The 48,040-nt window shown below is 39.3% G+C and carries 42 protein-coding genes and 1 tRNA gene (1 of these 43 running past the window's edge); 20 read left to right on the plus strand and 23 right to left on the minus strand.

Annotated elements, in window-relative coordinates:
* The 8 genes from ABIB30_RS24455 to rpsT form a co-directional block, all read right to left on the minus strand.
* Positions 1-1,830 carry the 5' portion of a TonB-dependent receptor gene (locus ABIB30_RS24455; RefSeq protein ID WP_354305648.1) on the minus strand. It extends 1,437 nt beyond the left edge of the window, so the window shows 1,830 of its 3,267 coding nt (coding positions 1-1,830); its start codon is at positions 1,828-1,830; its stop codon lies off the left edge, out of view.
* Between the two features lie 367 nt (positions 1,831-2,197).
* On the minus strand, positions 2,198-2,722 hold the full coding sequence (locus ABIB30_RS24460; RefSeq protein WP_354305649.1) for an Mpo1 family 2-hydroxy fatty acid dioxygenase: 525 nt from the start codon (positions 2,720-2,722) through the stop codon (positions 2,198-2,200).
* 65 nt (positions 2,723-2,787) lie between these two features.
* Positions 2,788-4,350, minus strand: coding sequence for a ribonuclease Y (rny, locus tag ABIB30_RS24465; protein WP_354305650.1), 1,563 nt, complete (start codon positions 4,348-4,350; stop codon positions 2,788-2,790).
* A 254-nt stretch (positions 4,351-4,604) separates the two neighbouring features.
* On the minus strand, positions 4,605-4,895 hold the full coding sequence (locus ABIB30_RS24470; RefSeq protein WP_041878266.1) for a cell division protein ZapA: 291 nt from the start codon (positions 4,893-4,895) through the stop codon (positions 4,605-4,607).
* Between the two features lie 31 nt (positions 4,896-4,926).
* Positions 4,927-5,217, minus strand: coding sequence for a hypothetical protein (locus ABIB30_RS24475; protein ID WP_068403216.1), 291 nt, complete (start codon positions 5,215-5,217; stop codon positions 4,927-4,929).
* A gap of 54 nt (positions 5,218-5,271) precedes the next feature.
* Positions 5,272-7,671 carry a phenylalanine--tRNA ligase subunit beta gene (gene pheT / locus ABIB30_RS24480; protein ID WP_354305651.1) on the minus strand — a complete coding sequence of 800 codons (2,400 nt, stop codon included), beginning with the start codon at positions 7,669-7,671 and terminating at the stop codon, positions 5,272-5,274.
* Positions 7,672-7,754: 83 nt separating this feature from the next.
* Positions 7,755-8,453, minus strand: coding sequence for a RadC family protein (radC, locus tag ABIB30_RS24485; protein WP_354305652.1), 699 nt, complete (start codon positions 8,451-8,453; stop codon positions 7,755-7,757).
* Positions 8,454-8,511: 58 nt separating this feature from the next.
* The gene (rpsT, locus tag ABIB30_RS24490; protein ID WP_041878275.1) at positions 8,512-8,766 is read right to left on the minus strand and encodes a 30S ribosomal protein S20; all 255 of its coding nucleotides are present in this window, start codon (positions 8,764-8,766) and stop codon (positions 8,512-8,514) included.
* 698 nt (positions 8,767-9,464) lie between these two features.
* On the opposite strand from rpsT, the gene purN reads away from it, so the two are divergent.
* The 8 genes from purN (at position 9,465) to rodA (ending at position 18,115) form a co-directional block, all read left to right on the plus strand.
* Positions 9,465-10,043, plus strand: a complete 579-nt coding sequence (gene purN / locus ABIB30_RS24495) for a phosphoribosylglycinamide formyltransferase (RefSeq protein WP_183865827.1) — start codon at positions 9,465-9,467, stop codon at positions 10,041-10,043.
* A gap of 14 nt (positions 10,044-10,057) precedes the next feature.
* Complete coding sequence (locus ABIB30_RS24500; RefSeq protein WP_354305653.1) at positions 10,058-10,588, plus strand: PH domain-containing protein; 531 nt, start codon at positions 10,058-10,060, stop codon at positions 10,586-10,588.
* A 235-nt stretch (positions 10,589-10,823) separates the two neighbouring features.
* Positions 10,824-12,350: a bifunctional phosphoribosylaminoimidazolecarboxamide formyltransferase/IMP cyclohydrolase gene (purH, locus tag ABIB30_RS24505; protein WP_354305654.1), complete on the plus strand. Its 1,527-nt coding sequence runs from the start codon at positions 10,824-10,826 to the stop codon at positions 12,348-12,350.
* Between the two features lie 84 nt (positions 12,351-12,434).
* A complete protein-coding gene (locus ABIB30_RS24510; RefSeq protein ID WP_037440490.1) occupies positions 12,435-13,457 on the plus strand; it encodes a rod shape-determining protein in 1,023 nt (340 codons plus the stop codon).
* A gap of 106 nt (positions 13,458-13,563) precedes the next feature.
* The gene (mreC, locus tag ABIB30_RS24515; protein WP_354305655.1) at positions 13,564-14,403 is read left to right on the plus strand and encodes a rod shape-determining protein MreC; all 840 of its coding nucleotides are present in this window, start codon (positions 13,564-13,566) and stop codon (positions 14,401-14,403) included.
* Entirely contained in the window at positions 14,393-14,908 is a 516-nt protein-coding gene (locus tag ABIB30_RS24520; protein ID WP_111634653.1) for a rod shape-determining protein MreD, read from the plus strand. Before mreC ends, ABIB30_RS24520 begins: the two co-directional genes overlap by 11 nt.
* The gene (mrdA, locus tag ABIB30_RS24525; RefSeq protein WP_354305656.1) at positions 14,908-16,845 is read left to right on the plus strand and encodes a penicillin-binding protein 2; all 1,938 of its coding nucleotides are present in this window, start codon (positions 14,908-14,910) and stop codon (positions 16,843-16,845) included. The genes ABIB30_RS24520 and mrdA overlap by 1 nt, the downstream gene beginning before the upstream one ends.
* A gap of 4 nt (positions 16,846-16,849) precedes the next feature.
* A complete protein-coding gene (rodA, locus tag ABIB30_RS24530; protein ID WP_354305657.1) occupies positions 16,850-18,115 on the plus strand; it encodes a rod shape-determining protein RodA in 1,266 nt (421 codons plus the stop codon).
* Here the strand turns inward: rodA and ABIB30_RS24535 are convergent.
* The gene (locus ABIB30_RS24535; protein WP_354305658.1) at positions 18,108-19,358 is read right to left on the minus strand and encodes a DUF8457 domain-containing protein; all 1,251 of its coding nucleotides are present in this window, start codon (positions 19,356-19,358) and stop codon (positions 18,108-18,110) included. The genes rodA and ABIB30_RS24535 overlap by 8 nt on opposite strands.
* Positions 19,359-19,459: 101 nt before the next feature.
* On the opposite strand from ABIB30_RS24535, the gene ABIB30_RS24540 reads away from it, so the two are divergent.
* Positions 19,460-20,035, plus strand: coding sequence for a thymidine kinase (locus ABIB30_RS24540; protein WP_354305659.1), 576 nt, complete (start codon positions 19,460-19,462; stop codon positions 20,033-20,035).
* Positions 20,036-20,051: 16 nt separating this feature from the next.
* Here ABIB30_RS24540 and ABIB30_RS24545 read toward each other — a convergent pair whose 3' ends face one another.
* On the minus strand, positions 20,052-21,578 hold the full coding sequence (locus tag ABIB30_RS24545) for a hypothetical protein (protein WP_354305660.1): 1,527 nt from the start codon (positions 21,576-21,578) through the stop codon (positions 20,052-20,054).
* Between the two features lie 377 nt (positions 21,579-21,955).
* Here ABIB30_RS24545 and ABIB30_RS24550 point away from each other — a divergent pair, with 377 nt between their 5' ends.
* A complete protein-coding gene (locus ABIB30_RS24550) occupies positions 21,956-22,222 on the plus strand; it encodes a helix-turn-helix domain-containing protein (protein WP_354305661.1) in 267 nt (88 codons plus the stop codon).
* A gap of 52 nt (positions 22,223-22,274) precedes the next feature.
* Here the strand turns inward: ABIB30_RS24550 and ABIB30_RS24555 are convergent, their stop codons facing one another.
* Both ABIB30_RS24555 and ABIB30_RS24560 read right to left on the minus strand, forming a co-directional pair.
* Positions 22,275-23,027, minus strand: a complete 753-nt coding sequence (locus ABIB30_RS24555) for a hypothetical protein (RefSeq protein ID WP_354305662.1) — start codon at positions 23,025-23,027, stop codon at positions 22,275-22,277.
* A 163-nt stretch (positions 23,028-23,190) separates the two neighbouring features.
* Positions 23,191-23,943 carry a hypothetical protein gene (locus tag ABIB30_RS24560; protein WP_354305663.1) on the minus strand — a complete coding sequence of 251 codons (753 nt, stop codon included), beginning with the start codon at positions 23,941-23,943 and terminating at the stop codon, positions 23,191-23,193.
* A gap of 563 nt (positions 23,944-24,506) precedes the next feature.
* On the opposite strand from ABIB30_RS24560, the gene ABIB30_RS24565 reads away from it, so the two are divergent.
* The 5 genes from ABIB30_RS24565 to ABIB30_RS24585 all read left to right on the plus strand — a co-directional run bounded on the left by ABIB30_RS24565 (position 24,507) and on the right by ABIB30_RS24585 (position 32,965).
* Positions 24,507-25,091: an RNA polymerase sigma factor gene (locus tag ABIB30_RS24565; protein WP_354305664.1), complete on the plus strand. Its 585-nt coding sequence runs from the start codon at positions 24,507-24,509 to the stop codon at positions 25,089-25,091.
* Between the two features lie 64 nt (positions 25,092-25,155).
* The gene (locus ABIB30_RS24570) at positions 25,156-26,205 is read left to right on the plus strand and encodes a FecR family protein (protein WP_354305665.1); all 1,050 of its coding nucleotides are present in this window, start codon (positions 25,156-25,158) and stop codon (positions 26,203-26,205) included.
* Positions 26,206-26,372: 167 nt separating this feature from the next.
* The gene (locus tag ABIB30_RS24575) at positions 26,373-29,936 is read left to right on the plus strand and encodes a TonB-dependent receptor (RefSeq protein ID WP_354305666.1); all 3,564 of its coding nucleotides are present in this window, start codon (positions 26,373-26,375) and stop codon (positions 29,934-29,936) included.
* A gap of 27 nt (positions 29,937-29,963) precedes the next feature.
* A complete protein-coding gene (locus ABIB30_RS24580; RefSeq protein WP_354305667.1) occupies positions 29,964-31,751 on the plus strand; it encodes a RagB/SusD family nutrient uptake outer membrane protein in 1,788 nt (595 codons plus the stop codon).
* 74 nt (positions 31,752-31,825) lie between these two features.
* The gene (locus ABIB30_RS24585) at positions 31,826-32,965 is read left to right on the plus strand and encodes an acyltransferase family protein (RefSeq protein ID WP_354305668.1); all 1,140 of its coding nucleotides are present in this window, start codon (positions 31,826-31,828) and stop codon (positions 32,963-32,965) included.
* Positions 32,966-33,045: 80 nt separating this feature from the next.
* Here ABIB30_RS24585 and ABIB30_RS24590 read toward each other — a convergent pair whose 3' ends face one another.
* The 7 genes from ABIB30_RS24590 to ABIB30_RS24620 form a co-directional block, all read right to left on the minus strand.
* Positions 33,046-34,116, minus strand: coding sequence for a dipeptidase (locus ABIB30_RS24590; RefSeq protein WP_354305669.1), 1,071 nt, complete (start codon positions 34,114-34,116; stop codon positions 33,046-33,048).
* Positions 34,117-34,127: 11 nt separating this feature from the next.
* Complete coding sequence (locus ABIB30_RS24595) at positions 34,128-35,249, minus strand: D-TA family PLP-dependent enzyme (RefSeq protein ID WP_354305670.1); 1,122 nt, start codon at positions 35,247-35,249, stop codon at positions 34,128-34,130.
* Positions 35,242-35,715 carry a RidA family protein gene (locus tag ABIB30_RS24600; RefSeq protein WP_183865844.1) on the minus strand — a complete coding sequence of 158 codons (474 nt, stop codon included), beginning with the start codon at positions 35,713-35,715 and terminating at the stop codon, positions 35,242-35,244. The genes ABIB30_RS24595 and ABIB30_RS24600 overlap by 8 nt, the downstream gene beginning before the upstream one ends.
* A 10-nt stretch (positions 35,716-35,725) precedes the next feature.
* Complete coding sequence (locus tag ABIB30_RS24605; RefSeq protein WP_354305671.1) at positions 35,726-37,039, minus strand: gluconate:H+ symporter; 1,314 nt, start codon at positions 37,037-37,039, stop codon at positions 35,726-35,728.
* 131 nt (positions 37,040-37,170) lie between these two features.
* Positions 37,171-37,797 carry a gluconate 2-dehydrogenase subunit 3 family protein gene (locus ABIB30_RS24610; protein WP_354305673.1) on the minus strand — a complete coding sequence of 209 codons (627 nt, stop codon included), beginning with the start codon at positions 37,795-37,797 and terminating at the stop codon, positions 37,171-37,173.
* Positions 37,798-37,808: 11 nt separating this feature from the next.
* Positions 37,809-39,548, minus strand: a complete 1,740-nt coding sequence (locus ABIB30_RS24615) for a GMC family oxidoreductase (RefSeq protein WP_354305674.1) — start codon at positions 39,546-39,548, stop codon at positions 37,809-37,811.
* Between the two features lie 65 nt (positions 39,549-39,613).
* A complete protein-coding gene (locus ABIB30_RS24620; protein WP_354305676.1) occupies positions 39,614-40,114 on the minus strand; it encodes an ester cyclase in 501 nt (166 codons plus the stop codon).
* A gap of 117 nt (positions 40,115-40,231) precedes the next feature.
* Here ABIB30_RS24620 and ABIB30_RS24625 point away from each other — a divergent pair, with 117 nt between their 5' ends.
* The gene (locus ABIB30_RS24625; RefSeq protein WP_354305677.1) at positions 40,232-40,528 is read left to right on the plus strand and encodes a hypothetical protein; all 297 of its coding nucleotides are present in this window, start codon (positions 40,232-40,234) and stop codon (positions 40,526-40,528) included.
* Positions 40,529-40,605: 77 nt separating this feature from the next.
* The gene (locus tag ABIB30_RS24630) at positions 40,606-40,827 is read left to right on the plus strand and encodes a hypothetical protein (RefSeq protein WP_354305678.1); all 222 of its coding nucleotides are present in this window, start codon (positions 40,606-40,608) and stop codon (positions 40,825-40,827) included.
* A 79-nt stretch (positions 40,828-40,906) separates the two neighbouring features.
* On the opposite strand, the gene ABIB30_RS24635 is transcribed toward ABIB30_RS24630, so the two are convergent.
* The 4 genes from ABIB30_RS24635 to ABIB30_RS24650 all read right to left on the minus strand — a co-directional run bounded on the left by ABIB30_RS24635 (position 40,907) and on the right by ABIB30_RS24650 (position 44,081).
* A tRNA-Phe gene (locus ABIB30_RS24635) sits at positions 40,907-40,979 on the minus strand.
* 116 nt (positions 40,980-41,095) lie between these two features.
* The gene (locus tag ABIB30_RS24640; protein ID WP_354305679.1) at positions 41,096-41,476 is read right to left on the minus strand and encodes a DUF779 domain-containing protein; all 381 of its coding nucleotides are present in this window, start codon (positions 41,474-41,476) and stop codon (positions 41,096-41,098) included.
* Between the two features lie 2 nt (positions 41,477-41,478).
* Positions 41,479-42,546 carry a 2,3-butanediol dehydrogenase gene (locus tag ABIB30_RS24645; RefSeq protein ID WP_354305680.1) on the minus strand — a complete coding sequence of 356 codons (1,068 nt, stop codon included), beginning with the start codon at positions 42,544-42,546 and terminating at the stop codon, positions 41,479-41,481.
* 41 nt (positions 42,547-42,587) lie between these two features.
* A complete protein-coding gene (locus ABIB30_RS24650; protein ID WP_354305681.1) occupies positions 42,588-44,081 on the minus strand; it encodes an aldehyde dehydrogenase family protein in 1,494 nt (497 codons plus the stop codon).
* A gap of 171 nt (positions 44,082-44,252) precedes the next feature.
* On the opposite strand from ABIB30_RS24650, the gene ABIB30_RS24655 reads away from it, so the two are divergent.
* The 3 genes from ABIB30_RS24655 to ABIB30_RS24665 all read left to right on the plus strand — a co-directional run bounded on the left by ABIB30_RS24655 (position 44,253) and on the right by ABIB30_RS24665 (position 47,597).
* A complete protein-coding gene (locus tag ABIB30_RS24655; RefSeq protein WP_354305682.1) occupies positions 44,253-45,173 on the plus strand; it encodes an AraC family transcriptional regulator in 921 nt (306 codons plus the stop codon).
* Between the two features lie 131 nt (positions 45,174-45,304).
* Complete coding sequence (locus tag ABIB30_RS24660) at positions 45,305-46,132, plus strand: porin family protein (RefSeq protein ID WP_354305683.1); 828 nt, start codon at positions 45,305-45,307, stop codon at positions 46,130-46,132.
* Positions 46,133-46,175: 43 nt separating this feature from the next.
* Complete coding sequence (locus ABIB30_RS24665) at positions 46,176-47,597, plus strand: hypothetical protein (RefSeq protein WP_354305684.1); 1,422 nt, start codon at positions 46,176-46,178, stop codon at positions 47,595-47,597.
* The last annotated feature ends 443 nt before the right edge of the window (positions 47,598-48,040 follow it).

Genomic DNA, 48,040 nt, shown 5'->3' on the forward strand with positions numbered 1-48,040 from the left:
TGTACCATAGTTAGGATCCACAGGAGAACCTGTAGTTTTCGAACTTAATGGTTGTTTGTTTGGCATATCAGCCAAATCAAATCTCAAACCATAAGTCAGTTTAAAACGATCTGTTACCTGCCATTGATCTTCACCATATACACTATACATATTTAACTTAAATTGTGCTGGTGGATTAGCCATAATGTTATCTCTTGAATTATCAGCATAGTTATAGTTAGTACGAACACGCGTAGGAGTACCAGCTAAGAAACCGTCTACATCTTTATAAGAGATACGACCGTTCCATGCATTCACGAAACCATAAGTAATATTATATAACTCGTTGTGTGTACCGAAAGTAAATGTGTGTTTTCCTTTTGTTAAAGTGAAGTTATCAGTAAATTCAAATGTCTTTTGTTTCATATTGAAGATACTTGCTTCACGATCTGTTCCTAAGAAAATCGTTCCACCATTGCCACCGCCAATTTCAATCTGAGGTAATGCAGGATTAGATGTTGGATCTCTAAAGTCATGAATACTTGAATAACCAACTACTAAACTGTTTGACATATCATTATTGATTCTGCTTTTCAATTCAGCTACAGTAGAACTCTGATTGTTTGTTTGTTTATAATCAATACCACCGAATCTGAAATTCGACTGGTCACGCTCTAAGTTAGTCGCTTCAGAAGTAATCGTGTTGTTACGGATAGTCAACTGATTTTTATCATTGATGTTCCAATCCACACGGTTAAAGAATTTATTTGATCTGGCGTAGATGTTATAGTTACCAAAAGAACCAACATCAACACCATATTTGTTTTTCATCAGATCAGAAATTTTCTGAGCCTGATCTAAAGTAATTACTTTATTATCCGGAGAACCAGCTGCTAAGATCACAGGATCCTGACGACGGGTAATCTCCTCATTGGTAAAGAAGAATAATTTATTTTTAATAATAGGGAATCCCAATCTGAAACCAGTCTGGTAATCATGAAAAGCAGAAGGCTCTTTTGAACCATCACCAGCTTTGTTTTTACCAATCAAATCAGCATTACGACCGTAACCATAAACAGATCCCGATACATCATTTGTACCAGAACGCGTTACCGCATTTACACTACCACCAGTAAAGTTACCAATCTTAACATCGTAAGGAGCTAATAACACCTGAACATCCTGAATCGCATCAATCGATACCGGGTTTGTTCTTGTACTGCTACCTGGCATACCAGAACTTCCACTCTGACCACCTAATGAAGGACTGAAACCAATGGCATCATTATTAATCGCACCATCAATAGTTACGTTATTGTATCTGAAGTTGGTCCCCATGAAAGAGTTATCTTTACTGCCTTGTGGAGTTGTACGGGTTAAATCCGTTAAGCTTCTGCTTACAGTTGGCATATTTTTAATTTGCTGCTCACCAATCTGAGTACCCGAACCAATTTTAGTACCGCCTTTTGTACCTTTAACAGTTACTTCACTCAATTGTTGTCCTTCATCTGTTAAGGTGAAGTCTAAGCGCTGGTCAGTACCCAGACCAAGGCTGTTAATGTCTTTTTCCTGTTTATTATAACCTACATAAGTTACAGTGATTTTGTAAGGTCCGCCAGGATTTAAGTTATTGATACGGAAGTATCCATCAGATCCGGTAACCGCACCATATTTAGTTCCTGTCGGAACATGTAAAACTAAAACACTGGCTCCGGGAATAGTCTGTCCCTTTGCATCTTTAATTTTACCGTTAACGCTTGATGTCGTTACCTGAGCATTTACTCCTAACCCCATAAAAAGGAGGAAAGTAAGCATCACGCAGGAGAGATTAATTGTTAGAAATTTTTTCATTTTTCTTGCTTCTGTTTGTTTTTGTAAAACTAGGGCAGCAATGTGACGTTAATATTAATTTTACATGAATGAGCCCATCAGTTAATATCAAATTATAGATGAACTAAAACGCCGTTAAAAACAAGTAAAAATAAGCCGTTAAGGCTATTGAAAAGAGGTTAGAAGGCCTTAATAATATTTACCGGGATGCACAGGGAGCCTTAAAATAGTGTTTCCGTAATATTAAGCTTACGTTAACTCGGCACAAATCAGTATATATTGCATAACAAAGCCGCTGGTTATACCCAGCGGCTTTGCTTTTTTTTTAACGTATTTAAGACATTGAGCTGAAGCCACAACCATAGCTCATCAGCTAAATCGCAGGTACTTAATATTTCAAGCCAACCTTCAGACAAATGAAATGTAATAACCAGATCGGGCCGATTAACAGAAATTTAACATCCTGTAAAAATGAAGGTTTCTTTCCTTCGATTTTATGACCGATGAACTGTCCAATCCATGAAAGCACAAAAATCACTGCACAGACCAGCCAAAGTGCGGGCCCACCAGCCAATTCCCATTTCTCCAGCTGTACAATTACTGCTGCAGCCGCAAAGATTAATAAGATCATCAGATAAGAAAGTACCGGCGAAAGGCGGTAATAGTAATATCCCGAAAGAGCAATCACAAAAGAAGCCCAGTTCACAAATCCATTATACTTTCCAAGAAAAGCCAGCTGTGGAAAAGGGATAGCCCAGATCATTCCTAATAAGCTAAATACAATCAAAGGTACACAAACCCAGTGAATCAATTCATTAGAAGGATTCTGATGACTTTCTGAGTAGGTATCAAATAGAATATCCACTTCCTTTTTACGCTCCAATTTTTCCACCGGGGATTTCTGCTTCTTCATCGTATAAAAATAAAAAAAAGCGATAGAATAATCTATCGCTTCGGTAATAATATTTATTGAGCTGCTTATTTAGCAAAAGCAACCGAACGTGTTTCTCTGATTACAGTAACTTTAATCTGACCAGGGTAAGTCATCTCCGTTTGAATACGGTTAGAAATATCCGCTGCCAGTAATTCTGCCTGCTGATCAGTTACTCTCTCACTTTCAACTACTACTCTTAACTCTCTACCTGCCTGAATAGCGAAAGTTTTCTCTACACCAGGATAAGAAAGAGCCAGCTCTTCTAATTCTTTTAAACGTTTGATATAACTTTCAACAACCTCACGTCTTGCACCAGGGCGGGCACCAGAAATTGCATCACAAGCTTGTACAATCGGTGAGATCATAGAAGTCATTTCGATTTCATCATGGTGAGCTCCGATTGCATTACAAATTTCAGGATGTTCCTTATATTTTTCTGCAAGCTGCATTCCTAAAATAGCGTGTGGCAATTCAGGGTTGTCATCAGGTACTTTACCTATATCATGCAGTAATCCTGCACGTTTAGCCATTTTAGCATTTAAGCCTAATTCTGCTGCCATTGTCGCACAGAAATTAGCCACCTCACGAGAGTGATGTAGTAAATTCTGTCCATAAGAAGAACGGTACCGCATACGTCCAACCATTCTGATTAACTCAGGATGCAGCCCATGAATACCTAAATCAATAACTGTACGTTCGCCGATTTCTACGATCTCATCTTCAATTTGTTTCTTCGTTTTCGCTACCACCTCTTCAATACGTGCAGGGTGAATACGTCCGTCAGTTACCAGACGGTGTAAAGCTAAACGGGCAATCTCTCTTCTTACCGGGTCAAAACCTGATAAAATAATTGCTTCAGGAGTATCATCTACAATGATCTCAATACCAGTCGCTGCTTCCAGAGCACGGATATTCCTACCCTCACGTCCAATTACACGACCTTTAATCTCATCACTTTCAATATGAAAAATAGAAACTGTATTTTCGATCGCCGCTTCCACAGCTGTACGCTGTATAGTTTGGATCACGACTTTTTTAGCCTCTTTAGTTGCTGTTAACCTGGCTTCATCCACAATATCCTTTACCTGGATCATTGCCTGAGTTCTGGCTTCTTGCTTCATGTTCTCTACCAACTGATTTTTTGCTTCTTCAGCACTTAACCCTGCGATAGTTTCCAGTTGTTTCACATGCTGATTTTTCAGTACGTCAACTTCTTCCTGTTTTTTAATCGCAATATCAGTTTGTTTATCCAGGTTTTTCTTGCTGTTATCCAGCTCCTGTTCCTTGCGGTTCATGTTTTCCAAGCGCTGGTTCACAGATTGTTCTTTCTGTTTAATCGCGTTCTCTCTTTGATTTACCTGGTTATTTTTTGCATTCACTTCCTGCTCGTGTTCAGTTTTCAATTGTAAAAACTTCTCTTTAGCTTCCAGTAATCTGTCTTTCTTTAAGATCTCTGCGTTACTTTCAGCTTCTTTTAAGATCTTCTTCACTTTTGACTGTGCAGCAATCTCCTGTTTTTTCAACAGGTTGCGCAGTAAATATCTGCCAACCAGTATCCCAACAACTAAGCTGGCCAGTACATATCCAATTATTCCTATTATTTCCATTTTAATTTATATATATAAACGTGCATAAACATAACCTATGCTCATGCAAGCCTCTCATTACCTTTCTTAAATTCTGACTTAAAAAAAACCGTTGTTCAATTTTAAGTTTCCTGCGTTGTCCGCTCTAAATACATGCAGTGATTAACAGCAACTGATCCCAGCCACCTGCCTGTATTTAAAGATTACGAAACATGAAACAAAAAATTCAACAACGGTTAAATCTCTTTATACGCTTTTGAAATTACGGACCGACTCTATTTGGTAAAAAAATCGTTCAGTAAACTATCTAATTCTTCAACTTTTTCAGCTACTGCAGTATCTTGATCCTGCACTTTATTTTCTACCCTTAACACAGCTGTTGCATAATGCAATACTGCCATAGATAGCAAATCCTGTTTATCTCTGACCGCATAATTTTCCTGATAGTCCTTTATACGCTCATTAATAATTTTGGCTGCCCGCCTTACAATTTCTTCCTCTTCCATATTCACCTTTAAAGGGTAAATGCGGTCCGAGATAGTTATTTTTATCGAGATTTCTCCCATTTCTTAGCTTTGTTTCAATTTCGTGTAATCCCTATTTTTTAAGCAACACTACACATTTATCGATTTCACGCACAAAATCGTTAATTTTTTGCTTTATATCAAGTGTCTTCTCGCTTGTTCCTTCAATACTCTTCGCCAATTTAAGCACCCTCATCTTCTCATCCAAATCTGAGTTCTTAATTTTCGCCGCATTCAAGGCTAACTTAACAGATGAATTCTCCTGCTTTAACAACTCGTTTTCCTCTTGTAATGCATTACAAAGCTCGATAAGCCGGGCCGCTTTATGTAATACTGAATCTAATTGTTCTGCAACCGAAGACATCTTTTATTTAAAAATTGATAGTATTTATATTATTCCTAAAAGTAACAAATAAAATTACTTTCTTATCTCTGCTTTCGCACTTTGGGCTAAGTTAGCGATAATCTTTTGCATAACTGCATCAATTTGCTTGTCAGTCAAAGTCTGCTGATCATCCTGTAAAGTAAAGTTCAATGCATAAGACTTCTTATTTTCCGGTAGTTTATCCCCAACATACACATCAAAGATCTGCACATTCTTCAGCAATTTCTTCTCTGTTTTGAAAGCGATTGTTTTCAAAGCTTCGAAGGTTACCTCCGTATCTACCAGCATAGAAAGATCTCTTCTTACTGCAGGGTATTTAGGAATCTCTTTGCTGATTACTTTATTCTTTCTGACAATATCCAATAATAAAGCCCAGTCAAAGTCTGCATAATAAACATCCTTATCTACATCCGTTTGTTTTTTATCTGCTGCAGTTACCGCACCGAAAGAAACAATCGCCTGTGGCCCTCTGAAATACTTCAACCCAAAAGCAAAATTCTCATCACTGATTTCTTCTGTCTGGTAATTTGTAATTCCCAATCTGCCGATCACCGCGTCAACTGCAGCCTTTAAGTTGTAGAAACTTACCGGAGCAGGTTTTTGATTCCACTGCTCTGTTGCATCCGAACCAGAAAGCACCAATAACAATCTTGGACGCTCTACATATTTTTCATTTATCAAATGATAAGTTTTGCCAAACTCATAAAACTTAACATCCCCGTTTTTTCTGTTCTGGTTATAAGCAACACTTTCCAGTGCCGGCATCAGCAAACTCTGACGCATTACATTCAGGTCTGAACTTAAAGGATTCAGGATCTGAACTACCTCTTCTGTATTTTTAGAATAGGTGCCTTTAGTTAAAGAGTTACACCAGATTTCTAAATAACCGTTAGCCGTTAACATATCTGCAACCACATGTTGTGTCTGCTCTCTGTCTGGCTTGGCAGAAAAAGTAAGTGAAGCATTCACCTTACTTGGAATCTCAATATTATTATAACCGTAAATTCTTAATACCTCTTCAGTAATATCACACTCACGCGTAACGTCTACTTTGAAGCTCGGAACTTTTAAAGATAAACCTTCAGCTGTTTCTGAAGCAACCGTAATACCCAATGAAGTAATGATCGCTTTGATCTCCTCGTCCGGAATAGCTGCACCAATCAGCCTGGTAATGTTTTTATAGCTGACTTCTACGTCAAATGGAGCAACCGGTGCAGGATATATATCTGAAACAACAGAAGAAATCTCTCCACCTGCCAGTTCCTGAATCAACAACGCAGCATATTTTAAAGCTGTAACTGTCATTTCAGGATCAGTACCACGTTCATAACGGAAAGAAGCATCTGTTTTCAAAGTATGTCTTTTCGCCGTTTTACGTACCGATACCGAATTGAAATAAGCACTCTCTAAAAATATATTTGTGGTTTCTGCACTCACTCCGGAATTCTTACCACCATAGACACCGGCAATCGTTACTGGTTTCTCTGCATCACAGATCATCAGGTCTTCAGCAGATAACTTACGTTCTACCCCATCCAATGTAACAAATGGAGTTCCTTCAGCAACCTTTTGTACAATGATCTTTTTTCCTGACAGCTGATCTGCATCAAAAGCATGAAGCGGCTGGCCTAAACCATGCAGCACATAATTGGTAATGTCTACTATATTATTAATCGGGCGGATGCCGATTACTTTTAATTTATCCTGTAACCAGTCTGGAGAAGTTTTAACCTTTACCCCACTGATCGAAACGCTACTGTATCTTGGGCAGGCAACTGTATCAGCAACTTCAACAGCAATTGTTAAATTTTCGTTCGCTGTTTTAAAAGAATCAATAGCTGGCATTTTCAAATCAATTCTCAGGTAAGCTGCTAAATCTCTGGCTACCCCTAAATGTGAAGCTGCATCAGCTCTGTTTGGTGTTAATCCAATTTCAAAAAGGTAATCATCTTCCATTTTGAAATAATCTTTTGCTGGCTGGCCAATCAGTGCATCTTCTGCAAGGACCATAATACCAGCATGAGAACCACCCAGACCAATTTCATCTTCTGCACAAATCATTCCTTCAGAAACTTCACCTCTGATTTTTGATTTATTAATTTTAAAAGGTTCGCCTTCATTCGGATAAACAGTAGTCCCTACCGTTGCTACAACAACTTTTTGTCCTTCAGCAACATTTGGTGCACCGCATACAACCTGAATCGCTTCTGCAGCGCCAACATTTACCGTAGTAACCCTTAGCTTGTCTGCATTGGAATGTGGAACGCATGTAAGCACATGGCCAATCACTAATCCTTCCAGACCACCCACCACTGGTTGTACTTTTTCAAGGCTTTCCACTTCCAGACCGATATTGGTCAGAATCAATGAAAGCTCCTGTGGATTAAGGTCAGTTTGTATGAATTGTTTAAGCCAGTTGTATGATATCTTCATGTTATATTTTCTTCTAAAATGCAAAGATATAAAATAATGCTTTGCTGTATATTGATTAGCCCATAAACATGGGAGAATTGACATTAAATAATTTCTTCATCTGCCATGCTGTAGAACTTTTTATTCGTAATAATGAGGTGATCAAGTACAGGGGTATCTAATAAGAGACCAGCTTCAACCAGCTTTCTAGTGACCTCAATATCCTCTTTACTAGGTTTACAGTTACCCGAAGGATGATTGTGCGCAAGAATGAGATAAGCCGCCTTCATGGCAATTGCTTTTTCAAAGATGATTTTCGGATCAACAGTTGTGCTCGCCTGCCCCCCTTTACTAATCATATGTTTGCAAATGACAAAGTTGGCTTTATTTAAAATCAGCATCCAGAACTCTTCATGATCCAGATCTGCCAGGACGGGGCGCAATAAATCAAATGCATCATTGGAAGAATGGATTTGAGGGAATTCCTCATGAGGTTTTTCTTTTCTGCGGCGGCCAAGTTCAAGAGCGGCAATAATGGATAATGCTTTAGCCTCCCCTATTCCCTTAAACAAGATCAGTTCCTGAAAAGATGCCTTAGCTAGTAAATCGAGGTCATTCCCATAATTAAGCAGAATCCGCTGACTCACTTCTACGGAAGTCTCAGTTTTATTTCCTGAACTGATCAGGATAGCGATCAGCTCTGCATCCGATAAGTGCCTGCGGCCATTCAGAATTAGTTTCTCACGTGGACGGTCGGCAGGGGCCAATGATTTAATCCCTATTTTCTGTTCATATTTTACCATAAACAAAAAAACGGGATAAGCCAAAGCCTATCCCGTTTACAATATTGTAAAGCTATTACTATTTTAAGCCGTTAACAAATTTAGTTAACTTAGATTTGTTGTTTGCAGCTTTGTTTTTGTGAATAACATTTTTCTTAGCTAAACGATCTAACATAGAAATCACTTTAGGCAATAACTCCTGACCTGATTTTTTATCTACAGATGCACGTAATCTTTTAACAAAAGTACGAGTAGTTTTTGCTTGGTATCTGTTACGTAAACGTTTAGTAGCGTTTGCTCTGATTCTTTTTAAAGATGATTTATGATTTGCCATTTTCTAGTATAATAATATTTTTATATGTAAAGGTCTGGTAATTACAACAAACCCTGTTTATCCTTTTTTCGGACTGCAAATATAGAACTTATGTTTTTAATATGCAAAACGATATTACAAATATTTTAAATAATCTTGATTATAAGATAATCTGATTATAAGATTCTTAAATATTGATTCACAATATTTTGCAAAAAGACAGCATTACATTAGTTGTTACATGACAATCACGCGGTTTATTATATATACTTATATTATCTATGTGTATGAATTCATATTAACTACAGTTTCACCTTCCATGACGCCAGGTAAGCTCACTAATAAAACACCTGTTGTGCAGGGATTGTGGTATAGTTGTGGTATATATTGAAGTAGGGTTGAACTAGCATTAAAGTAGTATTGAAGTAGCCTGAGGTACTTCAAGGGTAGTCTAACCCTACTTCAATGCTAGTTCAATGTATACCACAACCCCTACAGTACCATACCAGAACATCAAGTTAGCAGGTCTGGAATAGCCTGCCCTCCTTAGAAGAAAAAAGAATTGAAATTTGAGATGAGAATAAAGGCTTTAAATTAAAAAATGAATATATTCTCATTAAAGCCTTTCATTCAATACTCAAAATACTATTTTTGACAAAAAACCACTTTATATGGATTCAACGCTATTCCCAGCTTGAATACCTAACTATAAACTGCTCATGAAAAAACGTATAGCAATCTTTGCCTCCGGTTCGGGTTCTAATGCCCAGAAAATTATGGAACTGTTCAAACACAGTCCAGAAGTAGAAATTGCGCTGGTATTGACCAACAACCCTGATGCATACGTTTTACAACGTGCAGATAATTTTGAAATCCCTTCTCATATTTTTGACAGAAAAGAATTCTATCAGACCGAATCTATCATCGATTTATTAAAAAATCTGGATATAGACCTGATTGTTCTGGCTGGCTTTCTCTGGCTGATCCCACAAAACCTGATTGCAGAATATCCTGGCCGTATTATCAATATCCACCCGGCTATCCTCCCTAAATTTGGCGGCAAAGGAATGTATGGAGATCATGTACACAAAGCAGTACTGGCAGCTGGAGAAACCGAAGGCGGCATCACAATTCATTATGTAAATGAAAATTATGATGAAGGTGAATACATCTATCAGGCTAAATACAAGATTGATAAAGACGACAATTTGGAAATGGTAAAATTCAAGGGACAACAGCTTGAGCATCAACATTATCCCCGTATTGTGGAGAGTATTTTGAAAAAGATAAAAAAATAAGATGTTTGCTATCGATGGAACATGTCAATCCTGATTTTCATTCTTATAAAATATCAAATAAAGGGCATTTAAGATTATTGTCTTCTTCGTTATTCTATCTGGGCGCATACTTAGTCTGTTCTTTTGCTGCACTGATATTCTATGCAGGAGACTCTTCTATCTTTGCTATTTTTGTTGGCGCAATTCTTTTACTGGTATTTACCGGGCCCGCATATTATCTGCACTATAAATATTTTCTGAGATCTCAGCATCAGGAGCTTCGGCTTCACAAAAACTTCATGGAGATCTTTGAAAATGGTCTGCTTAAATTTACTATATCCAAAAAAGATATCCAGCGCATTCAAATCTTTATGTCGCCTGCTTATATAGCCTATGGAACGACTAGTGGGATGCCTTTCCATGAGCATAATTATATGGAGATAGAAACTTCAAATACTACTGTTCAAATAAATAACCTTCTTTTTCCTGATCTGAAGTATCTGGCTCAAAACTTTTTTGACACCAAACCAATTTACCACGAATCATACTTCGCGAATATTCAGTAACGATTAGGACTTCATTATCTGCAACTGAAAAAAACATCAGCTAACACACCAAATCCTAAACCTGGTATACCACATTTTTTCTTAATTCTTTACTAAGAAAAACAATTTGGATCCATAGATCCTGTACCTATTTCCAACAACAATCTGTCCAGCTAAATCCAGTTTACGAAACTGTAAATAAGCATTTGACATTAAAAGAAAAACAGGTAACTTTGCGGCTCAAAAATCACACCCAATGAGTCAACAAATAAAGATCAAAAACGCTTTAATCTCAGTATATTACAAAGACGGTCTAGAACCACTTGTTCGCTTGCTAGCACAGCAAGGTGTTCAGTTGTTTTCTACAGGTGGAACAGAACAGTTCATTAAAGACTTGAATTTACCTGTTACAGCTGTTGAAGATCTGACCGGCTATCCCTCTATTTTAGGCGGAAGGGTTAAAACTTTGCATCCAAAAGTTTTCGGTGGTATATTAAACCGCAGAAACCTGGCAGAAGACAAGGTACAGATTGCCGAATATGAAATTCCTGAAATCGACCTGGTTATCGTTGATTTATATCCTTTTGAAGAAACACTGAAAGCAGGTGGTTCTGAAGAAGAAATTATTGAAAAAATTGACATTGGTGGTATTTCTCTGATCAGAGCTGCTGCTAAAAACTTTAATGATGTAGTAATCCTTGCTTCAAAAGATGACTACGCAACCCTTCAACAACAATTGGAAGAGCAAAACGGTGAAACTTCTTTAGCACAGCGTAAAGCTTATGCCAAAAAAGCATTCCACACATCTTCTCACTACGATACAGCGATCTTCAACTATTTTAACACTGAAGAGCCACTTACTTTATTCAAACAAAGTATCAATACGTCGAAAACACTTCGTTATGGAGAAAATCCACATCAGCAAGGTGTTTTTTACGGAGACCTGGACGAAATGTTCACCAAATTAAACGGGAAAGAACTTTCTTACAATAACCTGGTTGACGTTGATGCAGCAGTGAGTTTAATCGATGAATTTATCGAACCTACTTTCGCAATCTTAAAACATACCAACGCTTGCGGAATTGCCTCGAGAGAAACAATCGGACAAGCCTGGGATGATGCTTTAGCTTGTGACCCTGTATCTGCTTTTGGCGGTGTACTAATTGCAAATCGTGAAATTGACTTAGCCACGGCAACTGAAATCAACAAATTATTTTTCGAAGTGCTGATTGCTCCTTCTTATGAATCTGCTGCAGTTGAACTGTTCAAAGCAAAGAAAAACAGGGTAATTCTTCAGCGTAATCCTGTTGAATTAGGTAAAAAACAATTCAAGACCTTATTAAACGGTGTTATAGAGCAGGATAAAGATTTAATTATCGAAGGAACTGAGCAGATGGTTACTGTAACAGAGAAATCACCTTCGCCTGCAGAGCTAAAAGATCTTTTTTTCGCAAATAAAATTGTAAAACATACTAAATCGAACACAATTGTGTTTGTAAAGGACAATACTTTACTGGCAAGTGGAGTTGGACAGACCTCAAGAGTTGATGCCTTGAAACAGGCAATTGTAAAAGCAGATGCTTTCAACTTCAGTTTAATCGGATCGGTAATGGCTTCAGATGCTTTTTTCCCGTTCCCTGACTGTGTTGAAATCGCTGCCGGAGCAGGTATTACTGCTGTTCTTCAACCAGGTGGTTCAATTAAAGATGCTGATTCCATTAACATGGCGAACGAAAAAGGTATCGCAATGGTTACCACTGGCATCAGACATTTTAAGCACTAATTTTTTAACTGCGAATACAATAAAAAGACGTAGTTTTACATTAAATAGTATATAGAATTTTTAATAATAACTTATCACCTATAAATGGGTTTATTTAACTGGTTCACACAAGAGGTTGCCATCGATTTAGGCACCGCCAACACCCTGATAATACACAATGATAAAGTGGTTGTTGATGAGCCTTCAATAGTTGCTTTTGACAGACAAACAAATAAAATTATCGCAATAGGCCGTCAGGCGATGCAGATGGAGGGTAAAACCCATGATAACATCCGCACGGTGAGGCCACTGAAAGATGGTGTTATCGCCGACTTTAACGCTGCAGAAGCAATGATCAAAGGTATGATCCGTATGCTGAACGGTGGAAAAGGCTGGATGTTTCCATCTTTGAGAATGGTAATCTGTATTCCATCAGGAATTACTGAAGTTGAAAAACGGGCAGTAAGAGATTCGGCAGAAATTGCCGGCGCAAAAGAAGTTTACTTAATCCACGAGCCAATGGCAGCAGCTGTAGGTATCGGAATTGACGTAGAAGAACCGATGGGTAATATGATCATTGATATCGGTGGTGGTACTACTGAGATCGCTGTAATTGCGCTTTCTGGTATTGTATGCGATCAGTCTATCCGCGTTGCGGGAGATAACTTCGATTCAGATATCGTAAATTACATCCGTCGTCAGCACAATATTATGATTGGTGACCGTACTGCGGAGAAAATCAAAATTGAAGTTGGAGCTGCTTTACCTGAATTATCAGATCCACCAGCAGATTTTGCTGTACAGGGAAGAGATTTAATGACGGGTGTACCAAAACAAATTACTGTTTCATACACTGAAATTGCACACTGCCTGGATAAATCTATCTCTAAAATTGAAGAAGCAATTCTGAAAGCATTAGAGATCACTCCACCAGAACTTTCTGCAGATATTTACCAGACTGGTATTTACCTGACAGGTGGCGGAGCGTTATTACGCGGACTGGACAAACGTGTCGCAGCTAAAACTAAACTTCCCGTACACGTAGCAGAAGACCCATTACGCGCGGTTGTTCGTGGTACTGGTATCGCACTGAAAAATATCGGTGGCTATAAGTTTTTAATGCAATAAATTAATCATTACATACAGTATAAAAAATGTGAGCCGCTTGTATAAAGCACTCACATTTTATCATTAAATAAAATGAGGGCTGTATTTCAATACAGAATGAAGAAATATGCGTAACCTTTGGATTTTCATAAATAGATACAACGCATTTTTCCTGTTTGTCATCTTTTTCACCATTGGCATCATCCTTACTGTTCAAAATAACGCTTACCAAAGGAGTGTAACGCTTAATTCTACCAATGAGGTTGTTGGACATGCGTATGAGCGGCTTAATGTATTCAAAAAATACATGAACCTGGGCACCGTAAATGATAGCCTTGCTTTTGAAAATGCAAGACTTCATACTGCCCTGCTGGCTCTTAAAAACATTGACAGTGCCAGGAATACACTCGTTAAGGATACTGCTACCCATGTTCAGTATACCTATCTGGCAGCCAGAGTGATCAAAAACTCCATCACTTTAAGAAATAACGTTATTACAATTAATAAAGGAGCTTTAGACGGGATAGAAAGCGGAATGGCTGTAATCTCTGCCGGCAGAGGAGTAGTTGGAATTATCCGTGATGTATCACCGCACCTGGCTACGATAGAATCCCTGTTGAATAAAGACGCGAAAATCAGTGTCAGTATCAAATCAACAAAAGCATTAGGCTCACTGGTATGGGGTGACCGGAATTCGGATTACAGAACAGCCTTTATTAAAGATGTTCCAAACCATTTCAAAGTAAAACTAAGGGACACAGTTATCACTTCCGGTTTTGGCTCGTTCCCTCCTGGTATACAGGTAGGAACGATCAGTAACAGAGGCATCTCTACCGGAGATAACTTCCTGACTATCCAGATTAACCTTTTTAATGATTTCAGCACTTTACAATATGTGTACGTCATCAAAAACAAATTGGCAGAGGAACAAAAAGTATTAGAATCAAAATTGCCGAATGAACAGTAAAATCATATTAATCAACATCTTAAGGTGGTTCATCCTGCTTTCCATACAAATCCTTTTGTTAAGGAACCTGAGTTTTTATGATCTGGCTACTCCTTTTACGTATATCCTATTCTTACTGCTGCTACCCTTTAGCATACCTAACCCTATCCTATACCTTATCGCTTTTGGTACTGGCTTAACGCTGGATGCTTTTTATGATACCTTAGGTGTTCATACTGCAGCCTGTGTCACCTTGGTTTTTGTCCGGATTTTATTCATTTCTGTGACCGTAAGCCGTGACAATTTTGATGAACCCGAACCTACTTTAGGTAATATGGGCTTTAAATGGTTTGGCTTATATGCCTTACTTTGTACCTTCGCTCACCACCTTGTGCTTTTCTTATTAGAAGCTTTTAAATTAACAGAACTCTCGTATACTTTGTTAAGATGCCTGCTTAGCGGTATCTTTACTTTATTCACTGTTATATTGATAGAATTTATCTTCTATAATAGAAAAATGCGCTAATGGAGAATCTTTTCAACCGAAAATATATTATACAAGGCCTTTTTATAGTTGTTGCACTTATTTTAATGGGGCAACTTTTCTATATACAAGTGGCCAGTGACCGCTATTTTTTATCCGCAAACAGCAATGTATTACGGAAAAAATACACTTTTCCTGCCCGTGGAGTCATTACAGACCGAAACAACAAAGTATTGGTTCAAAATGAACCTGTATATGATTTGATGGTCACCCCCAGTTTGGTAAAATCCTTTGATACGCTTGCTTTATGCAGGATTATTGGGATTGATATGGCTGGTTTTCATAAACGGTTTAATAAAGCCAGAAACCAATCTAAATATCAGCGTTCTGTATTTGAGAAGCAATTATCTGTACAAACCTATGCTGCTTTACAAGAGAGACTTTCCCGCTTTATTGGTTTTGAAACACAAAACAGAACGGTAAGGCATTATCCAGATAGTGTGGCCGGACAATTTTTTGGTTATGTAAAAGAGGTTTCAGATAAGGATATTGAGGAAAGTGATGGCTATTACCGTCCCGGAGATTATATCGGGAAATCGGGTGTAGAACGTCAGTATAATGATGTACTCCGTGGAGAACGTGGGGTAGAGAATACGATTTATAATGCCAGGAATGTTCCACAGGGAAGTTATCTGAATGGTAAATTTGATACACTGGCCATCTCCGGAGAAACACTGGTGTCTTCACTGGACATTGATATTCAGAAATTAGGAGAACAGCTGCTGAAAAATAAAGTGGGAAGTATCGTAGCTATTGAGCCGAGTACTGGTGAAGTGCTGGCTTTTGTCAGCAGCCCGACTTACGACCCTAACCTCATGGTAGGAAGGCAGCAGGGTAATAATTATATGGATATTTTCCGTTCACCAAACAGACCGTTTTTAGTCAGGCCACTTTCAGGTTATTACTCTCCTGGTTCTTCTTTTAAACCACTAGATGATTTAATTGCGTTGCAGGAAGGTGTAATTGATCCGAATACAACTTTTAACTGTCCTGGTGGTTATTGGGCAGGAAACCACTTTGTAAGTTGCGAACACGTAGATGGAAATATCTCCCTTCGTAAAGGATTGGCAAGATCTTGTAATACTTATGCTTGTTATGTATTTCAAAAACTGATGACGCAGAAGAAGTACAAAAACAAAATTGAGGCTTATGATTCCTGGTCTGCAAAAGTCCGTAAGTTTGGTCTGGGTTCTAAACTCGATCTGGACATGCCGTTTGAGCGTAAAGGACGAATATTTACTTCCGAAGAATATACAAAAAGATTTGGTAAACACTGGGGATATACAACCGTAATCTCATTGGCAATTGGTCAGGGTGAGATGAGTGCTACACCTTTACAGATGGCTAATATTATGGCGATCATTGCAAACCGTGGCTATTATATCAAACCCCACCTGGTCAAAGGTATTGGAGAAAAGAAGGATGTAAAAAAAGAATACCTCGTTAAAAATTCTGTAGATATTGATGCAGCACACTTTGAACCAGTTATTGATGGGATGCAGGACGCGGTTAATGCACCATATGGTACAGCGCGGGCTTCAGCGATCCCAAATATTCTTTTCTGCGGAAAAACGGGTACGGTACAGAATCCACATGGAAAAAATCACTCTGTATTTGTTGGTTTTGCTCCGCGTGATAATCCAAAAATAGCCATTGCTGTAATTGTTGAGAATGCGGGTTTTGGTGGGGTTTATGCAGCACCTATTGCCAGTTACATCACAGAAAAATATTTAACGGGTAAGATTTCTGGTGGAAGGTTAGCGCAGTCAGAGGCGATGAAGAAACTTGTAGTTTTACCTGACGTGCCTAAACCGAAAATTAAATGGGCCCCTAAGGGTGCAGATACTGCTGCTAAACCAGTCGTATTACCCGCTTCACCAGAGAATAAAATTGTAAGTACTAAAACAACCATTAACTAAGCAAATGACTACGCAACAAGGCAGCCGCTTTTTCTTCAATGTAGATTGGATCACCATTTTGATTTACACGGCCTTATGTACCATTGGCTTCGTCAATATTTATGCTTCTCTTTATAATCCTGAAACGTCAACATTTTTTAATTTTAGCAGTAATTACGGGAAACAATTAGTTTATATCATCACAGGATTAATACTGGGATTCTCTATCCTGTTGCTTGACGCCAAATTCTTCAGTGTATTTTCACCTGTTGTTTATGGGATTACGATGTTACTGTTGATGGCCGTTCTGGTTGTTGGGCGTAAAGTGGCCGGTAACCAGGCCTGGATTCCTCTGGGTGCTTTCAGATTGCAACCTTCTGAACTGGCTAAATTTGGAACTGCCTTGCTCATTGCCAGGTATGTCGGGAATTTCAATCCCAAATTTACTGATGTCAAATCTATCTTTTTTGCGGGCCTGATTATAGGCTTTCCGTTATTCCTGATTATGCTTCAGCCCGATACCGGTTCTGCGCTGGTATTTCTTGCCTTCATGTTTCCTTTGTACAGAGAGGGTTTATCCGGTTATTTCTTATTGATTTTCCTGGGGATGATCGTGTTGTTTATCGCCGATTTCCTGGTTCCTTCTTATATCCTGATCCCGATTATTGCTGTGGTTGGGGGTTTCTTTATTTATCAGAACAGACGAAAACAGAAGATGATGTTTTCGATGATTCTGACTACGATCGTAGCTATTGCTTATTTATTTCTGGTTAAGGTTGCTTATGAAAAGGTTCTTGAGCCCCATCAGCGTACAAGGATTGAAATTATGCTGGGTCTTAAAACAGATCCTAAAGGGGCAGGTTATAATGTGATCCAGTCTAAGATCGCCATCGGAGCCGGACAATTGACCGGCAGAGGTTTTCTAGAGGGTACACAGACTAAATATGGCTATGTGCCTGAACAAAGTACCGACTTTATCTTCTCTACGATTGGAGAGGAATGGGGTTTTATGGGCTGTTCTGTAGTCATCGGATTATATATCTTTCTACTGTTAAGAGTAATTAACCTGGCAGAACGGCAACGTTCTACCTTTTCCAGAGTGTATGGATATTGTGTGGCCAGTATCATCTTCTTCCACGTTTTTATTAATATAGGGATGACTATCGGAATCATCCCGGTGATTGGCATTCCATTGCCATTCATCAGCTATGGAGGGTCGTCTTTATGGAGCTTTACAGTATTACTGTTTATCTTCCTTAAACTGGATTCAAATAGAATGGGCTTTATTTAACAGTAAAGCGCTGGTTTAACAATTCATAAAACTGATCTACTGTTTCCTGTTTTGACGCCCAGTTATTCTTCGCTGCATAACTGCCCTGTAAAAATTCGTCCGCGCTTTTGAAATCAGGCATTTTGTTAACCAGATCTATAGCTTCTGCATAGGCAAGGTTGTAACCATTAAACAGGTCTTTGATATAACGCATCTTATCATTCAGACTAATGGCTTGTTTCAGGTCTTTAATCTGTATCCTGGTGCTCTCAGAATTAACATTCCTGACATTCGTATTGCCAGACAGGATATCATTTAATGTAGGCTTTGCTACAGGTTTTTCTGGCTCAGCTTCTGCCTGATTTTGGTTTTGCACAGGCGCAAATAATTCTTCCTGAACAGGCTTAGCTTCAAATGTAAAAATTGGTTCTTTAACTGGCTCTGGCCTCTCAGCTGGAACTGGTTTTTCTGTAACCTCTTCTTTGCTATGCTCAATAACAGGAACTGGTTCTTCTTTTACAGGTTCTATGACAGGAGACATCTCTTCTTCTACCAGCTCTTTTACAGGGATAATCTCTTCTTCTGGTTCTTGCTCCGGTTCTGGCTCAGGTTTTGGCTCCGGTACTGCTGCTGATTCAGGTGTGGTTCCGATAATAGCCTGTGCAACTTCGTCTTCCTTTACCTCCTGATGAAAAACCGGCTCTATTTTAATTTCCTCTACTTCAGGCACTATGACAGGTTCTGATACCAGGAACGGCTCAGGCCCTACCTCATCATCTTCTGGCAGTTGTATCCCCAGACTATCCATTTCCCTAAGCTTTTGTTTCTGTGCAATAATCAGCTCTTCTTCTTTACTTAATGGCCTGTCAAATATGGCATCAATGGACTTTTCCTCGAACTCGAATTTATCGGTAGAGGGCTTCTCATTTAAGATGAATTCAAAATTTGAAGGTTCATTATCCAGTTTAAAAATATCATCATCCAATCTGGGTCTGGCAGGCAGGATCTCATGTGTAGAAGAAACATCTTCTGCAGGCTCATCTTTTTTGATTTCGGCAGGGCCGGACAAGATCCGGGGGGCAGTACCGCTATTTATTTTTTTAATAATATTGACATGGTCAGACAAGAAACTGGCATTTGCCAGGAAAAGTTCAAGCTCCAATTCATTGAGTTCACGGGGGTTTTGAGCAAGATATTGGTACTGGTCATTTAACTCATTAAGTATCTGCCCTATCTTTTTGAATATGTCCTCCTGGTTCATCATAGTTGTATAACGTAAGAATTGGTGATTTATGTTGATAACTAAACACTCAAAAGTACTACAAAATTTCGATATTCGCCGGTCATTACACCCCAGAATACAGCATGTTATTTAGCGAACAAAATTACAGCAGAGGAGAATATGGCGGCAGCATTGAAGTAATTTGCGGCTCCATGTTTTCAGGCAAAACGGAAGAACTGATCAGAAGATTAAAGCGCGCAGAGATCGCTAAACTAAAAGTTGAGATCTACAAACCCGCAACAGATACCCGTTACGATGAAACAGCAGTCGTATCTCATAATTATAATTCTATTGAAGCTACCCCTGTAGCACACTCTTCGGCAATCCTGTTGCTGAAATCTGACACACAGGTTGTTGGTATTGATGAGGCCCAGTTTTTTGATGATGAATTACCTGAAGTTTGTAATAAACTTGCGAATAAAGGAATCAGGGTAATTGTAGCTGGTCTGGATATGGATTTCAGTGGTAAACCTTTCGGCCCTGTTCCTGCCTTAATGGCCATCGCAGAATTGGTCACTAAAGTAAATGCAGTCTGCGTAAGATGCGGAAGTCCTGCCATGTATTCTTTTCGCAGGGTAGCCAGCGACGCTAAAATTCTGCTCGGAGAAAAAGAAAGTTATGAGCCAAGATGCAGAGCTTGTTTCCACGCAAGGGATTAATTTAAATTTCCGGGGTTTATGGAGTAATATACGGTTTCACCAGGTAGATATCGCCGTCATTGAAACTATATTGCTTCACCAGATCTGCCCGTTTTCTCAAAGCAGATAGATTGATCAGATCTGGATCTTCTATGGTCCGGAACCAGATCACGTACACTGCTTGTTTACAAAATAAATCATGGATATCGTGGTCTTCGATACAATGTGGCAGTGAAGTCGCTCTTAAACCACCATTAAAGTAAACCGCTTCTGCCGCATTGGAATATAACTCATATTCAGGTTTAAAAACTGAAGCATGCTTTCTGAGGAATCCGGCAGTCTGAGACTTTTTCCAGGAGTCGTCTGTATACCCGGCAATGCCGTATTCACTGACTTCCTGATACATTCCATAAAGCTTAACAAGTTCATTGGCCTGAAAAGCAATTAGTACAACGCCTGCACAGCCTAAAGCGATGCGGTGCTTCACAGCCCGAAACCTGATCACTGCTCCTGGTATCCAGCAAGTTAGCGTAATCAGCATTGGAATAAATACCGGGGATATAAACCTGTTATTGATTTGCTCAAAATGTGAAAGTGTCGAAACTCCGATAATAAACACAGTATAGACTATAAAAAATGCGGCAAAACAGTTCTCTGCAGTGGTATAAGCTATGGCAAGCCAGGCTCGCTTCAGATATACCACACAAACTACCACAAACAGGACACTAGCTGTAATCATATAGGAACCCGGATGCATATCCAGCGCAGGCAGCCACCAGCAGATTACCTTCCCATAATAAAAAATATTATCTCCTAACGAAGTAATCCCGGATTCCCTGGGGCCGGTAAGTGATTCTGCCACCATCGTATTACGGACCAGATTGGCCACCAGCAATGTGATGGAGAGAAAACCGAATAAAAAACAATGAAGTATTTTTTTCTTCCATTCCAGCGAACGGTCAAAGACCATCATCATTAAACCGGTTGCAATAGCTGTAATACCGGCATATCTGGTTACACAGGTTATTGCAGCTATGAATGCACAAAAGAGTAAGGCAACTATTGAACGTGTCCTCAAATAGCTTCTAAAGGCGATCAGGAACAACAGCGACAGCAGAATAAATAATGTTTCCGACCAAAACATGGCATAAACATCAAATAGTGATGGGCTGATTGCAATAGATAAGAGTATAGCGATTTTATAAATGCGGTTTTTCTCCTGAAATGACTCTATCAGGTTGCCGGTGCAAAAAATAACCAGTGCAAAAAGTAAAGCATTCAGCCAGGGCCCTGCAGCAACCGGGTCCATCCCGGAAAAGAAAGCAGCTACACTTAAAAATAAAGGATAAAATACAGGAAAGTCAACTACTGGCTTTAAAGTATAATCCAGCAAGGCCCCGTATTCATGAATATTTCTGGCGACACTCACATAAACAATAGAGTCGGGTGAAATTCCAACTCCAGTATGCCTGGTATAAATCAAGAGCAGGATAAAGCCAATCAGCGCAACAAGCAGGCTATCCAGGTTTTTAAAAGCTGATAAACCAGCCGGGGTCTTATTCATTTAAATATCTAAGCTTTTTTTGTAACAAATATACTGAGAAACGACCAGATATTTTTTTTTGTATGTGATGAGGGCTCCAGATTAACTATTCTGGAAAATTTTGTAATAATTAGCGGATAAGATACAGTTAAAGTTTTTTTCTGTATCTTATCCTCTGTTATTTCACATCACCAACTGCCTGTTTAGAACTTAAATTGTTTTAGAAAAGTTCATCTCCTATGTGCTTAATTATAAGGGTTTACAAATTTTGAAATAGGTTAAATCATGCAACATTATATTGTCAAATTTCAATAATTTAACTTATAAAACAGAAACACGTCATATTTACACTTATATGTGTAAATTATAAATGGGAATATAAATTACTTAGTCGGCAAATGGAAGGAAAGGTAAAACTAGATCTTATTGAACAGCATGTGGTTGATTTCGTCAGAAAATTAAGAGCTGATAAGAAATTAAGACAGGAAGATATTGCCTACATTATTGGGGTTAAAGCATCTTTCATTGGCAACGTGGAAAACAGCGGAAATCCGGCTAAATACAATTTGAAACACATCAATGTATTTGCTGATCATTTCGGACTGTCGCCCAGAGATTTTCTGCCATCTGCAGCGCTGCTCGAGAAAAAAGACAAAAAAGTATAGTCCGTCAGTTGAAAGGTTTAATGTGCCACTCTTAAAGATTCCATTAAACCTTTCAATTGATGTTTTTCCGCAAAGAGTTATACCATTCTTTATAGAACGCTCTGTAAACAGCAATACGTTTATCCAGGTTTTCTTCTTTCTTTAGCCGGTCATCAAGCAGCAGTAACTTTTCACCATACCATTTATGAATTTCCTGGTGAATGGGTATTCTGTTCTTTTTGTCGTCAAGACTTAGCCGCATCATGCCAAAAAGGGACATACAAGAATTCGTTTCCACGAATTCTATCAGATTTATCGCCCTTTCACTGGCCATGGAGATATTATTCATGAAATATTGTAAAACCTGAACCGCCTCAACTCCATTCATCCTGCACAGCAGATTAAAATCAAAGGTCAGCGCTAAAGAATGGCCTTCATCCAGTGGAAAGATCCGGGGATAATCAACCAGCGGTGACATATCAATCTCCCATTCTCTCATCAGGTTAAAACTTTCTTTCATCTTATCCACTGTAGTCAGATATGGATTCTCATTCAGCTCGCCCAGCATTAAAATATATTTCAGGGATATCCGCTTTACCTTCCTGTCTGTTACAGCCTTTATCTCTGCATTTACTTCTTTTTTACAATCAATTACGATACTTGTGGCCCATAAGGATACTGCCTCCATTTCACCCCCGTTAAATGCATAAAAAGAAACCCTGTTTATAAAGTATTGCAAGACATCTTCTTGTTTAAGATTGTTGATATTACAGGCCACCCTGAAATCTTCAGTGTAGGCTAACCTATCTAGTCCTTTTGAGTCCATATTGTTTATTTTATTTTCCTCACAGGCATAACGATGTCCATGACTCAAGAGTTTTAAGTTATTTTTTTTGCACCGCACAATGGTTCCATTGGAAGCAGTCAAAAGATATACCTCATCTGTTGTCTGTTCTAACAGGCAATTAAGGTAGAATAACCGGGTTTGATTAGTTGATGTTTTGATTTAGTGCATTATACCACGCTAGATAAAATTTATTATAATTTCTTATTTTGTTCTCAAGATTACTTTCCCCCTCTAGCTTTTCATCCAGTTTTTGTAATTGAGCAGCGTATTTTTTATACATGTCCTGCTGAGGTAATATTTTATTTCTGAGACTTTCATGATTACTGCTCAAAAGCAATAAGAAAGCTGTACTGGGATCAGTCTTAACAACCTGGCGAAGATTTAAAGCCCTTTCTCTTGCTAAAGATATCTGATTGATAAAATATTGAAGCAGCTCTTGTATTTTTGTTCCGTTCATCCGGCAGACCAAATTAAAGTCAAATGTCAACTCAAGCAAATTGCCGTCATCAGTTTGTATCTCCAGTTCATAATCTGTAATGGGAAGCATTTCTGAAGACCATTCTTTCATTAAGGAAACAATTTTATAATGCGCTATGATCTTGTAGGTTCCGCTGCTCATATTTAAAGTAGTCAGCTTCTTGATATATTTCAAACAAATTTCCTGTATTCTATGGTCATTGACTGGCTGAGGTTGCCCACCATGCGCTTCTTTAAAATCAATACATGCAGTCGTTGCCCAAAGATACATCGGCTCCATGTTACCACCTATAAACGCATAAAAAGAGACATAACTGATAAAATAATGCAGCAACTCTTCAGGCTTCAGGTTATTTATTTTACAGGCAATTTTAAATTCCTGAGTGTAATTGAGTTTAATTTGTCTTTTTGTTTCCATCTTTCTTGTTCATTACGATTTAAACATAAAAACAGGTTTCTTTCTTCCCAGGAAGATGAAACTTTATTCGGTCTGCAAAAACCTTCAAAATAGCGTTGTTTAGTTCAAAGGGGAACTTTAACCTCTAAAATAATAGTTTTGATTAAAAACACAGAAACATAGGATATATTTTTTCCAAATCAAAATATATTTAACTCTAATTGACATTTTTTTTCGTTCACAATGTTATTGGATTCCAGCCAATTGTTCAACTATTTTAGCACCATTATTTATATTTTATATTTCTTCTAAAATACTGCAGGCTGATAACTTGTTATTGTTTAGGACATTATTACTGATTAAATTACTAACTTAAGGGCTTAATAATTAAGATTAATTGCTTTTATTGGATGTCTGTTTAGATTTATGCCCAAAACAACTAGTTTTAAGCATAAAGACAATCATTTTTGTTATTTCTTAATATATTTAGGATGATTTTTAGCAAAAACCATTAAACAATCACACCAATAGGTGTTAAAGCCAGATAAATGTATAATTAAATTTTATTGCCAGGTATAATTTAAATGAAATATAAAAGTCTCTCTGATAATTCGTTGGTAGATCTGTTGAAAGATAGCGATGGGCTGGCTTTTAAAGAAATCTATACCCGTTATTGGATGGGAATTTACAAAGCGGCTTATGTCAAGGTATACCATAAAGAATTAGCAGAAGAACTCACGCAGAACCTCTTTGCAGATCTTTGGAGACGACGAGAAAGTATTGCGATTAACGCGCTGGATTGTTATTTATTCGGAAGTCTGAAATATAGCATCATTAATCATTACAAATCGCAGCTGGTTAAAGAAAAGTATCAGGATCATGTGAATGGCCAGCAGCACCATATTACCAATAGTACAGATGATCTGGCTTTAGTCAATGATCTTTCTAAAGCGCTGAACCAGGGAATTGCACTGCTGCCGAAAAAAACAGGGGAAGTATTTAAATTAAGCAGAATTGATAACCGCTCTACCAAAGAGATTTCCCAGCAGTTGAATATTTCAGAAAAAGCAGTGGAATACCACATTACACAATCGCTGAAAAGTATGCGCTTTCATTTAAAGGAGTATCTTTTTTTATTCCTCACCTTCTTTTTCTTTCATAAATTTTAAATTTCTTTTATTTTTCTTTAGGGATAGGGCCACTTAAACGTACATACACTTTTAAAGGCACCAAATGAAAAGACAAGCCCTTCATTCATTATTAGAAAAATACCTGGAGAACAAATGTTCTCAGGAAGAGTTAATCGTGATTGAAAAATTGTATGGTATGCTGGACCGGGACGACCTGGAAGAGATTTATCCCGATGAGTTGCAAACGCTTGAACAAAAACTATGGGACAGGATCAACCTGGAAACAGGTAGCAGTGACCAAACTCACCTTTCAACTCCTCATCCGGGTCTTTTAAAACGTATGCCGCTGCTGACCTGGTTTGCTGCTGCTGCGCTCATTGCATTTACTTTAATCACTGGTTATTTATTTCTGAACAATCACCAGGATCCGCAGTATTTAAAGTTCCAGGCGCTAACCAATATACTGGAAAAGAAAAACAACACTTCTGCCCCGCTGCGAATCAATCTGGAAGATGGTAGCGTTGTAATCCTGCAACCTTCTTCTTCTTTAACTTATCCAGCACATTTTTCTGCGCAGACCAGGGAAGTATCTTTAAAGGGAGAAGGTTATTTTCTAATCAGTAAGAATCCACACAGACCTTTCTATGTTTATAATAAAAACGTAATTACCAGGGTAGTTGGAACCAGCTTCATTATCAAATCCAATCCGGCTACTGAGGAAACACAGGTGATCGTAAAAACCGGGAAAGTAATGGTTTGCCTGAATAAGGATCAGCATTTAAATCTTAAACATCTTTTTAATCAGAATAAAAAAGTAATCCTGACGCCAAATCAAAAGACAACTTACAAAAAAGACAATGATGATTTTGAAACCACTCTGGTAGCCGATCCTCTGCCTATCCTACCCGTTGGAAGTCAAAGTATGCCTAAGGCGGCCTATGTCTTTGAAGAGGCCCCATTAACAGAAGTACTGAATCAATTACAGACTACCTATGGAATTGCATTCATCATTGAAGATCAGGAACTTTACAACAATACGTTTACTGGAGATATTTCCAGACAGAATTTATATCAGAAGCTAGACCTGCTGTGCCATACCATAAAGGCACATTATGAAATATCAGGAACCAAAATAATTATCAAAACAAAATAACCGATCAACTAACCTAACCAACCAAAAATCAAATTAGCCTATGGACCGATTGAAGATCTACTAACCAAATTCCTCAAAAAAAAAGAGGCTGACAAAGTTCCCCAACATTGCCAGCCAATAATCTCTGTACGAAATTTTCACATTAACGAACAAAAACTTCTAAAGGTATGAAAAAAAAGCGATTTGTTGCTTTAATCAAAACAGCAATGCGGATATCCATGACACAAATTTTTCTTGGCATTTTATTCACCTGCACGTCCTTCGCCAAAAATGTGACGGGGCAGGAAATATTAAACAAGGAAATTTCAATTAATATTAACCAGGGCCAGATCAAGCAGATACTGACCGAAATACAACTGCTTACCAAGGTAAACTTCGTCTACAGTTCTACTATGATCAAAGCGCAGCGTAAGGTAACAGTAACTGCGGTAAACAAGCCTTTAGGGCAAATACTGAATGAGACGCTGAATCCTTTGAACATTTATTATAAAGTCGAAGACAACCAGATTCTGCTTTATGAGAAAGATGTTTCAGGTTTAACAACTGGCCAGCTGACAAATCAAAACCAGCTCACAGTAAAGGGCAAGGTAACTTCAGATAAAGGAGAACCATTGCCGGGGGTAAGTGTCAATGTAAAAGGAACTAAAATCGGCACAACAACGGATGCAAATGGAAGCTATGCAATTGCTGCAACAGGACCGGATGCTATATTAGTCTTCTCTTATATTGGTTTTACAGCCAAAGAAATGCCTGTAAATGGGCGTACAACCTTAAACGTACAACTTGTTGAAGAACTTACATCTTTAGGAGAAGTAGTAGTGGTAGGTTATGGTACGCAAAGAAAGAAAGATCTGACCAGTGCGGTATCTGTAGTCAATGTAGGGTCAATGATCAAACAGCCAACCGCATCGGTAAACAATTTGCTGCAGGGTCAGGCTTCTGGCGTAACGGTATTAGGCTCAGGGCAGCCCGGAGAAGAGCCCCAGGTAAGGATCAGGGGTGTGAATACCTTTGGAAATAATAATCCATTATATGTAGTGGATGGTGTACCTACACAAAGTATTGCCGACCTGAATCCGAATGATATTGAGACTATGCAAGTATTGAAAGATGCCGGATCAGCTTCAATTTATGGTTCAAGAGCTGCAAATGGAGTAATTGTTATTACCACTAAAAAAGGTAAGGGTAAGGTAACGGTGACTTACGATGCTTATTATGGTACGCAGCGCCCTAAGGGTGGTAATGTATGGAATATGCTGAATCCTCAGGAAATGGCAGACCTCAAACATCTGGCAATGACCAATTCGGGAGCAACAGATTTTGTAGATTCCTTATATGGTAGTGGACCCGCTTATGTGCTGCCTGATTATATTTTGCCGGCAGGAGCTAAGGAAGGTGATCCAAGAGCCGATCCTTCACGCTATAAACTAAAACCATTTTATACTTCTGCTGATGAATACAATAGCTTTTATCGTATTTCAAGAGCTAATAAAGAAGGAACAGACTGGTATCATGAAATCTTCAGACCTGCTTCGATCACGAGCCAGAATGTAGCCATCACAGGGGGATCTGATCAGGGTAGTTACCTTTTCTCTGCAAATTATTTCAATCAGCAAGGTACTTTATTGAATACTTACCTGAAAAGATATACAATCCGTTCTAATAGTCAGTATAATGTGAGTAAACGCGTACGTGTGGGTGAAAACCTTGCGTATTCCATTACCAATAACCCACAAATTGCTGGTTTAAGTGGCGACAATGCAATTGGTCATGCTTTCAGAGAGCAACCTATCATTCCTGTCAGAGATATCATGGGTAACTTTGCCGGATCTTACGGTGGTAACCTGGGCGATGCTTACAATCCTGTAGCGATGCAGGAACGTACCAGAGATAATAAATCACAACAGAACAGGCTATTCGGTAATATTTTCGCAGAGGCTGATCTGACCGGCTTCCTGACGATAAGATCTCAGTTTGGTGGAGAAAATTATTCGGGTGCTACACGTGCATTTGTATATCCACAATATGAAAATTCAGAAAATTCAACTATCAATTCTTATAGTGAATCTGCGCTGGATGGGTATAATTATAGCTGGACCAATACGCTTTCTTTTAATAAAACATTTGATAAGCACCGGATTAAAGCGGTAGCAGGAACAGAGTTTTTCAGAGAGAATACGCATGTTTCTACAGGTTCTAATCAGGGATATTTTTCTTTTGATCCGGATTACACCAATCTGTCTACTGGAAGCGGACCCATGAAAACAACTAGTGAGCGGACGGCCAATACTTTATTCTCGCTGATTGGAAGAGTAGATTATAGTTATAATGATAAATATCTGATCGGTGCAACAATACGCCGTGACGGTTCTTCTAAGTTCCTTCAGCATGTTTATGGTTGGTTCCCCGCGGTAAGTGCGGGATGGAGAATTTCTCAGGAAGGTTTCCTTAAAAATGTAAAATGGATAACCGACCTGAAAATCAGAGGTGGTTATGGTATTATGGGAAATCAGCTGAATGTAAGTGGCGGTAATTCGTTCACAACTTTCGGAAGTAAAGTAGGTACATCTTATTATGCCATTGGTGGCGGAAACAATATTGTTTCAGGATTCTATCAGAATCAAACTGGTAATCCAAATGCCAAATGGGAGAAAAACATCAATTCAAACTTTGGTTTTGATGCGACGTTATTTGGTGGACATATCGATATTTCTGCTGATTATTACCGCAAAAACATCAAAGATTTATTGTATAATCCTGAAATGATTGCCACTAGCGGTGCAGCAAAGGTACCCTTTGTCAATATAGCGCAGATGAAAAATAATGGTTTTGACATCTCAGTTTCCGGAAATACACAGGTCAGCAGTTCTCTTAAACTGAATGCAACGGCTACGATCACAACTTACCATAATGAAATCCAGAAGATCTCTGGTGGTTCTGATTATTATGATGTGGATGCGCGTCGTTTTGATGGAAGTAATATTATCCGCAATGCAGTAGGACATCCGATCAGCCAGTTTTTTGGTTATAAAGTAGATGGCTTCTGGAATTCTCAGCAAGAGGTGGATGAGGCTAATAAAAAAGCACAGGCAGCTACAGGTAATGCCAATGATGTATACCAGACTGACATAGGTGTGGGCCGTTTTAAATATGCTGATGTAAATGGTGATGGCCGTATCACCGCAGAAGACCGTACTTTTCTTGGGAATGCGAATCCTTCTTATAGCTATGGGTTAAACCTGGGGCTGACTTATAAAAACTGGGATTTCAGTGCATTTTTCTATGGTGTTCAGGGGAATTCCATCTGGAACCAGGTTAAATGGTGGACAGATTTCACACCATCCTTCGGAGGTGCGAAAAGTAAAACAGCTTTATATGATTCCTGGACTCCACAAAATCACAATGCAAAAGCGCCTATTCAGGAAACAGCAAATTCATTCAGTACCAATGCGGTTCCGAATTCTTATTTCGTAGAAAATGGCTCTTATCTGAGATTAAAAAATGCACAGATCGGCTATTCCTTCAATTCGGCAAGATTGCAGAAAATAGGTGTCAATAAATTAAGGGTCTACCTGTCGGGAGCAAATTTGTTTACGATTACCAAATATTCTGGTGTTGATCCGGAAATAGGAACGTCGAGTGAAACCGGACAACAGACTGCTTATGGTGTCGATGATGGTTCTTATCCTAGTCAGCGCACTTTCTTAGTCGGCTTAAACTTATCCTTTTAATCACCTTTTGGTTTAAAAAATATTAAGATGAAAAAATCTACATTTATTTTATTGACTGTACTGGTTTTGACAGGACAATCATTCTATTCCTGTAAAAAGGCTTTACAACAACCTCCTCTAGGTTCAGTATCTGAAGAACTGGTGGCTAATAAAAACGGAGTAAACTCCTTACTGATTGGTGCTTATGCAGCCTTATATGGGATGCAGGGAGCAAACCAGAGTTTAGGTGGTGGTGAAGCCTGGCAGGGTTCACCAAGTAACTGGGTCTTCGGATCGATTGCTGGTGGCGACGCCTCTAAAGGTAGTGACGGCTCTGATCAGCCCGCTATTGACCCTATTGCCAACTTTTATTCTGATGCAAACAATGCTTATTACAACGGAAAATGGAAGGCACTGTATGAAGGTGTTTCCCGCACAAACAACGTACTGAAATTTTTAGCAAAGGCAACAGACATTACACCGGAGGAAGGAAAAGTTATCGCCGGACAGGCCCGGTTTTTAAGAGCTCACTTCTATTTTGAAATTAAGAAGTTCTGGAACAATGCGCCATGGATCGATGAAACTACTACTGATTTTAATCAGCCAGTGAGTACTGAGCTATGGACTAAAATTACCAGCGATTTTAAGTTTGCATATGAAAATCTTCCTGCAACACAGGGAGAAATAGGCAGAGTCAATAAATGGGCGGCTGGTGCTTACCTCGCAAAATCTTATTTATACCAGAAGAAATATGCGGATGCTAAAGCGGTATTTGATGTGGTGATCCCTTCAGGTGTAACCAGCAGTGGTAAAAAATATGATCTGAATGCTTCATTCGAGGATAATTTTATGCCTAGTAAGGAAAACAATCCGGAAGAGGTATTTACGATACAGATGGCAGCGAATGCAGATCCGTCCGGCCCGACAAGTGGTAATAATGGAGATATGCTGAATTTCCCTTATGGGGGCAGCCCATTTGGGTGCTGCGGGTTTTTCCAGCCTTCTATTGATTTAGTAAACAGGTTCAGAACCAATGAAACAACAGGCCTTCCTTACCTTTCCAATTACAATGACTATGCGGTTAAAAACGACATGGGTGTTGGCGGGGGGGCAGAATTTATTCCTGACCAGGGAACTTTAGATCCAAGGATTGACTGGACAGCTGGCAGAAGAGGTGTTCCTTATCTGGACTGGGGAAATTACCCTGGCGCAGCATGGATCAGAGATCAGAGCTACGGCGGGCCTTATGGACCAAAGAAAAATATATACTGGCAAAAAACTGCGGCTACGGATGCAGACAAAACGACCTGGGCACCAGGTTCAGCAATCAATTACCTGGTTATCCGCTTTGCTGATGTGCTGTTACAGGCGGCCGAATGTGAAGCGCAGGCAGGAAGTCTGGCTACGGCACAGCAGTACGTAAACCGGGTAAGAGCCAGAGCTGCAAACAAAGAAGGCTGGGTTTATAAGTACATAGATGATTCTAATCCGCTTGGAGGATTCTCTGATGTTCCGGCTGCAAATTACAAGGTTAATGAGTATCCTGCCGGCGATTTTGCCAGTCAGGGTCAGGCTTATGCACTGAGTGCAATTTATTATGAACGCAAGATAGAACTCGCGATGGAAGGACACCGCTTTTTTGACCTGGTACGCTGGGGTATTGCAGAGAAAGAATTGAATGCCTATTTCAATTTCCAGGGTAAGATCACTTCTGATGTAAGAAGGGGCAAATTCACCTCCGGAAGAAATGAATACTATCCTATCCCTCAGCGTCAGATTGACCTGAGTATTCAGGGGGGCACGAAAATACTTACACAAAATCCTGGATATAACTAGCCAGAAAATTCATTCAGGAACTCCCTATCTTTAAAGGAGTTCCTGTTTAACAAAGGAATAAATCTAATAAGCCTATGAAACTACTAACCGAGCGTTTTCTTTCCCTGGATGTATTCCGTGGCATGACTTTATGTTTCATGATCATTGTCAATTCTCCCGGAAGAGGCGCAATACCTTTTGGCATACTTGAACATGCCGCCTGGCATGGGTTCACCCCTACAGATCTGGTTTTCCCTTCGTTTCTTTTTGCAGTAGGGAATGCAATGAGCTTTTCCATGAAAAGATTCAGCCAGATGGACAATTCCCAGGTGCTGCTAAAAATATTCAAACGTACTTTTCTAATTTTTCTTATCGGTTTTCTGATCTACTGGTTCCCGTTTTTCAAACATGATAATCAGGGGCATATTATATTTGCAGACATAAGAAATACCCGTATTCTGGGTGTTTTACAAAGAATAGCGCTGTGTTTTGGAATTGCTTCGCTAATGATCCACTATCTATCAGGAAAGACCGTCATCTGGATGAGCGTTCTTTTCCTGGTAGGTTATTGGGTATGTTTATTGGTTTTTGGAGATCCTGGTGCTGAATTAACTATGACAGGGAATGCAGGATATTACCTGGATAAATTCGTGATGGGAACTTCTCATTTATATCATGGCGATTTTATGAATGGTAAACACGTTGCTTTTGATCCTGAAGGAATATTAAGTACAATTCCATCTATTGTAAATGTAGTTACCGGATATTTTGCCGGTAAGTTCATTCAGGAAAAAGGGAAAGGGTACGAAAGTATTGCCAGGCTTTTCCTGATGGGAAGTTTATTCGTCTTAATCGCGGTGTGCTGGAATGCAGTACTGCCTATTAACAAAAAATTATGGACCAGTTCATTTGTACTGGTCACCACCGGACTCGATCTGATGATTATTGGTGCATTGCTCTATATTATTGAGGTGAGACAATCTACTAAATGGACAAAATTCTTCGTGGTTTTCGGGAAAAACCCCTTGTTCATTTATATCGTTTCAGACTTATTACTGATTATTATCGATTTACTTTTTCCACAATTACATTTTAGCAAGTGGATAAATGTTAATTTCTTTCAGGTGATTGCACCAGGACCTATAGGCTCTCTATTATTCGCAATAAGCTTTATGCTAGTATGTTGGCTTGTAGGATATGTACTGGACAGACGTAAAATCTATATCAAAGTCTGATCTGTTAATTTTGGCACTAACAAGTTATCCACATTTTATGTGGATAACTTGTTTATGACGTGAGTAACTGTTGCCAGAGCTTAATGCCATGCTTTTCTGAGGAACCGCAGCCAGTTTCCTTGCATCAGGTTTTTAATATCCTCAGCTGTATAACCTCTTTTTGTTAAAAGCGCAGGTATCTTCTGCAAATCTGCAATGTTTTCCACATCATATGGGCATTGTTCTGTTCCGAATGCACCATCCAGATCTGATCCTATTCCTACATGCAAAGTATTACCTGCGATCTGGCAGATATGATCTAAATGATTCACCATAACTTCGAGATTACAATTCATTCCTCTTGGGGTAGATTGTCCGCGGACCCAATTTGGTACCATCATCCAGGCATCAAGAGCCAGGCCGATGACTGCGCCCCGGGTAATTAATGCTTTAATTTGTCCATCACTATATTGACGGTTGTGATTGACTAAAGCTCTGCAATTGTTATGAGATGCCCAGATATGTCCGTTAAAATGATCCAGTGCCTCCCAGAAACTGTCGTCGCACAAATGGGTAGCATCCAGAATGATATTCAAACGTTCCATCTCTTTGAGCAGTTCATAACCTTTAGGGCCCATAAAACCTGTGGCATCTGTGCCTTGTGCGTATCTTCCTGGGCCATAATGTGCCGGGCCAACTGCGCGAAGACCGTTGGCATGGGCGCGTTCGAGATGTTGGATGGTGACTATGGAATCTGCGCCTTCCAGACTTAAAATATAGCCGATAGGTTTTTGCGCGTTGTCCTGCCCATTTTCCCATAACAGCACATGCTTTTCAAGGGTTTCCAGGTTATTGATCTGTACCATTTCCCCTGCTTCTTCCATGGCTTTATACCAGGCCAGTTGTCCCTGGGTTTGTGCCCAGGCCTGTTCTGGTGAATGCCAGCCAGGCAAATTATTTCCAGGGGCAACATAACGCGCAATTTGGGTAGCAACAACTAAACCGATCTTACCTTTTCTAAGCTCCGGTAAAGAGACCACAGCTTTGGCGCGATCGGGTTTATCTGTCAACCCCTGCTCTCTGTCATTGATCTCAGAAATTGGTAAACGCAGATCGCGGTTCCATTCCAGCGCATTCATACTTAAATCGAGGTGTGCATCTAAAGTAAACATCAGCTTAAAAATTAAATATTAATCTTCCTCTCCCGTGAAATAATCTTCCACTCTCCTTCTAGTTTATGTTTGTTAATGATATTGGCATTGCCGTAAAGTGCTACTGTAGGACAGATATGTATGGGTAAACCATACAGAACATCCCCGACCTGGAAACCATGATCTGCTTCCAGCTCCAGTACCAGATGTTCTTCACTCTGACTTACGGCTTCTGCTGTGGGCGCATTTAAGAAATGAACCCTCTTTTTTAATAGATTCTCTGCTGCTACAGATTTATGTCCGAGGTCTACGGTAATTTTTGTAGCAGAAGTCAGTGAAATTACCCTGGTGATGACCAGGGCTGCGGTCAGATAGTCTTGTTCTGCAAAAGCATCCTGATAGCCTTTATCCCACAGCACAAATGTTCCAGGACTGCATTCTATAAAGTCAAGCTTTGCATAAATCGGAAAAGTAGGTGTTCCTCCGGCAATAATCACCGGTTCTGCCATCCCCTTCCCAACAATCTGTTTGGTCAATTTATCAATGGATGCTAATATAACTGCTGCCTGCTTTTCTCTTACTGCATAATCTGCGTCGTGAATATGACCGTCATAGGCATGAAGTCCTGAGATCTCCACACCCTTTTCAACCGTTGCAGCTTCATAAAGTGCTAATGCCGCTGCGCCTGGTAGTATACCCGTTCTATTCATCCCAACGTTAAGGTCAAGAAAAACACGTATACTCACTCCTGAAGTTATGGCCATACGGGCAATCTCTTTCAGAGAGAATTCATTATCTATCAGACAGGAGAACGCAGTATCCGGATAGGTTTTGATCAATTGAATAAACCGGCCAATCTTTGGTCCTGCGGGTTGATAGGCTAACAATACATCCGGTGTTTGACAAAGACCAAGCATCTCTGCTTCGGCAATAGTTGCACATTTAAACTTAGTGATCCCGGCTGTTAATAATTGTTGCGTGATCTCTATTGTTTTATGGGTTTTAACATGGGGTCTTAACCTGTTTATGTCATTAATGCTTTGCTTTAATGTTTCAATATTCGCAGTTATTCTGTCCTGATAAAATACCAGGGCTGGAGAGTCCAGCTGATCCACTTCATCAATTAAATACCAGTCTGCTGCCATATTACTCATGTAATTCAAACATTGCTTCAATTTCTACCGGAATATTATCAGGCAATGAGCCAAAACCTACAGCACTGCGTGTACCTATTCCATTTTCTTCGCCCCATACTTGTGCAAATAATTCACTGCAGCCGTTGATAATAAAGGGGTGTTTTTCGAAGTCTGGCGTACAATTGACCATGCCTAAAACTTTGATTACTCTTTTTACCCGGTTCAGTGTACCCAGGTTAGTTTTAATGGTGGATAACATGGTCAGACCAACTTGTCTTGCTGCCAGTTTACCTTCCTCCTGAGTAAGATCAGCACCGATACGGCCAATAATCAGGCTTTTATCATCATTAACAGGCCCGTGTCCGGACAAGTAAAGATATTTACCATCAATCAAATATGGTTTATAAACTCCAAGAGGTGTTGGTGCTGGTGGCAGCGTTAATCCTGATTTTGCAAATTGCGCTTCTGCACTTAAGTTTTCCATTGTATATTCTTTAGATAATTTGATTTAATAAAAGTACGCCGATCAGTCCTGCTGTTCCAACTATTGATTCCATCAATGCCCATGATTTAAACGTATTTTTCAGACTGAGGTTGAAATATTCTTTAAACATCCAGAATCCGGCATCGTTTACGTGAGAGAACATCAGGCTTCCTGCTCCTACTGCAAGTACCATCAGATTTGGGTTTGTATGCGTAGCAACCATCAGCGGTAAGATAATACCGGCAGTGGTTAAGCCAGCTACCGTAGCTGAACCAACACAAAACCTGATAACAGCGGTAATGAGCCAACCCAGAAACAAAGGTTGCATATGCAGTTCCTTTAACATCACTGCAATTTGCGCACTTACGCCACTATCTACTAATACTTGTTTTAGTGCACCTGAACCTCCAATAATCAGTAGAATAAGAGCTACATCTTTAACGGCTTCTCCGTAGAGATCCATGATATAAGTCATTTTCTTTCCCTGGAAAATACCAAGCGTCAGTGTTGCAGTAATTAAAGCAATCAACATCACCACATTTGATTCTCCAACAAGTCCCATCAGGTTGTTTAACCCGGGCGCCTGCTTAGCGGAAAAAGACAATACCGCAGCAATAACAAGTAATAAAACCGGTAAAAGAGCAGTAAAGAAACTATTGAAAGTACCTGGCAGTTCGTGTTCTGGTTTATCGGCAGGAACAAAACTTTTTAATGGAGTGGAAGGAATATTTTTTAATGTTCTGGCAAAAAGAGGCCCACCAATCACAATTGCGGGCACGGCTACGATCAGACCGTACAATAAAGTAAGTCCCATGTTTGCTTTGAATTGTATAACTAAAGCGGAGGGAGAAGGGTGCGGCGGAAGAAATCCATGGGTCACAGATAAGGCAGCCAGCATGGGGAGACCAATATAAATTGCCGGCAGTTTATATTTATAAACTACGGAAAAGATTAGCGGAATCATTAATACGAATCCTATTCCGTAAAAAAGAGGGATACCAATTAAAAACCCGGTGACTACTACGCCCCATTGAATATATTTTTCTCCGCAGATCTTCATAATCACAGCAGCGATCCGCTGGGCCGCTCCACTATCGGCAACCAGTTTCCCTAGCATAGCACCTACGGTAATAATGATGAGTAATGAACCCAGCACATCGCCTATTCCTTTTTCGACAGAGCCGGCAATTTTATTTAGCGGGATACCCAGCGCGATGCCGGCAATGATGGAAACGATCAGGAACGAAAGAAAAGCATTGATCCGCATGGCGGACACCATTACAATTAATAGCAGGATACAAAGCAGTACAATAATCAGGGTCATTCAGCTCTTTTTAGATCAGATAAGATACAAAGTTTAACGGTAGCAGGAGAGGAAATCCCAATAAAAAAAGAGGCTGCTGATCCCTGAATTATCATCAGAAATTTAGCAGCCTCCAATACAAAGAGATTGAATTAAACGTTCTCCATTCCGTACTGCTTCAATACATCGGCAGGTACTCCAGTCCATTTATTGGGTACATTACCTACGTAGCCCAGATCTTTCACTCCCATCTCTGTAGTAAAAAATCCTGAAGCCGTCAGATCTCTCATCAGACTAAAAAAAGCTGCTCCCTGCTGCATTCCAGGTTTAACTTTTTTCGGATAAGCAATGTCTTCTACCATTTCAATGCGCTGTTTTTCGGATGCGTCTTTAAAGGTTTGCTGAAAACGGTTAAGACATTGGATGTCCAGCCATTTTAATCCGCCACGCATAGGTATCTGATGGTCGGGAATATCTTTAACGATAAATTCAATAAATTCCGGCACTTTAGCATCTGTAGCACTTCCTGATTTTCCATCCTTTGGAATGATAATATCTGAAAGGATTGCAATAGTAGCCATTTCATGTGCATTGAAAAACTTTGCTGCATTTAAAGCATGGTCTCTTTCTACTTCGAAAGCTTCTCTGCCTGGTTGAGCGGCAGCTTTTTCATCTACCGCTTTATCTGTTTTAAGCGCTCCTGGTTTACAAGCTTCCAGCAATACTGCTGAACTTATAGCCGTTAAGCCTAAGGCTTTGAGTGATTCACGTCTGTTCATGTCTATTTTGGTTAGCTCAGGTTAAGTTTTTTCTTTTCTGCAAGGATATATTCTGCTGTACGCATCGATAAAGCAAGAATAGTCCAGGTTGCATTTTTATCCCCCTGTTGTACAAAAGGGGCAGCATCTACAACAAACAGGTTTTTACAGTCGTGTGCCTGACACCATTTATTTAAAGCAGATTTCTTTGGATCATCCCCCATTCTGACAGTACCTACTTCATGGATAATTTTACCTGGAGCTTCCAGTCCATAATTATCTTCAGGGCCATGAACTTTTGAAGTCACAATAGCACCCATGGTATGCATCATTTCCTGGAAGGTTTCTTGCATGTGTTTGGCTTGTTTAACTTCTTCAACAGCCCATTTATAGTTAAAACGCAATACAGGAATACCGTATTTGTCCACCACTTTAGGATCTATTTCACAGTAGTTTGATTCTCTGGCTATCGCTGTTCCACGACCGGCCATACCTACTTGTGTACCGAAGAAGCGTCTGTAATCATCTTTCAAACCTATACCGTATCCGCCAGCTTCTTTCATTTTACCGTCTCTTGCGGGTACAGCACCGTTCATATTCTCTATCCCCCCACCAAAGCCGTAACCCGGCATGTGTAATCCACCGCCATATTCAATATGATAACCACGTGGGAAGTCTAGTTTTTTATTGTCAAGCCACCATGGGGAATAAATGTGAACACTACCTACTCCATCTTCGTTATAACGTTTACGATCTAACAGTTGTGGCAGGAAGCCACTTAAGCTTGCCCCTGTTGAGTCATGCAGATATTTACCAACTACATTACTGTTATTCGCCAAACCGTTAGGGTGAGCGACAGATTTAGAGTTTAGCAACAATCGTGCGGATTCGCATGCACTGGCTCCAAGGATAACTATTTTTCCTCTAACCTGATGTTCTTCCATTGTAGTTTTGTCTACATAAGATACACCGGTAGCCAGACCGCCTTTATCTGTCAGTACTTCACGTACCATTGCATTAGTGATTACAGTCAGATTTCCTGTTTTTACTGCTGGTATAACCAGGCACGACGAAGAAGAAAAGTCACCGTAAACTTTACAGCTTCTGCCGCATTGCCCACAATAGAAACAAGGGGCACGATCTTTATTATTTGGCAACGCTTCTGTTAAGACTGAACCACGGCCCGGAATAACAGTTACCCCATTCTTTTTTGCTGCTTTTTTTATAAACAGTTCATTTAACCTTGGTTTTGGTGGTGCCATAAAAATACCGTCCGGCTCGCTTTCGATACCTTCTACAGTTCCATAGATCCCGATTAACCGGTCTACTTTATCATAAAATGGTTTGATTTCCTCATAAGTAATAGGCCAGTTGTCTGTCAGTCCGTCTTTACACTTAAAATCCTCGGGTCCCATTCTCAGAGAGATACGTCCCCAGTGATTGGTTCTTCCTCCCAGCATCCTTGAACGGAACCAGGCAAATTCGGAATTGTTCTTTTGAGTGTAAGGTTCACCGTCAAGTTCCCAACCTCCATAAGCAGCATCAAAATCTCCGAATGGGCGTACAGTTCCTGCACCACGTCTTGGAGATTCCCATGGCCATTTTAGCTGTTGCGCGTCCAGACGTGGATCAAAATAAGCACCTGCTTCAAGCATCAGCACTTTTTGACCGGCATTGGCCAGCACATATCCTGCCATACCCCCACCCGCTCCGGACCCAACTATTATGGCGTCATATTCGACGTCTGACTTTTTAATTTGAAATTCGTTCATACTACCTGCTTTTATTATTAAATGGTTTTAGCTCGTATTTGGCGTATGTAATTTAGTATTAAATTCTAAATTTTGGAATTTTTATCAAATAAGTTACTGATGATCGATTCTGTCTCCGGATGAGATATAACAGGCTGTTTGATGACATAGTCTGTAGCGAGTTGCGTGAGCACAGTAGAAAGCGTATTTATGCCCCAGTGTTCATAATATTTACCGTCCACAACTTTTACAATATCGATTACCTGGATCGTAACTTTCTTTCCGGTTGCCGGCATCCCCATAAAGGTACCGTTGTGTGTTCCTGTAATTGTTTTACGGGTAGTAACCAGGTCACCTTCTGCAATCTGATCGTAAATTGTAATTTTCATATCAGGAAAAGCAGGTCTTAAAACCTGATTAAATGTATAGATCATTCCTCCGGGCCCGTTGTCACTACCTTCTGGAGCAGTATGGTTAATAAATTGGTCATCCATCAATTCTTTAAAGCTTTCCAGGTTACCTTGTTCAATGACTTCGAGGTTAAAGCGCTTGACTACTGCTTTGTTTTTTTCAAGTTGAGTTTCCATTTTTCTATTAGTTATGGGAATCTTTAAATTGGTTAGTTATTCTATAAACAACGACAGAGACGGATAAAAAATATCTTTTCCATTAATTGATTAGCTTTAAAAATATTAAAAAAGAATATGAATACCGCCAACAGTGCTTTCCGTTTTGCAATGCTATCATTAGCACTGCTGCTAATAGCTATTGCTTTGACCCTTATCGAAGCTAATGCAAGTTATGAAATTAAGGTTGCACCAGATGCGACGTACAAAGCTATTGCCATGACCTTAAATATCCTGGGACCTGTTTCTTTTGCTTTTGCACTGTTGTCTGTTTCTGCTAAAAAGAGTAAACTGGGAACAATATTGTGTATTCTTTCAGGCTTAGGTACATTGATGGCTATCATGAGCCTCATTAATTCTGCCTACCAGGCTTAGCCGCTTTATTTTCTATAGCAATTTACGAATGGATAAAATATCCTTAACTTTATGAAGCTGTTTATTTAGCAATATTTATGGCCGAACTGCTCTTATTAATAGGTTTAATATTACCACAAACTATTGCCGGGATTTTCGCAAAGAGTCAGGGAAGAAGTTTTTGGTTCTGGTTTTTCATTTCATTTCTTATTCCAATTATTTCTTTAGTGGTACTACTATTCCTGGATGATAAGCGTGTGGATAGTGATACTGGCTTTAAACTTGCCGATCATGTAAAAAGAGACAAAGAAGAAATATAAATTGAATTTGAGTTTATCGAAGAATTCAGGTAGCAAACAAAGAAGCCCTACTTCGTATGAAACAGGGCTTTCTAAGCAGTGGTGTGGGCCGGGATCGAACCGGCGACACAAGGATTTTCAATCCTTTGCTCTACCGACTGAGCTACCGCACCATCCTTTTATTCACATGATTCCGATCATGCCCCACCTCGGTTGGTGGGCTGCAAATGTAGTTTCTTTTTTTGGATTTCAAAATGGTTAGTGCATTTTATTTAAAAAAAACGCATTTTTATTCTTCCGGGCTCAAATTTACAGGTTCCAATGTCTTCAATTCTTCGTCAGTAAACAGCCTTGAATGTATAATAAACCCCATATCTAAAGTAGATTCAAGGGAGAAACCAGCGGCTCTCCCTTCAATTACATCTAAAGTTAACTGGGTGTGTTTCCAGTATTCAAACTGATCACCAGCCATATAGAACTTACATCCTTCAATTTCTCCCAGGCAAACATCATTAGAACCGATCAGAAAACCTCCTTTTTCAAAACAATGTGGATAAGATCCCTCACAGCATCCCCCGCTCTGATGAAAAAAAAGTTCACCGTATTCTGCTTTCAACTGATTGATTACACTTATGGCTTTTTCTGTAACTAAGATTCTCTTGCTGCTCATGATTATTTAGCAATTTTAACCAATATTTTTACCTGTGTAGGATTGTTCAGCAATGCTTCAAATCCTTCTTCTACAATATTTTCAAGTTCAATTATTGAAGTTACTAGTTTTTCAACAGGCATTCTGCCAGTATGAATCAGCTGAATTACTTCTGGAAAGATGTTCCGGTAAGCTATAGTCCCCTTTATCGTAATTTCACGCACCACCTGATCAAAAGCATTCGTTGTAACCGGTTTTCCAAAAAGAGCGACTAATAAAGCAGTACCGCCATTTTTCAAACTAGCAATTCCAGCATCATAAGTTGCCTGTACACCCGCCGCATCAATATAAATATCCGCACCGCCAGCAGTTAATTGCTTAACCTGAGCTGACACATCTTTCTCTTTTCCATTGATGACCTGGGTAGCGCCAATTTCAAGCGCTTTCTCTAAACGTTTTTCGGCAACATCTACAACGATCACGGTTGCAGCACCAGCTGCAACAGCAGCCTGTACACAGAGTAAACCAATTGGGCCGGCTCCAAATATAACACAGGACTGTCCGAGCTTTAATCCGCTGCTTTTCACCGCATATACAGCTACCGCAGCTGGTTCAACCAAAGCTCCCTGCTCAAAGCTCATGTGGTCTGGAATAGGATGTACCATATAATCTTCTACGACAACAAACTTCGCAAATCCACCGTTCGAAGTCAACCCGATAAAACCCAGAGGTTCTGACAAATTGTACTCACCAGTCACGATAAAGGGACTTTCAGGATTTCTAAAAAGAGGCTCTACAACTACTCTGTCCCCTACTTTCACTTGCTTAACTTCTTCTCCAACTTCGGTTACCACGCCAGAGAATTCATGACCTAAAGTGGTTACGCCAATATGCCCATTTAAAGGATAGGGCACATCCGCAGGAATCAACATCGGCCCGTGTGCATATTCATGTAAATCAGAGCCACAAATACCTGCGTACTGCACTTCTATTTTCACTTGTTTACTACCAGTGGAGGGTATAGGGGCATCCTCTACTCTAATATCTTTAGCGGCATACCAACGGGCAGCTTTCATAACAGGAACTGACATATAAAAAATGGTTTAATAATAATTCAATAAAGCAATCTGACCTAAAAGAACCCTAATTTGTTCTTGTCATAAGAGATCAGCATATTCTTAACACTTCTGTAATGGTCCAGCATCATTTTATGGTTTTCTCTGCCAAATCCTGATTTTTTATATCCGCCAAATGGTGCATGGGCTGGATAAGAGTGATATTGGTTCACCCATACACGACCAGCCTGGATAGCACGTGGCACCTGATATAACTCATGTGCATCACGTGTCCATACGCCGGCACCTAACCCATATAAAGTATCATTTGCAATTTCAATAGCTTCTTCAACTGTTTTAAAAGTAGTTACGCAAAGCACCGGGCCGAATATTTCTTCCTGAAAGATCCGCATTTTGTTGTGTCCTTTAAAAATGGTTGGTTCAATATAATACCCGGTTTCCAATTCACCAGGTAATTTATTAATCCCACCGCCGGTCAAAACTTCCGCTCCTTCTTCAACTCCTATTTTGATATAAGATAATATTTTCTGATACTGTTCATTGGAAGTTTGTGCACCCATCATACTTTCCTTATCCAATGGGCTTAGTGTTTTAATGGCTTTTGTACGCTCAATAACACGACTGATAAACTTATCATAAAGACCTTCCTGTATTAATAACCGGGACGGACAGGTACAAACCTCCCCTTGGTTCAATGCAAACATCACCGCTCCTTCTATTGCTTTATCAAAGAATTCATCGTCTTGCGCACCTACAGAATCGAAAAATATATTTGGCGATTTACCACCTAGTTCCATAGTCGACGGGATAATATTTTCAGCAGCATACTGCATAATTAAACGACCTGAGGTGGTACTTCCGGTAAAAGCAACTTTAGAGATTCTTGAAGAGGTAGCAAGAGGCTTTCCAACTTCCAGGCCGTAGCCATTTACAATGTTTAACACTCCGGGAGGGAGAATATCACCAATCAACTCCATTAAAATAATGATAGATACGGGAGTTTGTTCTGCCGGTTTAACAACCGTACAACAGCCCGCTGCCAATGCAGGTGCTATTTTCCAGGTAGCCATCAGCAAAGGAAAGTTCCATGGTATAATCTGTGCTACAACACCTATCGGTTCATGCAGTACTATACTTACTGTATGCTCATCGTGCTCTGCTATGGTACCTTCTTCTCCCCTGATTACACCGGCAAAATATCTGAAATGATCTACTACCAAAGGTAAATCAGCAGCTAATGTTTCTCTGATAGCCTTCCCATTGTCGATGGTTTCAACTGTAGCGAGGTAGTCTAAGTTATCTTCTATTTTCTGCGCAACTTTCAAAAGTATATTACTTCTGTAGGTCGGAGAACTTTTACTCCAGGTTTTAAAAGCTTCATGTGCTGCATCCAGTGCCAGCTCTACGTCTTCTTTGCTTGACCTTGCTGCTTTTGTAAATACTTTCCCGTCTACAGGGGATATGTTATCAAAATAGATGCCTTTTACCGGTGGCACAAACTTGCCTCCAATAAAATTATCATAATGGGATTTAAATGCCGGTCTTTCCATGAGGGTATGAATTTATGATTTGGTTCATACAAACGTAATGGCTAATTGGAAACGATGGTAGGACAATTGTAGCAAGTAGTAGCATTATCGTTGCAGAAAGAGTGTGCTAGCGTCTTGAAATAAACTTATATTTGGGTATACGCCCTTAGTACTAACCAAAATTTACTGATCATGATGCAGCATAAATTAAATCTTGTTGAGTTGAGTAAGGAAGCGAATTTACAAACCTTAGTAGAAAACAGAACGGCTTATACGCTGGAACGTTGTGAACTGAATGTGTTTGAAACTTATTCTGAGTCGTATAAAGTACCTTTAAGCTTTAGTGATTTTGTGATCACAAGCATGCTGCGCGGTAAAAAGGTAATGCATCTTTGTGATCGGCAGGGTTTCGATTATTTGCCGGGAGAGACTGTCATTGTCCGCCCTTCAGAAGCGATGGAGATAGATTTCCCCGAGGCTTCTGGCCATAATCCTGCTCAGTGTATTGCTCTGGCCATAGATAATGATCAGATTAAACAGACTATCCGTTATCTGAATGAGTATTTCCCTAAAACTACTGCCGGTGAGCAGTGGTCACTGAATTATGAGGAATATCATTTTTACAACAATGAAGAAATCTCTTTTCTGATCAATAAGATTATCAGGATTTGTGCTGAAGGATCAAAAGAAAAGGATGTACTGGCAGACCTGACCTTAAAAGAATTACTGGTCAGAATTATGCAGACACAAAGTTTAAAAACGATTGGCCGTACTGGCAATGACACGAATCATAATCCTCTGGCTTATGTAATTGGCTATATCAGAGCTAATTTGAGTGAGAAAATAAGTATCAATAATCTAAGCAGCAAGGCTTGTATGAGCAAAGCTACCTTTTACAGATTATTTAAACGGGAATTGGGTATCAGCCCTAACGATTTTATCCTGACGGAAAAGATAAACCGTGCAAAACAAATGCTGGCCAGTCCTGGTTCAAAGATTGCTGCGATCAGCTATGAGCTTGGTTTCAGTGATGCTAATTACTTTATCCGCGTTTTCAAAAAACTGGAGGGTATTACTCCTGGAAGTTATCAATTGCAATTTTCAGCATTATAATATTGCGAGTCTGTTAATAGCAGTACTATCGGACAAAATCTTGTCAATTATTTATTTATAAACAAAAATACACTTAAACAAATAATTTAATACATTTGCGGCCTAAGAAAATAAACCACTTAACGCTCAAAATGTTATCTTATATTAAAATTAATTTTATTGCCCAGGCAATTTTCAAATTATCACGTCTTTTTCTTTTAACAACAACATTAATATTTTTTCTTACCAATATTACCCTGGCGCAGAAAAGCGAGAAAAATGACGGGCACAGCAAATCTCAGGATTCTTTAAAAAACAGACTTGAAGTTGGTGTAGCGGCAGGTTTGAGTTTAAACCAATTTACTCAAGGACAACCTCAAACTGGCTCAAATACAGGCTATACTGCTGGAATTTCAGTTAACTATAAATTAGTCAAGGGAATAAGTCTGCAACTGGAGGTCAATTCGCTACAGCAAGGCGGGTCCATGATTCGTTTCAAAGATGACACCAGATTTGATTTACCAGAGAGCTTTGAGACTAAAAATGTTAAAAACAGTTCTTATAAACTGAATAGTATAGAACTCCCTCTTTTAATTAATTACACATTTAAGATTAAACCGCTATGGAAACCATCAGTGTATATTGGTGGAAGCTATGCTTACTCCTATAATGTAAATGAGAGGTATCAAAAAACGGGGAACCTTTTGCCAGGCGAAGATATTATTGCCACAGTAAATGCTTCACAGAACGCAACCAATCTGTTTAATGCTTCAAGGTTCAATCTGATAGTTGGTGCAAATTTAAAATTGCCGCTAACTTCAAGATTCCTGCTCCTTATAGATATGAGATATTTAAATGGTTTGTCATCGGCCAGGGATAAATATTCTTACATGGAAAAAGTTGGTTTTGGAACGAATATCAGAACGAACTCCTTCCTTACAAAACTAGGCATCATTATGCCACTGTCAACTCTTAAATAAGAGTTCCATCCCCTCAAAATTTACTTAAATAAATAAGCGTAATATGAAGTCAAAATTTACTATTTTAACAGTTATGGCGTTCGCTATTCTGATTGCTGGCTGCAGTAAGGATAAGTTTAACGAGAACGATGCCATCAATGCCCAGAAAGACCTGCTGAATTTAAAATATCAGCATGAACTTGATCTTGAAACACTGAAACAAAAAGGTGCTACTGCTATGCAGCAGTTAATTAATACAGCTGCGCTTGAGCAGGTAAAACTCAATGACAGTTTAAAAACAAAGAGTGCTATCGCTGCAAAAAAGCAGGATTACAGTGTAAGAGTTGTAGATGTTCTCTCTAACGCCCCATTGGCAGATGCCGATGTTACAGTTTCTTCTGAAGGAAAAATATTCGCAGCCAAAACAAATGCGCAAGGTATAGTTACTTTTACGGCCTTATATCTATTCCCAACAAGTACTTTCCTGGTTTCAAAAACCGGATATGCTGCGACTCAGATTTCACAGTATCTTGCCGCTAATAGCAATGTGAAATTATGGAATACTACAGATTTAACAAATGAGATCACTGGTACGCTTTATATTGAAACAGATTTAACAAACAATACCCCAGAAAAAGTGGGGGCTAAAGTATTAGTTACAGCTGCTGCAAACATTCCAACAAATTCCTCAGAGTCTTACACTGTTTATTTTCCGGCATATACTGATGCAGCTGGTATTTACAGTATCAAAGTCCCTGCCGCTCCAAATGGATATACACTTTCATTTGAGCAAGTCACCGCTGATCAAAAACTTTATGTGAATGCAACCGAAGATGATGCTATAACTTCATTTCCAAGTAGCTTGCCGAGACTAACCACCATAAAGACATATTTTAATGTGAATAATTTCAATGCTCCAGTTCCAACAGTATATAGCTCTTATTACTTTAAAGTTGCAGCTGACAAGACTGGTAAGACATTATATATTCCAGGAAATACTTATTATAATTATTACAATCAAGTACTATTATCTTCTGTAGGTGATAAATTTCAAGTTGAAAGACTTAATATCACCAATACTCAAAATAACAATGCAGATTTTAGCATGTTCACCTACGATGCTAATGCCAAAATTAATGTAGAAATAGTTGATGTAACCGGGAACACGATACAATCAGCCCCTAAATTAATGGCTACCACAGGATCGAATGGAAAGATAGCTTATACTTACTCTCCTGAGGGCGGTAGTGGTTATGTCCATCTTAAAAGAGATGATGCTGGCGTTTTATTATCTGATGCCAAAGGTATCATCTTAAAAGCTGTATCCTACGATTCATATAGCTACGCATTAAGCAATTATAGCAATATAAACGTCGTAACAAACAGAGGGGTAGGTAATACTTATTTGCTAAGTAATAAAGGCGATAAAAAGGTTGTCAACTTTTACTATGGTTCTGGCGATAGCAGAGTGAAACAAGTTTATTAGTTTTAGAAATCATAAACTTATAATAAAAACCATCTCCTAAGTATAGGAGATGGTTTTTTATTATAAAGTGATTCTATCAGGCTTCAAACAAAGTTACCTGACAATTTACCTGCTGCTATAAAGATTCTTATCAATTAATGGCATAACGATCAATATGATGATCAAATCTGCAATAGCCAAAATCAATATTGCGATAGCTGTAGTTTGCATCATAACATGAATTAAAACCAACATTACGTCCATCACGAGCACTTCTGCCACACAAAATTCTTTTAGATTTTTCAGTGCGAAGAGGAAAGATCCTGATTTTCCAGGCTTGCTGCTTTTACGAAAGTTCTCTGATGCCTTTTTCGGTTTCCATTGATTGTTTCATTATGCCCCTTACAGAACTTTTGAAACAACCTGTACTCCAAACTGCTGCTTTAAAAATGAAATCGCCCAGG

Source organism: Pedobacter sp. UYP1, assembly GCF_040547305.1.
In the GTDB taxonomy this organism is placed as follows: Bacteria; Bacteroidota; Bacteroidia; order Sphingobacteriales; family Sphingobacteriaceae; genus Pedobacter.

Bases quoted from the DNA above. Each gene is read 5' to 3' on its own strand.
- rpsT (WP_041878275.1), bottom strand. From the start codon at position 8,766: ATGGCAAATCATAAATCATCTTTAAAAAGAATCAGAGCAAACGCTACT.
- ABIB30_RS24535 (WP_354305658.1), bottom strand. From the start codon at position 19,358: ATGATGAACCAGGAGGACATATTCAAAAAGATAGGGCAGATACTTAAT.
- ABIB30_RS24545 (WP_354305660.1), bottom strand. From the start codon at position 21,578: ATGAATAAGACCCCGGCTGGTTTATCAGCTTTTAAAAACCTGGATAGC.
- ABIB30_RS24470 (WP_041878266.1), bottom strand. From the start codon at position 4,895: ATGGGAGAAATCTCGATAAAAATAACTATCTCGGACCGCATTTACCCT.
- ABIB30_RS24570 (WP_354305665.1), top strand. From the start codon at position 25,156: ATGAAAAGACAAGCCCTTCATTCATTATTAGAAAAATACCTGGAGAAC.
- rny (WP_354305650.1), bottom strand. From the start codon at position 4,350: ATGGAAATAATAGGAATAATTGGATATGTACTGGCCAGCTTAGTTGTT.
- ABIB30_RS24460 (WP_354305649.1), bottom strand. From the start codon at position 2,722: ATGAAGAAGCAGAAATCCCCGGTGGAAAAATTGGAGCGTAAAAAGGAA.
- ABIB30_RS24650 (WP_354305681.1), bottom strand. From the start codon at position 44,081: ATGGAAAGACCGGCATTTAAATCCCATTATGATAATTTTATTGGAGGC.
- ABIB30_RS24645 (WP_354305680.1), bottom strand. From the start codon at position 42,546: ATGTCAGTTCCTGTTATGAAAGCTGCCCGTTGGTATGCCGCTAAAGAT.
- ABIB30_RS24610 (WP_354305673.1), bottom strand. From the start codon at position 37,797: ATGAACAGACGTGAATCACTCAAAGCCTTAGGCTTAACGGCTATAAGT.
- ABIB30_RS24640 (WP_354305679.1), bottom strand. From the start codon at position 41,476: ATGAGCAGCAAGAGAATCTTAGTTACAGAAAAAGCCATAAGTGTAATC.
- ABIB30_RS24600 (WP_183865844.1), bottom strand. From the start codon at position 35,715: ATGGAAAACTTAAGTGCAGAAGCGCAATTTGCAAAATCAGGATTAACG.
- purN (WP_183865827.1), top strand. From the start codon at position 9,465: ATGAAAAAACGTATAGCAATCTTTGCCTCCGGTTCGGGTTCTAATGCC.
- ABIB30_RS24540 (WP_354305659.1), top strand. From the start codon at position 19,460: ATGTTATTTAGCGAACAAAATTACAGCAGAGGAGAATATGGCGGCAGC.
- ABIB30_RS24625 (WP_354305677.1), top strand. From the start codon at position 40,232: ATGAATACCGCCAACAGTGCTTTCCGTTTTGCAATGCTATCATTAGCA.
- rodA (WP_354305657.1), top strand. From the start codon at position 16,850: ATGACTACGCAACAAGGCAGCCGCTTTTTCTTCAATGTAGATTGGATC.
- ABIB30_RS24665 (WP_354305684.1), top strand. From the start codon at position 46,176: ATGAAGTCAAAATTTACTATTTTAACAGTTATGGCGTTCGCTATTCTG.
- ABIB30_RS24660 (WP_354305683.1), top strand. From the start codon at position 45,305: ATGTTATCTTATATTAAAATTAATTTTATTGCCCAGGCAATTTTCAAA.
- ABIB30_RS24560 (WP_354305663.1), bottom strand. From the start codon at position 23,943: ATGGAAACAAAAAGACAAATTAAACTCAATTACACTCAGGAATTTAAA.
- ABIB30_RS24550 (WP_354305661.1), top strand. From the start codon at position 21,956: ATGGAAGGAAAGGTAAAACTAGATCTTATTGAACAGCATGTGGTTGAT.
- ABIB30_RS24575 (WP_354305666.1), top strand. From the start codon at position 26,373: ATGAAAAAAAAGCGATTTGTTGCTTTAATCAAAACAGCAATGCGGATA.
- ABIB30_RS24580 (WP_354305667.1), top strand. From the start codon at position 29,964: ATGAAAAAATCTACATTTATTTTATTGACTGTACTGGTTTTGACAGGA.
- ABIB30_RS24520 (WP_111634653.1), top strand. From the start codon at position 14,393: ATGAACAGTAAAATCATATTAATCAACATCTTAAGGTGGTTCATCCTG.
- ABIB30_RS24585 (WP_354305668.1), top strand. From the start codon at position 31,826: ATGAAACTACTAACCGAGCGTTTTCTTTCCCTGGATGTATTCCGTGGC.
- purH (WP_354305654.1), top strand. From the start codon at position 10,824: ATGAGTCAACAAATAAAGATCAAAAACGCTTTAATCTCAGTATATTAC.
- ABIB30_RS24555 (WP_354305662.1), bottom strand. From the start codon at position 23,027: ATGGACTCAAAAGGACTAGATAGGTTAGCCTACACTGAAGATTTCAGG.
- ABIB30_RS24615 (WP_354305674.1), bottom strand. From the start codon at position 39,548: ATGAACGAATTTCAAATTAAAAAGTCAGACGTCGAATATGACGCCATA.
- ABIB30_RS24500 (WP_354305653.1), top strand. From the start codon at position 10,058: ATGGAACATGTCAATCCTGATTTTCATTCTTATAAAATATCAAATAAA.
- ABIB30_RS24595 (WP_354305670.1), bottom strand. From the start codon at position 35,249: ATGAGTAATATGGCAGCAGACTGGTATTTAATTGATGAAGTGGATCAG.
- ABIB30_RS24510 (WP_037440490.1), top strand. From the start codon at position 12,435: ATGGGTTTATTTAACTGGTTCACACAAGAGGTTGCCATCGATTTAGGC.
- mrdA (WP_354305656.1), top strand. From the start codon at position 14,908: ATGGAGAATCTTTTCAACCGAAAATATATTATACAAGGCCTTTTTATA.
- ABIB30_RS24565 (WP_354305664.1), top strand. From the start codon at position 24,507: ATGAAATATAAAAGTCTCTCTGATAATTCGTTGGTAGATCTGTTGAAA.
- ABIB30_RS24620 (WP_354305676.1), bottom strand. From the start codon at position 40,114: ATGGAAACTCAACTTGAAAAAAACAAAGCAGTAGTCAAGCGCTTTAAC.
- ABIB30_RS24475 (WP_068403216.1), bottom strand. From the start codon at position 5,217: ATGTCTTCGGTTGCAGAACAATTAGATTCAGTATTACATAAAGCGGCC.
- pheT (WP_354305651.1), bottom strand. From the start codon at position 7,671: ATGAAGATATCATACAACTGGCTTAAACAATTCATACAAACTGACCTT.
- mreC (WP_354305655.1), top strand. From the start codon at position 13,564: ATGCGTAACCTTTGGATTTTCATAAATAGATACAACGCATTTTTCCTG.
- ABIB30_RS24630 (WP_354305678.1), top strand. From the start codon at position 40,606: ATGGCCGAACTGCTCTTATTAATAGGTTTAATATTACCACAAACTATT.
- radC (WP_354305652.1), bottom strand. From the start codon at position 8,453: ATGGTAAAATATGAACAGAAAATAGGGATTAAATCATTGGCCCCTGCC.
- ABIB30_RS24590 (WP_354305669.1), bottom strand. From the start codon at position 34,116: ATGTTTACTTTAGATGCACACCTCGATTTAAGTATGAATGCGCTGGAA.
- ABIB30_RS24605 (WP_354305671.1), bottom strand. From the start codon at position 37,039: ATGACCCTGATTATTGTACTGCTTTGTATCCTGCTATTAATTGTAATG.
- ABIB30_RS24655 (WP_354305682.1), top strand. From the start codon at position 44,253: ATGATGCAGCATAAATTAAATCTTGTTGAGTTGAGTAAGGAAGCGAAT.